Genomic DNA, 53718 nt, shown 5'->3' on the forward strand with positions numbered 1-53718 from the left:
CGGGAGATCCAGGTCAGATGCCGGTCCTCCAGGCGCTCCATATCCGACGGCTGGCCGCCGTCGAGCCGACCAGGGCGACGCCGGTGAGCCGCTGGTTGCTCGGATCAGCCCAGGTCGGCGTACTGGCTCCAGCCGGCGCCGCCGATCTGGACCCGCGCCTTGAAGGTGCCGGTTCCGGTGCCCGCGTAGAAGTACAGGCCCTTCGAGCTGCGGGCCAGCAGGTCCGCCACCCCGTCGCCGTTCATGTCGCCGGGCGCGATCAGCTTGTTGTACTGGCTCCAGCCGGTACCGCCGATCTTCTTCTTCGCCCCGAAGGGTGAGGACGCGTTGCCGGTGCCGGCGTACAGGAACAGCCCGGCCGACGAGCGAGCGACGATGTCCGCCTTGCCGTCACCGGTCAGGTCGCCGGTGCCGACGATCTGGTTGTACTGGTTCCAGCCGCTGCCGCCGATCTGCACGCGGCCCTTCATCGACAGGCCGTTGCCGTTGCCGCCGTAGTAGTACAGCGCCGACGAGTTGCGGGCGAGCAGGTCGCCCTTGCCGTCGCCGTTGAGGTCACCGGGGCCGACCACCAGGTTGTACGACGTCGAACCGGCGGCGAGCATGTCGTCGTCGATGGCGTAGTTCGCCAGGTTGTACAGGTGGCCGTCGTACAGGCCCTTGCCGATCAGGTCCGAGAACCCGGAGTCGGTCAGCGAGGAGACCTCGTAGAGCCGGATCGCGCTGCGGTCGAAGCCGGTGCCGGCCTCGTACTTCGCGTCGAGGTTCCCGGTGCCGGTGGCGTCGTAGTAGTACAGGGTGCCGTTGGAGGTGTTGGCGTAGATGCCGTCCTTGCCGAAGAACGGGTTGGCGCCCGCGCCCGCGAACTGCCGCTCCCAGCCCCAGCCCGTGCCGACCTTCATGCGCGTGGGGTCGAACGTGCCGTTGCCGTTGCCGTCGTACAGGTAGAGGGTGCCGTCGTAGCCGCGGGCCAGCAGGTCCTGGGTGCCGTTGCCGTCGTAGTCACCGCCACCGAGGATCTGGTTGTACTGGTTCCAGCCGGTGCCGCCGATCTGGGTCTTCGCCGCGAACGGGGTGGCCGCCTTGCCGCTGCCGGTGTACAGCCACAGCCCGCTGGAGTTGCGGACGACGATGTCGCCGATGCCGTCGCCGTTGAAGTCGCCCACGCCGACGAGCTGGTTGAACTGGTTCCAGCCCGCGCCGCCGACCTGGACCCGGGCGCCGAAGGGCGCCGAGCCCGAGCCGGTGCCCGGGTAGAAGAACAGTCCGGCCGAGCTGCGCGCGAGCAGGTCGGGCTTGCCGTCACCGTTGAGGTCGCCGGGCGCGAACAGCTTGTTGTACTGCTGCCAGCCGGTGCCGACGGTGGTGTACGACTGGAAGCCGTCGGTCTGCAGCCCGTTGGCGCCGCTGTGCAGGCGCAGCGAGCCGCTGGCGGTCAGCGTCAGCAGGTCGGGCTTGCCGTCGCCGTTCAGGTCGCCCGGCGTCAGCAGGTCCTTCACCTGCGAGGTGTCGCCCTCGATCACCGTGGTGAGGCGGTTGGAGGCGCCGTTGAGCAGGTCGATGACGATGTCGCCGTTGCTGTACCGGTAGACCAGGTCGTCCGCGCCGTCACCGTCGAAGTCGGACGGGTGCGTGGTCGCGGCGGAGGTGGCGATCTTCGCGGTCTTGCCGCGCAGCTTCTTCGACGAGCGGGCCGGCAGCGAGACCTGCGAGGTCTTGGCCGTGACGGCCGGCCGCTTGACCGGGCCGGGGGCGCCGGGCGCGTCAGCGGCCGCGGTGCCGCTCAGCGCGCCGGTGGCCAGCAGGCCCGCGCAGCCGAGCACCGCGCAGGCGACCGTACGGCGGCCCTTGCGGCGAATGGTGTTGGACACGTGTGTGTTCCTTCGTCGAGAAATGATGTGCGGGCACCACAGCGCCGGGCCACGTGTCGCAGGCATGACCGCGCAGAGCGCGCAGGTCGCCTCGACCGCCGATGTCCCCCCCGGGGTGCTCCGACTCTCTGTCCTATGCGGATATGTGCTCGAAGCGCAAGGCTTTTCTGTGAATTCGGTGAAGATCTCCGGTACCTCGGGTGACGGCCGGGCGGCCTCCGGAAGCGGTTATCGGGCCCCGCCGCCCCCGCTGTTAGGGTGGGACGATGTGGTTGATCACCGGCGGAGCCGGATACATCGGGTCCCACGTCGTCAGGGAGTTGACCGCCGCCGGCGAGAGCCTCGTGGTCCTGGACGACCTGAGCAGCGGCGACCCGGCCCGGCTGCCGGCCGGCATCGTGCTGGAGCGCGGCTCGGTGCTCGACGCGGAGGTGCTGGCGCGCGTGCTGCGCGAGTACGCCGTCGACGGGATCGTGCACATCGCCGGCCGGAAGCAGGTCGCCGAGTCCGTCGAACGCCCGCTGTACTACTACCGGGAGAACATCGAAGGACTGCGCACCGTCCTCGACGCGGCCGCGGCCGCCGGGGTGCGCCGCTTCGTCTTCTCCTCCTCCGCGGCCGTCTACGGCCCGACCGACGTCGATCTCGTCACCGAGCAGACCCCCTGCGCGCCGATGAGCCCGTACGGCCAGACCAAGCTCGCCGGCGAGTGGCTGGTCGCGGCGGCCGGCCGGGCGTACGGCATGGCCACCGTCTCGCTGCGCTACTTCAACGTCGCGGGCGCGGCCACCCCGGAACTCGCCGACACCGGCGTGTCCAACCTCGTCCCGATGGTCTTCCAGCGGCTCGCCGCGGGAGCGCCGCCGCTGATCTTCGGCGACGACTACCCGACGCCGGACGGCACCTGCGTGCGCGACTACATCCACGTCCAGGACATCGCCTCCGCGCACCTGGCCGCCGCCCGCCGGCTCACCGCCGACCCGGACACCGCCCTGGTGCTGAACATCGGCACCGGCCTCGGCGTCTCGGTGGCCGAGATGGTCACGGTGATCGGCGAGGTGACCGGTCACACTGATCTCGTGCCCGAAGTCGGCCCGCGCCGCCCGGGTGACCCGGCCCGTGTCATCGCCTCGGCCGAGGCGATCGCCAAGGAGCTGGACTGGCGCGCACAGTACGACGTCCGGGAGATGGTGGGTTCGGCATGGGCGGGCTGGCAGGCGCGCCACCCGGGGTGACGGCCCGTCACGGCCGGACGGATCGCGGAACAGCGGACAGAGGGACGGCGCAGGTGGCAGCGGCGGCACGGCAGGACGTGGTGGAGGCCCGCAGGGTCGTGGTGAAGGTCGGCTCCTCGTCGCTGACCACGGCCGCGGGCGGGCTGGACGCCGACCGGGTGGACGCCCTCGTCGACGTCCTGGCCAAGGCCCGCGCGGACCGCGAGGTGGTCCTCGTCTCCTCCGGCGCGATCGCCGCCGGGCTCGCGCCGCTCGGCCTGCCGCGCCGCCCCCGCGACCTGGCCCGGCAGCAGGCCGCCGCCAGCGTCGGCCAGGGCCTGCTGGTCGCCCGCTACACCGCCTCCTTCGCCCGGTACGGCATCCGCGTCGGCCAGGTGCTGCTCACCTCCGACGACGTCAGCCGCCGCACCCACTACCGCAACGCCTACCGCACGCTCGACCAGCTGCTGGCCATGGGCGCCCTGCCGATCGTCAACGAGAACGACACCGTCGCCACCGACGAGATCCGGTTCGGCGACAACGACCGGCTCGCCGCCCTCGTCGCCCACCTGGTCCACGCCGACCTGCTGGTGCTGCTCTCCGACGTCGACGGCCTCTACGACGGCGACCCGCGCACCCCCGGCACCAGCCTGGTCGGCGAGGTCACCGGCCCCGGCGACCTCGCCGGCATCTCCATCGGCAGCGCGGGCCGGGCCGGCGTCGGCACCGGCGGCATGGTCACCAAGGTCGAGGCCGCCGCCATCGCCACCGGCGCCGGGGTGCCGGTGGTGCTCACCTCCGCCGTGCACGCCGCCGACGCGCTGGCCGGCCGCGAGACCGGCACGTACTTCCACCGCACCGGCAAGCGCTCCGCCGACCGTCTGCTGTGGCTCGCGCACGCCTCCACCCCGCGCGGCTCGCTGCGGCTGGACGCGGGCGCGGTGCGCGCCGTCACCGAGCGGCACAGCTCCCTGCTGCCGGCCGGACTCACCGCGGTCGAGGGCGACTTCACCGCGGGCGACCCGGTCGACCTGCTGGACGAATCCGGCCACCCGGTCGCCCGCGGCCTGGTCAACTTCGACGCCCGCGAACTGCCCCGCCTGCTCGGCCGCTCCACCCGCGACCTCGCCAGGGAACTCGGCCCGGCGTACGAACGCGAAGTGGTCCACCGCGACGACCTCGTACTGCTGCGCCCCTGAGCAGAGGGCTGCCCGTTTCCCGCGTGCGAATGCCCGGTTCCGCCCGGTTCCCGGGACCCGTCCGGCCGGTCGCTCCTCGGCCAATCTCCGGGAAAACGCCACGCCCGGCCGCCGAGCCTGGTCAACTGTGAAGCGGAGGAGTCGTCCGCAGGGAGCGTGCGGGCGGGCTCGGTCACGTCACCCACAGGGAGGCCACCGGTGAAACGAGGGCGCCCAGGGCACTCGTCCAGGGGGACATCGGGGCGCGCGCTGGTCAGCGTGAGCAGCGGGCACGACGTCGGTAAGGCCGGCGCCGGCAGCAGCGCTGACGACGCGGAGACCGGGCACGACGAACACCCCTCCGCCCGGCTGTGGCACGTCACGCTCAGCGTCTCCGGCCCCCGCGCGCCCCTCGCCGAGGTCAGACGCGGACTGGAACAGCTCGCGCACGATCACCCGTTCCTGCTCACCAGCCGCTACGCGACCGACCACGCCGAGATCCGCTACTGGGAAGAGGCCCGCGACCTCCACGACGCCGCCGCGCTGGCCTTGCGGTTGTGGGGCGAACACCGCTCCACCGCCGGGCTGCCCCCCTGGGAAACCGTCGGCCTCGAAGTCATCGACCGCACCACCTACCACCAACGCCTCGCCGAAGGCTACGGCCCCCCACCCGCCGTCCCCGTAGGCGTCCACCCGTACTAGGCGGCGTGGGCGGTGCGCCTCTTCCGCGACGAGCAGCCCCACCAAGGGGCGCGGGGAACCGCGCGCTCAACAGGCCACCGGCAGGTGGTCCCCCAACCGACAGAACCAGCCACCCGGGCGGGTCAGGGTACCCTGCACCGCATGGAATTGCCCTCGCCGCTCCCCACGTCCCCCGTGCTGCTGGCCGCGTACCGTGCCCGCGCCGCCGCCGCGGAGCTGGCCCCGCAGGCCCGCGCGGCGAAGGACGACGCGCTGCTGGCCATCGCGGACGCGCTGATCGTCCGCACCCAGGAGATCGTCGCCGCCAACGCCGAGGACGTCGCCCGGGCGAAGGCCGCCGGCACCAGTGAGGCGATCATCGACCGGCTCACCCTCACCCGCGAGCGGGTCGCCGCGATCGCCGCCGACGTACGGCACGTCGCGTCGCTGCCCGACCCCGTCGGCGAGGTGCTGCGCGGCTCCACCCTCCCCAACGGCCTCGACCTGCGGCAGGTCCGGGTCCCGCTCGGCGTGGTCGGCATCATCTACGAGGCCCGCCCGAACGTCACCGTGGACGCCGCCGCGCTCTGCCTGAAGTCCGGCAACGCGGTGCTGCTGCGCGGCTCGTCCTCCGCGTACGCTTCGAACACCGCCCTGGTCACCGTGGTGCGCGACGCGATCGGCGGCGCCGGCCTGCCCGCGGACGCGGTACAGCTCGTGCCCGGCGAGAGCCGTGAGTCCGTCACCGAGCTGATGCGCGCCCGCGGCCAGGTCGACGTGCTGATCCCGCGCGGCGGCGCCGCCCTGATCCGTACCGTCGTCGAGGGCTCCACCGTGCCGGTGATCGAGACCGGCACCGGCAACTGCCACGTCTACGTGGACGCCGAGGCGGACCTGGACACCGCCGTGCAGATCCTGGTGAACTCCAAGGCGCAGCGGCCCAGCGTCTGCAACTCCGCCGAGACCCTGCTGGTGCACCGCGACATCGCCGACCGCTTCCTGCCGCTCGCGCTGGACGCGCTCGCCGAGGCGGGCGTCACCGTGCACGGCGACCCGGGGGTGGTGGCGGCCGCGCGGGCGCACGACGGCAAGGCCACCGTGGTGCCGGCCACCGCCGAGGACTGGGAGACGGAGTACCTGTCGTACGACATCGCGGCCGGCGTGGTGGACTCGCTGGACGCGGCCGTCGCGCACATCCGGCTGTGGTCCTCCGGCCACACCGAGGCGATCGTGACCACCTCGCAGGCCGCCGCCCGCCGCTTCACCCGGCTGGTCGACGCCGCCGCGGTGATGGTGAACGCCTCCACCCGGTTCACCGACGGCGGCCAGTTCGGCTTCGGCGCCGAGATCGGCATCTCCACCCAGAAGCTGCACGCGCGCGGCCCGATGGGCCTGCCCGAGCTGACCTCCACCAAGTACATCGTCACGGGCGACGGCCACATCCGCTGACCGGCGCCCCACACGTACTCACCGGTATCCGCCGTCCCGCCCGCCCCGGTGGTCGGGACGGCTGGCGTACCACGTCCCCGCCACTGGCGCACAGCCGCCGCACGGTGGGCCAGGAAAGCCCTGCCCAAAAGGGCCCCTTCCGGCTTACTCTGAACAGATGCCGGACGATGACGAGTTCGCCTCCGTAGTCCTCGACGAGGAATTCGTACGGTCCGCTCTGTTCCATGAGCCCACGGCCAGGGAACGGATGCTTGCCGTCGCCGAAGGTCCCGCGCTGCCACCCAGCCGTCCCGGACGGCACAGAAGCCGGGGCGCCACCGTACCCGAGCTGGAGGACGACTCCGTCCTGGAGTCGGACGAGCTCTACGCCGCCGGGCACCCCTACCGCGCCGGCAGCACCCGCTGGCACCGGCCGGTGGCCTGGGCGCTCGCGGTGGTGATGGGCATCGGCGTGGTCGCCCTGACCTTCGCCGCGGTCTACCGGGGCGCGGGCGGCGGGCGCACCACGACCCCGCCGCCGACGCACCCGCCGATCGGCACATCGGCGACCCCGACCATCCACTTCGTCCCGCAGCCCTGATCGCACGTCAACTTGACCGCCGCAAGGGCGCCTGTTCCCGTCCATACGGACTTAACCTTGTGATATGAGCGGGCATGAGGACCCTCCCGAGGGCTCGCCCGACGGCGTGCCGGCCGGGGGCGACGACGAGAGCGAATACCGATCCGTCGTGTTCGACGAGTCGTTCGTCAAGGCTGCCCGTATCCAGGAGTACTCCGCGCGCGAGCGGCTCGACGACGCCGCGCACGCGGTGCGCATCCGCCATGTGATGCCGCACGGCCTGGCCCGGCAGGCACTGGCGATGTTCGCGCTGATCATGGTGGCGTTCGGCTTCGCCGTCTACATGGGGGTCCGCCACCCGTACCGCGGCCACACCCCCGCGGTGAGCGAGCAGATCCGGGTGAACCTGATACCTCTGGTGCCGAAGGGCACGGTGCAGGCGGTCTCGCCGAGCGAGCCGTTCGCCGGCAGCCGCGCTGAGGGGTACGGACACGGCATCAGGGTGCCGACCGACGCGGCCCGGCGGATCGGCGGCTACGCGCAGAGCGAGGTCCAGGAGGCGCTGGACACCGCGAAGAAGTATCTGACCGTCACCTCGCTCGACCGCGAGACGGTGATCTCCGGCGACCTGGAGCCGGTGCGGGACCTGCTGAGCCCCGGCCAGCTCGACCAGTTCGACGCCACCCTCACCCAGCCCAGCGACGACGGCAGCCACGCGGCCACCGGCTGGCTGGTGCGCTTCGACCCGCAGATCTCCCTCGCGGGCAGCGCCGACAACGCCATCCGTGTGAACGACGGCAAGGTGCGGACCGCCGCGGCCGGCAGCGAACTGGAGATCGTCACCGACTACACATTCTTCTACGCCCTGCGCGGTGAGTCGGACACCACGGTGTCGCTGTTCTCGGTGCGGCGCGATCTGACCTTCCACGTCAACCACACGGATGTGCGGCAGCACCACATCGAGCTGGTCGACGCCGACGTCCAGGCCGGGCCGCTGGCCTGTACCGACACCGTCGGCAGCTATTTCCGGCCGATACTCGCCGGCGGCAGCGGCGGTCGGCTCGACGGCGTCGACCCGTACCGGCCCGACCGCCCGGCGGGCTCGGTCTGCAGCGCGATGGACGGCAGCGCGGCCGCCCCTACCGGCACGGCCACCGCCCGTACGCCCACTCCCACCGGGAGCGGGGACGGGGCTGGGTCAGGGCCCGGGTCCGGGTCCGCGACGGCTACCGAGACGGGGCTGGTGACCGCGACCGGCGGCACAACCGGCGGCGCGACCGGCGGCACGACCGGCAGTGCGGTCGTGCCGCCGGCGACGGTGACCACCGCGTCCGCGGTGCCCGTCGCGCGCTGCTACGCCCCTTCGGGCGCGGCGCCCGACGGGTCGGCGCCGGTGTCGCCCTTGCCGCCCGCCCCGGTGAACTTGTCGCGCAGCTTGCCGCCGATGTCACCGGCGCCGTTGCCCAGATCGCGGATCAGACCGACCAGCGGGTCCTTGCTCTGCTTCGCCCGCTCGGAGTAGTGACTGGCCGACTCCTTGAACGTGTCGTAGACCGAGGCGTCCTTGTCGTCGGTGCGCCGCGGGTAGTGGCCGTCCATCAGCCGCTGGTAGTCCCGGCTGGTCGCCCACTTGCGCAGCTCGCTGGCGCGCACGGTGGCGAAGGGGTGGCTGCGCGGCAGCACGTTGAGGATCTTCAGCACGGAGTCGCGCAGGTCGCCGGCGGCTTCGTACTCGTCGGCCTGCTTCAGGAACGCGTCCACGTTCATCTCGTGCAGGTGGTTGCCGCCGGCCAGCTTCATCAGGCCGCGCATCGACGCCTGGAGGTCCTGGCCGACCAGCAGCCCGGCCCGGTCCGCGGACAGTTCGGACTTGCGGAACCACTCGCGCAGCGCGGTGACGATCGCCAGCACCGCCAGGTTTCCCAGCGGTATCCACGCCACCCGCAGGGCGAGGTTGGTGAGGAAGAGCAGGATCGTCCGGTAGACGGAGTGGCCGGACAGCGCGTGGCCCACCTCGTGGCCGACGACCGCGCGCATCTCCTCCTCGTCCAGCAGCTCCACCAGGCCGGTGGTGACCACGATGATCGGCTCGTCCATGCCGATGCACATCGCGTTCGGCTGCGGGTCCTGCGTCACGTAGAAGGCCGGGACCTTCTCCAGGTCGAGGATGTAACAGGCGTCCCGGAGCATCGCGTTGAGGTGCGCGAACTGCTCGTCGCTGACCCGGACGGAGTCGGACAGGAACAGCAGCCGCAGGCTGCGCTCGGGCAGCAGCCCGCTCAACGCCTTGAAGACGGTGTCGAATCCGGTGAGCTTGCGCAGCGCCACCAGCGCCGACTTGTCGGCCGGGTGTTCGTAGGCCCGCGACGAGATGTCGGGGAACCGGCGCCGGGTGCGGCTGGGCAGCTTCTCACCGCCGGAACCCTTGCCGGCCGAGCCCTTTCCGCCGGGCCCGTCCTTCTTCGATTTCTTCGACTGGGACGATTCGGACACCTGGGCCAACCCCCTGCTCGCCAACCGTTACACAGTGCTGGACGCGCGGAGCCAGCGCGAAGTTCCCCGGGCACCGCCCGTACCATGTGCCGTGAGTCTTCCCGCCCGTCCCCGAGAAAGCAAAGGGTCAGCCGAATGTCGACCGCAGCAGCCACCACCCTGACCACACTCGCCGAGGGCGGCAACCACCCGAGCCTCAGCCCCTACCTGACCGGATTCGGCGCCCTGGGCGCCCTCCTGCTCCTCCTGTGGGTCGTCACCCGCTTCAACCGGGACTAGCCGTCCGCATGTCAGAGAAGAAGCGCATCGGCGTGATGGGCGGTACCTTCGACCCCATCCACCACGGGCACCTGGTGGCCGCGAGCGAGGTGGCGAGTCTCTTCCACCTCGACGAGGTCGTCTTCGTGCCCACCGGCCAGCCCTGGCAGAAGGAAGACCGCAAGGTCTCGGCCGCCGAGGACCGCTACCTGATGACGGTGATCGCCACCGCCTCCAATCCGCAGTTCTCGGTGAGCCGGAGCGACATCGACCGCGGCGGCCGGACCTACACCATCGACACCCTGCGGGATCTGCGGAACGACCACCCCGAGGCGGAGCTCTTCTTCATCACGGGGGCCGACGCGCTCTCGCAGATCCTGTCCTGGCGGCATGCCGAGGAGCTCTTCGCGTTGGCGCATTTCATCGGCGTCACACGTCCAGGGCATACGCTGTCGGACCCGGGCCTCCCCGAAGGCGGAGTGTCGCTGGTGGAGGTCCCGGCGCTGGCGATCTCGTCGACCGACTGCCGCCAGCGGGTGGCCAAGGGGGACCCGGTCTGGTACTTGGTTCCGGACGGTGTGGTGCGCTACATCGACAAGCGCGCGCTCTACCGGCACGAGACCGGGTAGCGGCGCACAGCAAACGTGAAGGGGTTCCTCGTGAACGACGCAAACCCCCGCAGGCACTATGCCGAGGGCGGTCCAGACAACGAGAGAGACCCTTACGCGCAGGACCCCTACTACCAGCAGCAGCCTTACGGCTACGACGAGTACGGCCGCCCGCTCACCCAGCCCCCGCCGCCGTACCAGGACCCGTCCTCGACGTACGGCGGCCAGCAGCAGGGCTACGGGGTCCCCCAGCAGGCCCCGCCGCCGTACCAGGAGCAGTACGACACCGGCGCGCACCCGGTCTACCCGCAGCAGGGCTACCAGCCCGGCTACGACCAGGGCTACGGCACCGGGCAGATGCCCGCCTACGGCACCGGCCAGCAGCCGGCGTACGACACGGGGCAGCAACCGGCGTACGACACGGGGCAGCAACCCGCTTACCAGACCGGGCAGATGCCCGTGTACGAGACGGGTCAGCAACCGGCTTATGACACCGGGCAGCAACCGGCCTACCAGGACGAGCAGGCTTCCGCGGCGGCGGAGCAGGCCGCGGAGCAGGCGGAGCGGCAGGCCGCGCAGGACTACCGCACCGAGCAGTTCGCCTTCGTCGACGAGGAGTCGGAGGAGTCCGAAGAGGTCATCGACTGGCTGAAGTTCTCCGAGTCGCGCACCGAGCGCCGCGAGGAGGCCAAACGGCGGGGCCGCAAACGGAAGTTCGGCCTGGTGGTCATACTTGTGCTCGCCCTGCTCGGCGGTGGCGGGTATCTGTGGCAGGCCGGGAAGCTCCCCGGATTCAAGAAGGGCTCCGCGGCGGCGGCCGCGAGCGGCGGCGCCGAGCGGCGCGACGTGATCGTGGTGCACATGCTGCCGGTCAACGGCGGCGCCAGCTCCACCGCGCTGCTGGTGGACAACACGACGAAGAAGCACGGCAACACCGTGCTGATCCCGGGCGACGTGCAACTCACCGATGACGACGGCTCGGTGACCACCCTCGACAAGTCCGTGGCGAACGGTGTCGGGCCCACCCGGGACTCGCTCAACACCCTGCTCGGCACCGACATCAAGGGCAGCTGGCGGCTCGACTCGCCGTATCTGGAGCTGCTGGTCGACTCCCTCGGCGACATCTACGTCAACACCGACACCGAGGTCAAGGGCACCGGCAAGGACAAGGACAAGGTGCTCGTGCCCAAGGGCGAGCAGCAGGAACTGAGCGGGGACGCCGCGGTCGCGTACGCCACGTACAAGGCCCCCGGCGAGCCGCAGACCGCCCAGCTCAACCGGTTCGGGCAGGTCATGCAGGCGGTGCTGATGAAGATGCCGAGCGACGCGCCCGACGCGACCAGGACGGTGCAGGCGCTCGCCCAGATCCTCGACCCGTCGCTCACCGACAAGCAGCTCGGTGCCTCGCTCGCCCAGCTCGCCGACCTCGCCAAGACCGGCCAGTACAGCACCTCGATGCTGCCGGTGCAGAAGGACGGCACGCTCAGCGAGGCAGCCACCGACAGCGTGGTGAAGGACGTGCTCGGCGGCAGCGTGAAGCAGGCCACCGGCAACTCCGGTCCGGCGAGGGTCGCGATCAAGGACGCCAGCGGCAACGCCAAGTCCGCGGCCATGGCGCAGGCCGCGATCGTCAACGGCGGCACCTACACCTACGTGTCGGGCGGCAAGTCCGCCACGGTGCAGGCGGTGTCCCAGGTGCTCTACACCGACCCGGCCCGGGAGGCCGCGGCCAAGGACGTGGCCGCCACGCTGGGCCTCCAGGCGAGCGCGGTGAAGAAGGGCACGGTTCCGTCGAACGCCGACATCTCGGTGGTCCTCGGCAAGGACTACAAGCCGGCCAACGACGACGGCTGACCGTCCAACCGGGTGGCGCCGCAGGTCAGCGGCGTCGCCCGGTAATGCGGTCGGGGTCTGTCGGAGGGTCGTGAGACCCTGGGGGCGACAGGTTCCCGACCGGAAAGCCGCATCCGTGACCGCCACTGACCGTTCCATCGAGCTGACCCGCGCCGCCGCCCAGGCGGCCGCCGACAAGCTCGCGCACGACATCATCGCCTACGACGTCAGCGATGTGCTCTCCATCACCGATGCCTTCCTGGTCGCCTCCGCGCCCAACGACCGGCAGGTCAAGGCGATCGTCGACGCGATCGAGGAACACCTGCTCAAGGAGCTCGACACCAAGCCGGTGCGGCGCGAGGGCGAGCGGGACGGCCGCTGGGTGCTGCTGGACTACGTCGACATCGTGGTGCATGTACAGCACTCCGAGGAGCGGGTCTTCTACGCCCTGGAGCGGCTGTGGAAGGACTGCCCCGAGATCGCGCTGCCCGAGGACGCGGTGGCCACCCGGGGCAAGGCGGCGGCCCACGCGGCGGCCGCGGAGGAGGCGGCCGACGCCGCCGAGCGCGAGGAGGCGTGAGGGCACGGTGACCGGCAACGAGCGTGCGAGGGGTGCCGAGCGTCCGGAGGGCGCCGAGGGTGCGGCCGGGTCCGATCACGCGGCCGTCCCCGAGGGTGCGGCCGGGTCCGATCACGCGGCCGTCCCCGACCGGCGTCGGCGGATCGTGCTGTGGCGTCACGGGCAGACCGCCTGGAACGTCGAGCAGCGCTTCCAGGGCAGCACCGACATCCCGCTGACCGAGACCGGCGTGGCCCAGGCCCGCCGGTCCGCCCGGCTGCTCGCCGCGCTCGCCCCCGACGCGATCATCTCCTCGGACCTGCGCCGTGCCGCCGACACCGCGGCCGAGCTGGCCGCCCTGACCGACCTGCCGGTGACCCCGTACGAGGGCCTGCGGGAGACCTACGCCGGCGCCTGGCAGGGGCTCACCCACGCGGAGATCCTGGCCCGCTACGGCGAGCAGTACACCGCGTGGAAGCGCGGTGAGCCGGTCCGGCGCGGCGGCGGCGAGCTGGAGACGGAGGTCGCCGACCGTGCCGCGCCGCTGGTGCTCGCCGCCGCCGACAAGCTCGCCGACGGGGGAGTGCTCGTCGTGGTGAGCCACGGCGGCGCCATCCGCACCACCATCGGCCGCCTGCTCGGCCTGGACCCGACGAGCTGGGAGTCGCTGGGCGGACTGTCGAACTGCTGCTGGTCGGTGCTCGGTGAGGGCGCGCGCGGCTGGCGGCTGACCGAGCACAATGCCGGCACCCTGCCGGAACCGGTGCTCGGTGACGACGCGTAGGTCCGGCGCGCAGCGCTCCTTCCCGCTGCTCGGGCGGGCCGTGCGGCCGATTTCGTTTCCGGCCCGTCCACCGGCTATGCTTCTTCACGTCGCCGGGACAACCGGGTCGACGCGGGGCTGTAGCTCAGTTGGTAGAGCGCTTGCATGGCATGCAAGAGGTCCGGGGTTCAATTCCCCGTAGCTCCACAGACGAGAGAGCGGGACCTGTTCGCGGAAGAGGCGGGCGGGTCCCGCTCTTTTCTGCCTGCTCGACTCCCCGCGCCCGGCTTCCCCTCGCGTGCGGGGCCGGTCGAACGGCGGGCCGGGGCAGACGGCGGGCTCCTGGACGGCGGGCTCCTGGACGGCGGGCTCCGGTCAGACGGCGGGACCGGTCTGCCGGGCGCGCCCGGTGCGTCCGACGCTGTCCGCCAGTGCCGCCGACAGGCGCCGCCCGTGCCGCTCGCAGCCGACGATCGGGTCCCCGATCGCCCGCAGCCGCTCGATCTGAAGCCGGTCCTCCTCCTCGACCGGGGTGTAGACCACGATCCGGTGCTCCGCCATGCCGTCGATGCTCAGCGACAGGGAGGTCAGGTTGATGATGCCGACCTCCGCGTGCCGGAAGACCTTCACCCGGCGGCCCGGCGCCGCCACGTTGCCGCTCGCCCACAGCTGCGCGAAGGTCGCGCTCTCCTTGATCAGCAGCGCGACGAAGTCCTCCCACGCGGACTCGCCGATGTGCCGGGCGTAGCTGCGGCGCAACTGCGCGACCATCCACGGCAGTTCCTCCGCGCTGTTCTTGAAGGTCGAGCAGCAGTCGGGGGTCGTGAAGAGCTTGTACAGGACGTTGCGCTCCCAGCGTTCGACGAGCGCGGTCATCGGCCACAGGACGCGGTAGGTGGCGTTGGTGGCCTGCACGTCGTAGCGGGCGTTGTAGACGGCGGCCGGCAGCGGGTTCAGGGAGCCGAGCACGCCGAGCAGTTCCTCGCCGACGATCTCCGCGTCGGAGACCGGTTCGCTGACGAACGGGATGCCGGCAAGACCGTAGAGGTGGTCGCGCTCGGTCACGTCGAGTTGGAGCACGCGGGCCACCGCGTCGAGCACCTGCACGCTGGCGTTGATCGGGCGGCCCTGCTCCAGCCACGTGTACCAGGTGACGCCGACCCCGGCGAGCTGCGCGACCTCCTCGCGGCGCAGGCCGGGGGTGCGGCGGCGCGAGCCCGGCGGCATGCCGACGTCCTCCGGGCTGATCCGGGCCCGGCGGCTGCGCAGGAAGGCGGCGAGCTCGCCGCGGCGCTGGGGTTTCACGCCGCCGACCCGCGCCGGGGGTGCTGCCGCCTGAGCGGGTGCCTGCGCGGGTGCCTGCGTCTGAGCGGGTGCCTGCGCTTGTGCCGGTGTTCGCGCCCGCGGCGGGGTGGCCGCCTGCGCCTGGTGGGCCTGTCGTCGGATGTCCGGCCGAGCTTGCGGCTGTGCCATGCCCCCATCCTGTACGGGCGGCGGTGCCGGTGCCAGGTGGTGCCAGTACCAGGATCGCTGGGCTCTCGTTACTGGTACCGGGCCGGCGCCAGGCTCGTGAACATGAGCAACGACACGCTGGCCGGAGCCACCTCCGCGTCCCCCGATCCCCTGTCCACTCCCGCCCCCGCCCCCTCTTCCGTGGCAGCCGCCGTCCCACCCGGTGCCGGAAGTACCGGCCGGGCCGGGCCCCGTCCGGGGCTGCTGCTCGGGACCATCCTCGCCGGGCTGTTCATGGCGCTGCTGGACGTCTTCATCGTCAACGTCGCGGCTCCCACCATCCGTACGGACCTGCACGCCTCGGGCGCGGCCCTGCAACTGGTGATCGCCGGCTACACCATCTCCTACGCGGTGCTGCTGATCACCGGCGCCCGGCTCGGCGACCTGTTCGGGCACCGGCGGCTGTTCATCATCGGGCTGTCGGTGTTCACGGCCGCCTCGCTGGCCTGCGGGCTCGCCCAGAACACCGGCGAGCTGATCGGTTTCCGCTTCGTGCAGGGCACCGGGTCCGCGCTGATGATCCCGCAGGTGCTGAGCCTGCTCCAGCTGAACTTCCGCGGTGAGGCGCGCACCCGCGCGATGAGCGTCTACTCGGCCGTGATCTCCTCCGGTGCCGCGCTCGGCCAGTCGCTGGGCGGGGTGCTGGTCAGCGCCGACCTGTTCGGCACCGGCTGGCGGCCGGTGTTCCTGGTGAACGTGCCGATCGGCGTGGTGCTGCTGGTGGTCGCCCCGCGGGTGCTGCCGAAGGACCGGCGGAGCGCGCCGGAGCGGCGGCGCTCCCTCGACATGCCGGGCCTGGTGGCGCTGGGCGCGGCGGTCACCCTCCTCACGGTTCCGCTGGTGCTCGGGCAGGAGGAGGGCTGGCCGGTGTGGGGCTGGATCTGCCTGGCGCTGAGCGTGCTGCTGTTCGCCGCGTTCACCGTGATCGAGTCGCGGCTGACCAGGCGCGGCGGCGCCCCGCTGGTCTCCGGCCGGGTGCTGCGGGCGCCGGGCATGCTGCGGTCGGTCGCGCTGCTGATGCTCTCCATGGCGGTGAACGCGGGCTTCCTGTTCGCGGTGGCGCTGCACCTGCAGACCGGTCTCGGCTACAGCGCGCTGCGCACCGGGCTGACCTTCGCGGTCACCGCCGTGGTCTTCGGCTGCACCAGCCTCTACTGGCGGCTGCTGCCGAGTGCCTGGTGGCACCGGCTGGCCGGCGCCGGCATGGCGCTGGCCGCGATCGCGCTGGCGGTCCTGGGACTCGCCCTGCGCGGTGGCGGCCACGGAGGCGCGGCCTTCTACGTCGGCATGGTGCTGCTGGGCGGCGGTCTCGGCCTGGCCTTCAGCCCGACGTTCGCCCTCGCGCTGTCCAAGGTCGCGCCCGAGGACGCCGCCGACGCCAGCGGGCTGCTCGCCACGGTGACCCAGCTCGGCCAGCTCATCGGCGTGGCCACCTTCGGCACGGTCTTCCTCAACCGGCTCGGTTCCGGCACCGGCGCGCACCACTCCGCCCACGCCTACGCGATTACCTCGGTCGCACTGGTCGCGGTCGCGGTGGTGGGCGCGGTGGTCGCGGTGGCGGCGACGCTCCGCCGCCGGGGCTGAGCGGGGCGGTCCGTACGGGCCCGTTCGGGAGGGCCCGTACCGGCGGCGGCCGACCGTACGCTCACGCCTCCCCGGCCGCGGGCAGCGCCGGGTAGTCGGTGTAGCCGCGGTCGTCGCCGCCGTAGTACGTGGCCCGCTCGGGGGAGTTGTACGGTCCGCCGCGGCGCAGCCGGTGCGGCAGGTCGGGGTTGGCGAGGAAGAGGGCGCCGAAGGCGAGCATGTCGGCCGTGCCGTCCTCGATCAGGGGCAACTGGTCGGGGCCCGAATACCCGTTCTCGGCGCGGGCGTTGAGGATGAACACCCCGGCGAACCGCTTGCGCAGCTCCAGCGTCAGCGCCCGGTCGGGGCTCTCGATCAGGTGCAGGTAGGCCAGGCCGACCGGCTCCACGGCGCGCAGCAGCGCGAGGTAGGTGGCGTCCGGTTCCGGCTCGTCGATGTCGCCGAACGGCTTGCCGGGGGAGATCCGCAGCCCGGTGCGCTCCGGGCCGATCGCGGCGGCCACCGCCCGTACCAACTCCACCGCGAACCGGGTCCGGCGCTGGTCGTCGCCGCCCCAGTGGTCGGTGCGGGTGTTGGAGTTCGGGGCGAGGAACTGGTGCACCAGGTAGCCGTTGGCGCCGTGCACCTCCACCCCGTCGAAGCCGGCGGCCATGGCGTTGCGGGCCGCGGTGGCGTGGTCCTCGACGGTCTGCCAGATGTCGTCCTCGCCCAGCTCGCGCGGCACGACGTACGCCTTCGGCCCGCTCGCGGTGTAGACCGAGCCCTTCGCGGCGACCGCGGACGGCCCCACCGGGTAGAGCCCGTCCGGCAGCAGCGAGGGGTGCCCGATCCGGCCGGTGTGCATGAGCTGGGCGAAGATCCTGCCGCCTGCCGCGTGCACCGCGCCGGTCACCCGGCGCCACGCCGCGATCTGCTCGGCGCTGTGCAGCCCGGGGGTGTCGGGGTAGCCCTGCCCGCCCGGCGACGGCTGGGTGCCCTCGGTCACGATCAGCCCGGCCGAGGCCCGCTGCGCGTAGTACGCGGCGGCCGACTCGGTGGGGCTGAGCCCGGGACCGTACGCCCGGCTGCGGGTCATCGGCGCCATGGCGATCCGGTTGCGCAGGCGTATGCCGCCCAGGTCGATCGGGTCGAACGCGGTGGTCACGGTGGTCTCCAGCCTCTCGTCCACACGGCCGAACCCACCGTAGCCCGCGAACCCTGCACCAATTATTGAGACTTCGTGAACACCGCGACGGGTCCCGTCACCGGGCCCCGCCACCGGCGCGCGGGGCCGCCGTCCGGGAGCCCGCCGCGCCGGCCGGCGCCCCCGTTTATCGATGTGCTTCCCGGCTCCGTCGCCGTGTAAAGTAACTCCAGGTCGCCGGGGTCTCCCGGGGTCCGCGCGGGGCTGTAGCTCAGTTGGTAGAGCGCTTGCATGGCATGCAAGAGGTCCGGGGTTCAATTCCCCGTAGCTCCACAGCGATCATCGACGCCGCACACCACCAGGTGTGCGGCGTTTTCGTTCGGCCACCGGCCACCGGCCACCGGGCGTCAGGCATCCGGCTTCGGCCGTCGGGCTCGCCCGTCGACTGCCGCTGCCGCCAACGCCGTTCCGGCCGTAGCATGCCAACTCGGCGCGTTCCGTGCACCGGGTCCGGTGTTTGGCCGGGTGCGCAGCGAGCAACATCAATTCGTCGGGGAGCGGATTCGCCGTGCCCGCAGGACAGTTGGGGCCTGGTGAGCGGCTGTCGCGGCGTCATGTCCGGCCGCCGGTGCGTACCATTCCTTGACCTTCTCTTGGTGAAACCATATCCCTGGCATGAACTGATCAGCGAAAGAGTGTCGCTCTGCGGTGAGCCGCGCACGCATAGCGGCGACGCCGTCTCGGATGCGACAACCATTCGCTGCGTATGGGGGTTTCATGAGATTTGAGCGCAAGAGAACGCGCGCGGCACTCGCGGTGGCGGCGGCGCTGCCGCTGGTCGCCGGTGCCCTCGCGCTGGGCGCCCAGAGCGCCACGGCCGCACAGCCCGCCGGACGCCAGCTCCTGAGCGGCACCAAGCCGCAGTGGGCCACCGCCCACGCGGACAAGGGCGCCACGTCGGACAGCGGCAAGGTGACCGTGCGGGTCTACCTCGCGGGCAAGGACGCAAGCGGCCTCGCCGCCTACGCCAAGGCCGTCTCGGACCCGAACTCCGCCGACTACGCGCACTACTTGACGGCGGCTCAGGCCAAGGCCCGGTTCGGCGCCACCAAGGCGCAGACCGACGCCATCACCGCCTGGCTGACCTCGGCCGGCCTGAAGGTGACCGGCACCAACGCCCACTACCTCACCGTCACCGGTGAAGTGAAGGCCGCCGAGAAGGCGTTCGGCACCCAGCTGCACAACTACACCAAGGCCGGCCACACCTACCGCGCCCCCACCAGCACGGCGTCCGCGCCCGCCGCCCTCAAGGGTGCCGTCCTCACCGTCACCGGCCTGGACAACGCCCCCAAGCGAGCCAGCCACGACGACACGCTGCCTCCCCCCGAGGCCGCCTTCTCCAACGCCGGCCCGTTCTCGACCTACTACGGGTCGAACACCGACAAGAAGCTTCCCTCCGCGTACGGCGGCAAGGCCCCGTACACGATCAAGGGCTACACCGGTGACCAGCTGCGCTCCGCGTACGGCGCCGGCAAGTACACCGGCAAGGGCGTCACCGTCGCGATCACCGACGCGTACGCCTCCCCGAACATCGTCGGCGACAGCGCCAAGCTGGCGAAGGACACCGGCGGCCAGAAGTACCGCAAGGGCCAGCTGACCCAGGTCACGCCCGGCCCCGACGGCTACAACAGCGTCGAGGACTGCGGCGGCTCCAGCTGGTACGGCGAGGAGTCCCTGGACGTCGAGTCCGTGCACGCGGTCGCCCCCGACGCGAACATCGTCTACGTCGCGGCCAAGTCCTGCTACGACGACGACCTGCTCGACGCCCTCAACACGGTCGTCGACGGCCGGCTCGCCACCATCGTGTCCAACTCGTGGGGCGACGTCGAGGCCAACGAGACCCCCGACGTGCAGGCCGCCTACGACCAGACCTTCGAGCAGGGCGTGGTCGAGGGCATCGGCTTCTACTTCTCCTCCGGCGACGACGGTGACAACGCCATCGACGGTGCCAAGGACGTCAGCACCCCCTCGGACTCCGTCTGGGCCACCTCGGTCGGCGGCACCTCGCTGGCGGTCGGCAAGAACGACAAGTACCTGTGGGAGACCGGCTGGGGCACCGAGCGCGCCCCGCTGTCGGCCGACGGCAAGAGCTGGGACGGCTTCCCCGGCCCGTTCACCTCGGGTGCCGGCGGCGGTGCCAGCAAGCTCGTCGAGCAGCCCTTCTACCAGCGCGGCGTCGTCCCCGACTCGCTCGCGCTGGCGAACGGCGGCACCACCAAGATGCGGGTCCAGCCCGACATCGCGGCCGTCGCCGACCCGACCACCGGCTTCCTGGTCGGTGAGACCGAGACCTTCCCGGACGGCACCGCGAAGTACAACGAGTACCGCCTCGGCGGCACCTCGCTGGCCTCCCCGGTCATCGCCGGTGTCCAGGCGCTCGCCGAGCAGGCCCGCGGCGGCGTCCCGATCGGCTTCGCCAACCCGCTGATCTACGACCGGTACGGCACCCCCGCCTACCACGACGTGACCGACCACCCGCTCGGTCAGGGTCAGGGCATAGCCAACGTCCGCGTCGACTACGTGAACAGCGTGGACGCCTCGGACGGCCTGATCACCAGCCTGCGCTCCTTCGGCGTGGACAGCTCGCTGCACGCCACGGTCGGCTACGACGACGTCACCGGCGTCGGCTCCCCGGCCAAGGGCTACGTCCAGTCGTACAAGCCGGCCAAGAAGTCCGGCAAGCACTGATCGCACGTACGCACGACAGGTTCCAGGCCGCCCCGGCACGGCGGCGGGAGCGCACCGGCAACCCCGGTGCGCTCTCCCGCCCGGCCGGGGCGGTCCCCGTGCGGGCCCGTCTCCCGCTGCGGTATCCTGACCGCATGCGAGCCGTGAGCCTCCTGCTTAGCCCGCCGCGCTGACCACGAAAGACGTCAGTGCGGCACCCCTCCTGCGCGAGGGGTTTTTTTGTTTCCGCCTCCGGGTCCGCCCGTGGGCTCTCCGGACCGGCTCACCGGCGGCCGCAGCCGTCACGACATCGATGGAGTACCGAGGACGATGAGCGACACCACCCCGGCCGCCGAGACGGCTGCGCCACACCGCTACACGGCCGAGCTGGCCGCGCGGATCGAGAGCCGCTGGCAGGACCACTGGGACGAGCACGGCACCTTCGCCGCCCCCAACCCCAGCGGTGAACTGGACGGGCAGCCCGAGCTGGCCGCCCGGCCGAAGAAGTTCGTCATGGACATGTTCCCGTACCCGTCCGGAGTCGGCCTGCACGTCGGCCACCCGCTGGGCTACATCGCCACCGACGTCTTCGCCCGGCACCAGCGGATGACCGGTCACAACGTCCTGCACACCCTGGGCTTCGACGCGTTCGGCCTGCCCGCGGAGCAGTACGCCGTGCAGACCGGCACCCACCCGCGGGTCAGCACCGAGGCCAACATGGCCAACATGAAGGCGCAGTTGCGCCGGCTGGGCCTGGGCCACGACCGCCGCCGCTCCTTCGCCACCATCGACCCGGAGTACTACCGCTGGACCCAGTGGATCTTCCTGCAGATCTACAACTCCTGGTACGACCCCGACGCCGACCGGGCTCGCCCGATCGACACGCTGATCGCCCAGTTCGAGGACGGCAGCCGCCAGGTGCCCGGCCGCGCCCCCTGGTCCGAACTGACCGGCCCCGAGCGCGCCGACGTGCTGAGCGGCTACCGGCTGGCCTACGTCGCCCAGTCGCCGGTCAACTGGTGCCCCGGCCTGGGCACGGTGCTGTCCAACGAGGAGGTCACCGCCGACGGCCGCTCCGAGCGCGGCAACTTCCCCGTCTTCAAGGCGAACCTGCGCCAGTGGATGATGCGGATCACCGCGTACGCGGACCGGCTGGCCGCCGACCTGGACGCGGTGGACTGGCCCGAGGCGATCAAGTTGCAGCAGCGCAACTGGATCGGCCGCAGCGAGGGCGCCCGGGTGGACTTCGCGGTGCCCGGCGCGGACCGCCCGATCACCGTCTTCACCACCCGCCCGGACACCCTGTTCGGCGCCACCTACATGGTGCTGGCCCCCGAGCACGAACTGGTCGACCCGATCGTGCCCGCCGCCTGGCCGGCCGGCACCCACGCCGTGTGGACCGGCGGCCACGCCACCCCCGCCGACGCCGTCGCCGCCTACCGCAAGCAGGCCGCCTCGAAGTCCGACGTCGAGCGGCAGGCCGAGGCCAAGGAGAAGACCGGTGTCTTCACCGGCGCGTTCGCGGTCAACCCGGTCAGCGGCGAGCAGGTCCCCGTCTTCATCGCCGACTACGTCCTGATGGGCTACGGCACCGGCGCGATCATGGCCGTGCCCGCCCACGACAGCCGCGACTTCGCGTTCGCCCGGGCCTTCGAGCTGCCGATGCGCTGCGTCGTCGCGCCCAGCGACGGCCGCGGCACCGACCCGGCCACGTGGGACGACGCGTTCGCCTCCTACGACGCGAAGCTGGTCAACTCCACGAGTGAGTCCCTGAGCCTGGACGGGCTGGGCGTGGTCGACGCCAAGGCCGCGATCACCGCCTGGCTGACCGAGCGCGGCGTCGGCGAGGGCACCGTCAACTACCGCCTGCGCGACTGGCTGTTCAGCCGCCAGCGGTACTGGGGCGAGCCGTTCCCGATCGTCTACGACGAGGAGGGCACCGCACACGCCGTACCCGACTCGATGCTGCCCGTCGAACTGCCCGAGGTCGACGACTACAGCCCGCGCACCTTCGACCCCGACGACGCCGACACCTCCCCGGAGCCCCCGCTGGCCCGCAACGAGGAGTGGGTCACCGTCGAGTTGGACCTGGGCGACGGCAACGGCACGCGCACCTACCGCCGCGAGACCAACACCATGCCCAACTGGGCCGGCTCCTGCTGGTACGAACTGCGCTACCTGGACCCGCACAACAGCGACAAGCTGGTCTCCGCCGAGGCCGAGTCGTACTGGATGGGCCCGCGCGAGGGCCAGCCGGCCGGCGGCGTCGACCTGTACGTCGGCGGCGCCGAACACGCCGTACTGCACCTGCTGTACGCCCGTTTCTGGCACAAGGTGCTGTACGACCTGGGGCACATCTCGTCCTTCGAGCCGTTCCACAAGCTGTACAACCAGGGCATGATCCAGGCGTTCGTCTACCGCGACGCGCGCGGCATCGCGGTGCCCGCGGCCGAGGTGGAGGAACGAGACGGCGTCTACTTCCACGACGGCGAGCCGGTCTCCCGGCTGCTGGGCAAGATGGGCAAGTCGCTGAAGAACGCGGTCACGCCCGACGAGATCTGCGCGGAGTACGGCGCCGACACCCTGCGGCTGTACGAGATGGCGATGGGCCCGCTGGACGTCTCCCGGCCCTGGGACACCCGGGCCGTCGTCGGGCAGTACCGCCTGCTGCAGCGCATGTGGCGCAACGTCGTGGACGAGGCCACCGGCGAGGTCACCGTCGTGGACGCCGAAGCCGACGAGGCGACGCTGCGCGCCCTGCACAAGGCGATCGACGGCGTCTCCACCGACATGGCCAACCTGCGCTTCAACACGGCCATCGCCAAGATCACCGAGCTGAACAACACGCTGACCCGCACGTCGGGCGCGTCCGGCGGGGTGCCGCGCTCCGTGGCCGAGTCGCTGGTGCTGCTGATCGCGCCGCTGGCGCCGCACTTCGCCGAGGAACTGTGGGCCAAGCTGGGGCACACGCACTCGCTGGCCCACGAGCCGTTCCCGGTCGCCGACCCCGCGCTGGTCCAGGACGAGGCCGTGACCTGCGTCGTCCAGGTCAAGGGCAAGGTCAAGGCCCGCCTGGAGGTGCCGCCGGCCATCACCGACGCGGACCTGGAGGCCCTGGCGCTGGCCGCTCCCGCGGTCGTCGAGGCCGTCGGCGGGGCGACGGTGCGGAAGGTGATCGTCCGCGCGCCGAAGCTGGTCAACATCGTGGTGTGAGGGTGTGAGGGTGTGAGGGTGCTGGGGCGCGAGGGCGTGCGGGTCCTCGGGGACCCTCGGGACCCTTAGGGGAGGGGCCGGAGCAGGTTGGGGGATCGCTCCGGCCCCTCCGCCCCTCCCCAGGCATTACCGTGGAAGCAGGCCCGAACGGGCCGGTGGCCCGCGATCGGAGGCGCTGTCCGTGGAGACCGTCGGCATCATCCTGCTGCTGTTCTTCCTGATCTTCGCGACGCTTGCCACCGTGGCGATCGTGCGGACGACCCGCGCCGTGAAGCGGGGAGTCGAGCGGCGTACGGCCAAGGCGCGGCGGATCGTCGAGGACCAGCGGCTGCGGGCCCGCCGCTTCGCCCAGCCCGGCGACATCGGCGCGCTCACCCAGCTCCGGCTGGACCTGCGCTCCTCCATCGACAGCACCTTCGAGGCCATGGCGCACGCGTCGCTGCCCGAGGCGGCCGCCCTCCTCGACCGTCTCAACGACCACGCCCGCACCCTCGACGCCGAGCTGAAGCTGCTCGAACGCGAACCCGACAAGTCCAGGGTCTCCGCGCAGCTCCCCGCGCTCACCGAACGTGCCCACCGCATCACCCACTCCGCCGACGCGCTGCGCTGGGCGGCCCAGGACCGCGTCCACCACTCCACCGGCGACGACCTCGCGTCCCTCACCCGCGAGATCGACATCGAAGCGACGGCGCTCCGCCACTGGGAGCCGCTCCAGAGCGGTGACGACCGCGACCGCGAGCGCGCCCGGGAACTTCGCAACAACCCTCCGAGCGTCGGCTGAGCCGGTCCGCGCAGCGGCGCACCCGGGCGCGTACCGGAACCCTCGCGGCGGGTGGCCGGGTCCGGGGCCGTGGGGATCGGGCGGGCAACGCATGTCGGCGGCGCACCCGGGCGCGTACCGGCACCGTCGCGGCGGGAAGCCGTACCGCTGACCGTCGCGCTGGGAAGCCCTACCCGCGCCCTGAACCCCCAGGTCCCGACGTGCCACCCCGCACCCCACCCCGGTAACCTCCGGACATGCCCCCGCACGTCTCCATCGTCACGGACTCGACGGCCTACCTGAGCCCGCAAGCCCTCACCCGGCACGCCATAAGCCTGGTCCCCCTCACCGTGGTGATCGACGACGAAGCCTTCGTGGAGGGCGCGGAAATCTCCGCACCGGCCGTGGCCCGCGCACTCCAGCGCCGCCGCCCGGTCACGACCTCCCGCCCGAGCCCCGCCGAGTTCACCGCGGCCTACGAGGCCGCCGCCGCGTCGGGCGCGAAGGCGATCGTCTCGCTCCACCTGTCCGCCGACTTTTCGGGGACGTACGACGCCGCCACGGTCGCCGCGAAGGAGGCACCCGTCCCGGTGCGCGTCGTGGACACCGGCATGGTCGCGATGGCGCTGGGCTTCACTGTGCTCGCCGCGGCGGAGGCCGCGGAGGCGGGCGGCACCGCTGACGACGTGGTGGCGGCCGCGGAACGCCGGGCCGCCGCCACCTCCGCCTTCTTCTACGTCGACACGCTCGACTACCTGCGCCGGGGCGGCCGGATCGGCGCGGCGCAGGCCCTCTTCGGTTCCGCGCTCGCGGTGAAGCCGCTGCTGCGGCTCGCGGACGGGCGGATCGAACTGCTGGAGAAGGTGCGCACCGCGTCCAAGGCGGTCACCCGGCTCGAGGAGATCGTGGTGGAGTGCGCGGGGGCCGCCGTCGACGGCGGGGCGGGTTCCGGACGGGTGGACCTCGCGGTGCACCACCTCGCGGCGGCCGACCGCGCCGCGGCCCTCGCGGAGCGGCTGCGGCCGCGGGTGCCGGGGCTGGGGGAGTTGGTGGTGAGCGAGGTCGGCGCGGTGATCGGGGCGCATGCGGGGCCGGGGCTGCTCGGGGTCGTGGTGTCGCCGCGCTGACGGTGGCGGGTGGGGCGGGGGCGATGAGGCCGGGGGCCCGGTGGGGCCGAGGCCGGTGGGGCCTGGGCCGGGGCGCGGTGGGGCCGGGGGCGTCCTCGGGCGCGGTCGGGTCACCCACACGAGTGGCGAAGTTATCCACATCCGGCGGGTTGTCCACAGATCCTGAGCAAGATCGTTCCGGGGGTCGGTGCCGGGCCAGCATCGAGTCATGGACCTTTTGGACTCGTTGGACGCGCTGAAATCGCTGGACCGGCCCGAACCGCCGCTGAGTTCGGGCGGCCGTGACCGTGCGGGCGGGCAGGCACGTGCGGGCGGCCGTGACCGAGGCAGCGGCCGCGACCGTGCGGGAAGCGCCGCGGCGGCCCGCGACCGCACCGCGGCGATCTTCGGCACGGCGCGCGAGGGGCCGCCGGGCGCGGAGCCTCCGGCCGAGCCGTCGCTCGGCCCGCCGGTCGCGGGCGCGCCCGTCTTCGGCACGGGACCGCTCGGGCGGATGCGGACATGGCTGTTCGTGCGGTGCGGGCTCGAACTGAAAACGGTGCTGGCGCTCGCCGTCGTCCTCACCGTCGCCGCCGGGCTCGCCCTCCAGCACTACTGGGCGGGCCGCCCTCGCACCGTCCACGTTCCGCCCCCGCCGACTCCGCTCGCGGTGGCCCCGCCGTCCTCCTCGCCCGCGCCTCCGCCCCAGCTCACCGTCGACATCGCGGGCAAGGTCGCCAAGCCCGGCGTGCGCCGGCTCCCCAAGGGCGCCCGCGTCACCGACGCCCTCACCGCGGCGGGCGGCCCCCTGCCCGGCACCGACACCACCGCCCTGAACCTCGCCCGGCCGGTCACCGACGGCGAGCAGATCCTCGTGGGCATCACCCCACCACCGTCCGCCGCGGGCGCCGCAGCCGATGCTTCCACTGGCGGCGGCTCCACCTCCGGCGGTCCACCTGCCTCCCCGCTCCACCTCAACACCGCCACCGAGCCCCAACTCGACGCGCTGCCCGGCGTCGGCCCGGTCACCGCCCAGCGCATCCTCGCCTACCGCACCCAGCACGGTTCCTTCACCTCGGCCCAGCAGCTCCGGCAGATCCCCGGCATCGGTCCGCGCAAGCTCGCCACGCTCCAACCCCTGGTCGCGCCGTGACCCGCGTCCGCCCGCCGGGCCGGGCGAGCCTGGCGGGGTGGCCCGACACCCGGACGACGTCCGCCGGTCCGGCAGTTCCGCGGCGATCGCCCGGCTTCCGGTGCCCGCGCGGCGCGGTGCGGCCTCGTACGGGGGCGGTGCGCGGCGGCGCCGGTCCGGTTCAGGCCGGCGGGGGTGGCCGATGACCGGGGCGACGTGGTGGCCGAGCGGTGGTCCGACCGAAGGGACAGCCGAAGGTCCGGCCGGGCGGCCGACGGGTGCGCAGCGGGCGGCGGTTCACGCGGGCGCGGCCTCACGGCTCGGTGCGGCCAACCCGCGGCAGGAGGGTCCCCCGGACCTGCGCCTGGTCGGGCCCGCGCTGGCCGCGTGGGCAGCCGCGGCGGCGGCGCCGGCGGTGGGCGCGGGCACCGCGATCGCGGGGCTGGCGGCGCTGATCGCCTTGTCCGCGGCGGTCGTTGCCGCACCGTCCTTGGCGTCCGCACCGCCCGTCGCGGCCGTGGCGGTGGCCCTCCGCGGCGGCCCAGGGCGTCGCGGTCGCGGGCCCGCGCGACGTCGGACGGGTCCGACGGGTCTGCTGCCGGCGGCGATCGCGATGGTGCTGTGCGGCGCGGTCGCGGCGATGGCCGCCGCCCTGGAGGACGCCGACCTGACCCGGGGGCCGGTGCCGTCGCTCGCGCGTCACCGTGCCGGGGCGGAGGTGGCGGTGCGGGTGACGGGCGACCCGTTCGCCGCGGAGGCGGGGGCGCCGCATCCTGTGGTGGTCGTACCGGCCACCGTCGAGCGCGTCGGCCCGACCCGGCTGCGTACCCCGGTGGTCGTGATGGCCACGGGCGCGGCGGACGACTGGCTGCGGCTGGTCCCCTCCACCCGGCTGACCGCCACCGCGCGGTTCGCGCCGGACGAGCGGGGGCAGACCGCCGCCGTGCTCCGGGTCCGGGGCGTGCCGCGGATCACCGGCCCGCCGACGCGTGTGCAGCGCCTGGCCGCGCGGCTGCGCGGGGGGCTGCGGACGGCCGCCGCGCCGCTGCCGGTGGACGTCCGCGGACTGCTACCCGGCCTGGTGGTGGGGGACACGGCGGGGTTGCCGGAGGATCTGAAGGAGGCGTTCAAGGCCACGGACCTCGCGCACCTGACCGCGGTGTCCGGCGCGAACCTGACGATCGTGCTGATCCTCCTGATCGGCCCGCCCGGCCTGGCCACGCGGTCGGAGCGGCGCGGCCTGGCGGCCCGGCTCGGGTTGCCGCTGCGCTGGACCGCGGTGCTCGGTGCCGCGCTCACCGCCGCCTTCGTGCTGGTCTGCCGGCCGAGCCCGAGCGTGCTGCGGGCGGCGGTGTGCGGCCTGATCACGCTGCTCGCGATCGGTACCGGCCGGCGCCGTTCGCTGCTCCCGGCACTGGCCGGGGCGGTGCTGCTCCTGGTGTTGTACGAACCGGAGTTGGCCCGCTCGTTCGGGTTCGCGCTGTCCGTGCTGGCCACGGGTTCGCTGCTGACGCTGGCATCGCGCTGGGGCGCGGCACTGCACCGGCACGGGCTGCGGCCGCGACTGGCGGAGGCCCTGGCCGCGGCGGCGGCCGCGCAGGCGGCGTGCGGTCCGGTGATCGTGCTGCTGTCGGCCCGGCTGAGCCTGGTCGCGGTGCCGTGCAACCTGCTGGCCGAGCCGGCCGTCGGCCCCGCCACGGTGCTGGGGTTCGGCGCGCTGGCCGTGGCCCCGTTCGCGCCGTCGGGGGCCCGGGTGCTGGCGTGGCTGGCCGGCTGGCCCACGCGGTGGATCGTGTCCGTGGCCCGGCACGGCGCCGCGCTGCCGGGCGCGGAGCTCGCCTGGCCCGGCGGCTGGCCGGGAGCGGCCCTGCTCGCGGTGGTCACGGCCGCGGCGGTGGTCTGCGGACGGAGCCTGCTCCGCCGCCCGTGGCTGTGCGCGGCCGCCGCGATCGCCCTGCTGCTCGCGCTGGTGCGGCCGGTGCCGTTGCCCCGGGTGATGGCCGCGTGGCCGCCGGGGGACTGGCGGTTCGCGATGTGCGACGTCGGCCAGGGCGACGCGCTGGCGCTCTCCACCGGCCCGGGTGCCGCGGTCGTGGTGGACACCGGCCCGGACCCGGCCTCGGTCGACCGCTGCCTGCGCGACCTGCGGGTGACGTCGATCCCGCTGCTGATCCTGACCCACTTCCACGCCGACCACGTCGACGGGCTGCCCGGAGCGCTGCGCGGGCGCCGGGTGGGCGCGATCGAGACGACCCTGCTGGACGATCCGCCCGGCCAGGCCGCGCGGGTGCGGCGGCAGGCCGCGGCGGCCGGGGTGCCGTTGCTGCGGGTGGTTCCGGGGGAGGAGCGCGCGGTCGGCCCGCTGTCCTGGCGCACGCTGTGGCCCGCGCCGGGTCCGGCCGGGCTGCCCGCCGCCGAACTGCCGGCCGGCGAGCCCAACGACACGAGCATCGCGCTGCTGGTCCACGACGCGGGCCTGACACTGCTGCTGATGGGCGATCTGGAGCCCGATGTGCAGGCCCAGGTGCTGGCGGAGCGGCCTGGGTTGCCGCGCGTGGACGTGTTGAAGGTCGCGCACCACGGCTCGGCCTACCAGGACCCGGCGCTGCTCGCCCGCGCACGTCCCCGCCTCGCCCTGATCAGCGTGGGCGCGGGCAACTCCTACGGCCATCCCGCACCCCGTACGGTCACGGCGCTGCGCGCGCTCGGCGCCGTCGTCCTGCGCACCGACCTGGACGGGCCGATCGCGGTGAGCGGGGCCACCCCGGCCGAACTGCGCACGTCCTTCGTCCCGCACCACGCCGCCCCGCTGAGGGGGTGAGTCGCGGGTGGCAGCGCGTCAGGAACGAAGGGTGCGCAGGCCGGTGCGGATTTCGCCGACCAGGATCTCGGGCTGTTCCAGGGCCGCGAAGTGCCCGCCCTTGTCGGCCTCGCCGTAGTGGATCAGATTGCTGTAGGTGTCCTCGATCCAGCTTCGTGGCAGGCGCGGGATGTCCTTCGGGAAGACGGTCACCGCGACCGGAAGTGCCAGCTTCGGACCGGCGAGGGTGGCCGATCTGTTCTCCCAGTAGATGCGGCCGGAGGACGCCGCGCTGTTGGTGAACCAGTAGAGGGATATCGCGTCGAGCATGTCGTCCATGCTGAGGGTGTCCTCGGCGAGCCCGTGGTTGTCGGTCTTGGACTGGAACTTCTCGTAGATCCAGGCCGCCTGACCGGCGGGAGAGTCCGCCAGGGCGAATCCGACGGTCTCCGGCTTCGTGCCCTGGAGGTGGTTCGACCCGCCGAGTTCGCCGGTGTAGCGGGCGAGGGTCTCCACGGCGTAGCGCTCTTCGGGCGACAGGGTGTCGGGTATCTGCGCGGGAAAGGCGTACTGGGTGTTCAGATGGATTCCGAGCAGCCCCTCAGGTTGCATGGCCCCGAGGGCGGTGGTGACGACGGCGCCCCAATCGCCGCCCTGTGCGGCCCATCGTGTGTAGCCGAGCCGCTTCATCAGCTCCACCCACGCGCTCGCGACGCGCGAAACCGTCCACCCGGTCTCCGTGGGCTTCTGGGAGAACCCGAACCCGGGGAGCGACGGGATGACGACGTCGAACGAGTCGGCGGCGTCTCCTCCGAACGAAACCGGATCGGTCAGCGGGCCGATCAGCTTCAGGAACTCGACGATCGAGCCCGGCCATCCGTGCGTGAGGATCAGCGGCATCGCGTGGGGGTTCTTGGACCTGACGTGGATGAAGTGGATGTCCAGCCCATCGATCTCCGTCAGGTACTGGGGGAAGCGATTGAGCTCGGACTCGAAGCGCCGCCAGTCGTAGCCGCGCTCCCAGTATTCGACCAGGGATCTGGCGTTCTCCACGCGGACCCCTTGTGACCAGTCGCCCACCGTTTCCGGGTCCGGCCATCGAGTTCTGGCCAGTCGCTGCTTCACGTCGTCGATCTCCGCATCCGGGATCGAGACGGTGAACGGGCGGACGAGGGTCGAGGTCGGCGGCGTCGGTGCGGTCATTGCTCTCTTCTCCTGAGCTTCGAAGCACAGCGCAACTCTTCATTGCACACTGGTGTGCAGCCTACGTCGTTGCACACTGGTGTGCAACAATGGTGCCGTGCCCACCGAGTCCTCCCGTGCGCGCTCGATGAACGAGACGCGCGATCGCATCCTCGACGTCGCCCTCGATGTGCTGGGAGAGGACCCGGACGCCGGAATGGGCGACATCGCCGCCGCCGCCGGCGTCGTCCGTCGCACGGTCTACGGCCATTTCCCCTCGCGCCTCGACCTGGTGCGGACGCTCACGGAGCGGGCCGTCGCCGAGATGACGGCCGTGCTCGCCGACGTCAACGCCTCCGACGCGGAAGCGGACGCGATGTGGGTCGAGTTCATCGCCCGCGTCTGGCCGGTGGCGCACCGGTACCGAGTGCTGCTGGCGCTGCGCCGTGGCGAGTACGGCGAGGCGATCCACGGCCTGCTCGGGCCGGTCGACGCGCTCCTCGCCGACCTCGTGAAACGGGGCCAGGACGGCGACGTGTTCGCAGAGCACCTGCCGGCGGGCATTCTGAGCCAGGTCGCCTACGGCGTCGTGTTCGCCATCGCGGACAGCGACGTGTCGAACGGGACCGCCGGCGCCCGGGCGGCGACGATCACGAGCCTGCTGATGCTGGGAGTTCCCGAGGCGCGCGCGATCGCTCTCGTGGGTGACCGTCTCTGACCGTCCCTGACCTGCTCTTGGACCTGGACGCTGTAGGGCCAAGCCGGTGCCGGACCTCGCCGCATGCCGCGCCCCGCCCGGGCTTCCTGCGCCGACCCTGAAGAACCCTTGAGCAAGGAACCCTTGTAAGCACTTCTTTCTAAAGATATCTTTATATGCATGACGGAGAAGCCGGCACAGTCCTCGGTCCAGCTCACCGACCCCCGAGCGCTGCGGGCGTACGCGCATCCGACCCGGATGTCGCTGTCCGGGCTGCTCAGGCGGGAAGGGCCGCTCACGGCGACCCGGGCGGCGCAACTGACCGGGGAGTCCGTCGCGAGCTGCTCGTACCACCTGCGGGTCCTGGCCAAGTACGGACTCGTCGAGGAGGCCGACCCGGAGGGGCCGGGGCGGGAGAAGCCGTGGCGGGCCACGGCGCAGTTCACGGACTGGCCCGGGTACTCGGAGGACCCCGCGGTCGCGGCGGCGGCCGAGGCACTGACCGCGGCCGTCGCGGAGAACTACTTCCACCGCATGGCGCGGGCGCAGGACGCGCGCCGGGAGCTGCCGCGCGCGTGGCAGGAGGCGGAGGTGTTCACGGACACCACGCTCTACCTGACCGCGGAGGAGCTGAGCGCGCTGGGGAAGCGGATGGCCGGGCTGCTCGCCGAGTTCGCCGACCGCGGCGCCGACCCGGCGCTCCGCCCGGAGGGCGCCCGCCGGGTGCCCTGGCTCCAGATCGCCTTCGTGGAGCCCGAACCCGCCGACCCCGCCAACCCCGCCGACCCCGCCGACCCCGCCGGCCCCACCGACGGTGCCGGCGCCGGGACGGAGAGCGGGGAGCCGTCGTGAAGGGCGGCGGCGCGCTGCGGCGCGGGGTGTCGGCCCGGGTACCGGAGCTGCTGGGGGAGCGGGCCTTCCGGCGGTACTGGACCGGGCAGACGGTCTCGCTCTTCGGGGACCAGGTGACCTTCCTCGCGGTGCCGCTCGCCGCCGTGCTGGTGCTGCACGTGGACGCCGCCGAGATGGGCTGGCTGTCGATGGCCGGGCTGCTGCCGGCGCTGCTGTTCTCGCTGGCCGCGGGCGCCTGGGTCGACCGCAGGGGGCGCCGCCGTCAGGTGATGATCGCCGCCGACCTCGGCCGGGCCGCGCTGATGGCCTCGCTCCCGCTCGCCTACGCCCTCGGCCACCTCTCCCTGCCGCAGATGTACGCGGTGGTCTTCCTGGTCGGCACGCTGTCGGTGGTCTTCGACGTCTGCAACGCCGCGCTGTTCGTCTCGCTGGTCGAACCGGAGGAGTACGTCCAGGGCAGCACGCTGGTCAACGGCAGCAGGGCGTTCTCGTTCGTCGCCGGGCCGAGCGTCGGCGGGCTGCTGGTGCAGGTGCTCGCGGCGCCGCTGGCGCTGTTCGTGGACGCGCTGTCGTACGTGTGCTCGGCCGGCCTGCTGGCCCGTATCGCCCCTGTCGAGCCGCCGCCCGCCGCACCGCGCAAGGGCCACTTCTCGGCCGGGCTGCGGTTCATCGCCCGCTCCCGGGCCATGCGCGCGCTGGTGGCGGCCGCAGCCACGGTGAACTTCTTCAACTTCGTCTTCCACGCGCTGATGGTGCTCTACGCGGTCGACCAACTCGGCTTGAGCGCGGGCACGTTGGGCGTGGTGCTCGGTGCGGGGGCGGTCGGCGGGCTGCTGGGGGCGTTCGTGACCGGGCGGGTGGTGCGGCGGATCGGCATCGGCCCGACGGTGCTGCTCGGTTTCGTCGGGTTCCCCGCGCCGCTGGTGCTGGTGCCGCTGGCGGGCGGGCCGCGGTTGCTGGTCCTGGCCGCGCTGTTCGGCGCCGAGTTCCTGTCCGGCGTCGGGCTGATGCTGCTGGACATCGGCAGCGGGTCGTTCCAGGCCGCGCTCGTACCCGACGCGCTGAGGTCGCGGGTCAGCGGCGCGTTCCGGATGGTCAACTACGGGGTGCGGCCGCTGGGCGCGCTGGCCGGCGGCCTGCTCGGCGGCACCCTGGGACTGCGGCCGACCCTGTGGGTGGCGACCGTCGGGGGTGTCCTGGGCGCCCTGTGGCTGCTGCCGTCGCCGATACCGCGGATGCGCGCACTGCCGGAAAAGGCCGAGGACCCGGAGGCCGACGCCGGCGTGCCGACCGCCGCCGCGGCGTGAGCCGGTCGGCCGCCCGACCCGGTGCGATGCCCCCCTCCGCCGCCCGCCCTCCCCGCTGCGCCCGGCCGCCCACTGGCCGCCCGCTCTCCCCGCCTACAGCTCCTCGCGGTCCTCTTCCAGCCAGCCGCCCAGCCGCCCGGCCATCTCGTCGAGTGCCGCCGGGTCGAGGAGGTCGTCGTCGTCCTCGACGACCACCAGCCACTGGGCGTCCTCGGCGTCGTCCTCGCCGGCGAGGGCGTCGCGCAGGACGCGTGGCTCGCCGGGCAGGTCGAAGCGGTCGGAGAGGAGTTCGGCGACCTCCTCGGCCGCGTCGCGTTCGGGCAGCACCAGGACATGTCGTACGTCGCTCACCCCGGCATTGTGCCCGAGCGTCCGCCGACGGTTGAACCCGGGCGGGGGGACGGCGGAAGCGTGAGCGGAGGACGGGGTTGTCGGTGCCGCGTGGGATGCTGGTCGCGATGGCCAGGAAGACCGCTTCAGACGACGTACTCGCCCCGCTGACGCTTGCCGTCGGCCAGGAGGACCTGCTGCTGGACCGCGCGGTGCGCGAGGTGGTGACCGCCGCCAAGGCCGCCGACCCGGACACCGATGTGCGGGACCTGCCGCCGGAGGCGGTGCAGCCGGGCACGCTCGCGGAGCTGACCAGCCCGTCGCTGTTCGCCGAGCGCAAGGTGATCGTGGTGCGCAACGCGCAGGACGTCTCCGCGGACTCCGTGAAGGACATCAAGGCGTATCTGGCCGCGCCCGCCGAGGAGATCATCCTGGTGCTGCTGCACGCCGGCGGCGCCAAGGGCAAGGCGCTGCTGGACGCGGCCCGCAAGGCGGGCGCGCGCGAGGTGGCCTGCCCGAAGATGACCAAGCCCGCCGACCGGCTCGGGTTCGTCCGGCAGGAGTTCCGGACCCTCGGCCGGTCCGCGACCCCGGAGGCGGCCCAGGCGCTGGTCGACTCCATCGGCAGCGACCTGCGCGAACTCGCCAGCGCCTGCGCTCAGTTGACCGCCGATGTGGACGGCACCATCGATGTCGACGTGGTGGCCCGCTACTACACCGGGCGGGCCGAGGCCACCGGCTTCGAGGTCGCCGACCTCGCGGTGACCGGGCGCACCGCCGAGGCGCTGGAGCGGCTGCGCTGGTCTCGCGCAGTGCGGCGAGCGCCTCGTCGGAGGCGAGGGCGCCGCTGCTGTCGTCGGACTCCGAGGAGTACGAGCCGCCACCGGTGCCCGCGGCCGCCGCCGGGGAAGCGGAGCCGGCCTCGGCCGCCGCCTGCTCGTCGGCCTCGCGGGACTTGATGACCTGCGCCTGGTGCTGCTCGAAGCGGGCCTGGGCCGTGGCGTACTGGCCCTCCCACTCCTCGCGCTGCTTGTCGTACCCCTCGAGCCAGTCGTTGGTCTCGGGGTCGAAGCCCTCGGGGTAGATGTAGTTGCCCTGGTCGTCGTAGGACGCGGCCATGCCGTACAGGGTCGGGTCGAACTCGACCGAGGCCGGGTCGGCGCCGAAGGACTCGTTGGCCTGCTTGAGGCTCAGCGAGATCCGGCGACGCTCCAGGTCGATGTCGATGACCTTGACGAAGATCTCGTCGTTGACCTGGACGACCTGCTCGGGGATCTCCACGTGGCGCTCGGCCAGCTCGGAGATGTGCACCAGGCCCTCGATGCCCTCGTCCACGCGGACGAACGCACCGAACGGAACGAGCTTGGTGACCTTCCCGGGCACGACCTGCCCGATCTGGTGGGTCCGGGCGAACTGCTGCCACGGGTCTTCCTGGGTCGCCTTCAGCGACAGGGAGACGCGCTCGCGGTCCATGTCGACGTCCAGGACCTCGACCGTGACCTCCTGGCCGACCTCGACGACCTCGGAGGGGTGGTCGATGTGTTTCCAGGACAGCTCGGAGACGTGCACCAGGCCGTCGACCCCGCCGAGGTCCACGAACGCACCGAAGTTGACGATCGAGGAGACGACGCCGGAGCGCACCTGACCCTTCTGCAGGGTGGTGAGGAAGGTCTGGCGGACCTCGCTCTGGGTCTGCTCCAGCCAGGCACGGCGGGACAGGACCACGTTGTTGCGGTTCTTGTCCAGCTCGATGATCTTCGCCTCGAGCTCCTTGCCGACATACGGCTGGAGGTCGCGGACCCGGCGCATCTCGACGAGCGACGCGGGCAGGAAGCCGCGCAGGCCGATGTCGAGGATGAGGCCGCCCTTGACGACCTCGATGACGGTACCGGTGACGATGCCGTCCTCTTCCTTGATCTTCTCGATGGTGCCCCACGCGCGTTCGTACTGCGCGCGCTTCTTCGAGAGGATCAGGCGGCCTTCCTTGTCCTCCTTCTGGAGGACCAGGGCCTCGATCTCGTCGCCGACGGCAACGACCTCGTTGGGGTCGACGTCGTGCTTGATCGACAGCTCGCGGGAGGGGATGACGCCTTCGGTCTTGTAACCGATGTCGAGCAGGACCTCGTCCCGGTCGACCTTCACGATGACGCCGTCGACGATGTCGCCGTCGTTGAAGTACTTGATCGTCTCGTCGATCGCGGCGAGGAAGGCTTCCTCGTTGCCAATGTCGTTGACCGCCACCTGCGGGGTGGTACGAGGGGCCTCGGTGCTGCTCGTCATTAGGGAAAGGACTCCGGTACGGACAGTAAGTCGTAGGTACTGCTACGCCGGGAGCCTTTTTCTACCTGCCGCCCCCACCTACTCACGGGGGCCCGAAGCCGCTAGGCCGAGGGTTTGCAACAGTTCGAGCGTGGCCTGCTCCGTCTGAGGCGCGCAGGCTCGCAGCGCAACTTGTAGCATACGGGGGCAGCCGGGCACGGTCAATGCGCGAAGAGGCACAGCAGGCGCATAACGGACCGAACCGGCCCAACTCCACCACCCGCTGGTCTTCTCAGAGAGTACGACGACTGCCGCGATGATCCAAGGACCCGAACCCGAAGCGACCCGGCGCACCGCGGGGACCACGGAGAGCAGCCGGGCGAACCGCCGGTGGTGGGACCGCAACGCCGACGAGTACCAGCGCGAGCACGGCGACTTCCTCGGCGACGACCGCTTCGTGTGGGGCCCGGAGGGGCTCGACGAGGCGGAGGCCGGGCTGCTCGGCCCGGTCGGCGGGCTCAAGGACCTGGACGTCCTGGAGATCGGCGCCGGCGCCGCCCAGTGCTCCCGCTGGCTCGCCGCGCGCGGCGCCCGCCCGGTCGCCCTCGACCTGTCCCACCGCCAGCTCCAGCACGCCCGGCGGATCGACCTGGACGACGACTCCGGCCCGGGCAAGGGGAACGCGCCCGCCCTGGTGCAGGCCGACGCCGGCACCCTGCCCTTCGCCGACGCCTCCTTCGACCTGGCCTGCTCCGCCTACGGCGCGCTGCCCTTCATCGCGGACACCGCACGCGTGCACCGCGAGGTGGCGCGGGTGCTGCGACCCGGCGGCCGGTGGGTGTTCTCCGTGACGCACCCGGTGCGCTGGGCCTTCCCCGACGAGCCCGGCCCCGAGGGCCTGACCGCCGTCTCCTCCTACTTCGACCGGACCCCCTACGTCGAGCAGGACGACCGCGGACTGGCCGTCTACGTCGAGCACCACCGCACCCTGGGCGACCGGGTGCGGGAGATCGCCGCGGCCGGGCTGCGGCTGGTCGACGTGGTCGAGCCGGAGTGGCCGGCGTGGAACGACCAGGAGTGGGGCGGCTGGTCCCCGCTGCGCGGACGGCTGCTGCCGGGCACCGCGATCTTCGTCTGCCTCGCCCCGTGATCCGGCCGCGGCCCGAGGGCCTGGCCCTGCCGGTCGCCCCGGTGGTGCCCGCGCTGCTGGCCGCGCTGCGGGAACGCGGCCGCGCGGTGCTGGCCGCACCGCCCGGGACCGGCAAGACCACGCTGGTACCGCTGCTGCTGGCCGCCGAGTTCGGCGGGCGGGTGCTGGTCGCCGAGCCCCGGCGGATGGCCGCGCGGGCCGCCGCCCGGCGGATGGCCTGGCTGCTCGGCGAGGAGGTCGGCGGCACCGTCGGCTTCACGGTGCGCGGCGAGCGGCGGGTGTCGGCGGCCACCGCCGTGGAGGTGGTCACCACCGGGGTGCTGCTCCAGCGGCTCCAGCGCGACCCCGAACTGGGCGGCGTGGGCACGGTGATGCTCGACGAGTGCCACGAACGGCACCTCGACGCCGACACCGCGACGGCCTTCCTGCTGGACGTACGGTCCGTGCTGCGGCCGGAGCTGCGGCTGCTGGCGGCCTCCGCGACGACCGACACCGCGGCGTGGGCGGCGCTGCTGGACGGCCCGGTCGTCGAGGCCGAGGGAGTGCTGCACCCGGTGACGGTGCGGTGGGCGCCGCCGCCCCGCCCGGTACGCCCACCGCACGGCATGCGGGTGGACCCGGCGCTGCTGGACCACGTGGCGGCCACCGTGCGCCGCGCCCTGGGCGAGCGGGACGGCGACGTGCTGTGCTTCCTGCCCGGCGCCGGCGAGATCGCCCGGGTGGCCGGGATGCTCGGCGGACTCGGCGTCGACATCCTGCAAGTGCACGGGCGGGCGCCCGCCGCCGTCCAGGACGCCGCGCTCGCCGCCGGGCAGCGCCGCCGGGTGCTGCTGGCGACGTCCGTGGCCGAGTCGAGCCTGACCGTGCCCGGAGTGCGGGTCGTGGTGGACTGCGGGCTGGCCCGCGAACCGCGGATGGACCACGCACGCGGCCTCGGCGCGCTGACCACGGTGCGGGTCTCCCGGGCCGCCGCCGACCAGCGGGCCGGCCGCGCGGGCCGGGAGGCGCCCGGCACCGTCTACCGCTGCTGGGCCGAGGCCGAGCACGCCCGGCTGGCCAGGCTGCCCGCGCCCGAGATCGCCCTCGCCGACCTCACCGCGTTCGCGCTCCAGGCCGCATGCTGGGGCGAGCCGGACACCACCGGGCTCGCGCTGCTCGACGCTCCCCCGCCCGGTGCCCTGGCCGCCGCCCAGGCCACGCTGCGCGGGCTCGGCGCCACCGACACCGCCGGTCGCGCCACCGACCGCGGCAAGCGGCTCGCGCTGCTCGGCCTGCACCCCCGGCTCGCCCGCGCCCTGCTGGACGCCGCCCCCGAGGCGGGCGCCGCCCGCGCCGCGGAAGTGACCGCCCTGCTGTCGGAGGAGCTTCCCGGCTCCTACGGCTCCGACCTGACCGGCGCCTGGCACCGGGCCCGGCGCGGCGGGGACCCGTACGGCGCCCGCTGGCGTTCCGAGGCCCGCCGCTTGGAGGGCGCCCTGCGCGCCTCGTCCCCGGCAGGCACCGGCAGGGGTACGGGCCGCCGCACCGGCAAGGGTGCCGGCGCGGGTACGGGCAGGGACGGCGGCGCGGCTGCCAGTACGGGCAGAGGCGGCGGCGATACGGCTGCCGGCGCGGGCGGGCTCACGGACGACGCGGTGGCCGGGCTGGTCGCCGCGCTGGCCTTCCCGGAGCGGGTGGCGCGGCGGCGCGGGCCGGGCGCGTACCTCATGGTCGGCGGCACCGCGGCGGAGGTCGCCGGCGGCATCGGCGAGGCGGAGTGGATCGCGGTCGCGGTCGCCGACCGGAGCGCGGGCCGGGCCGGCGCCCGGGTGCGGGTGGCGGCCGTCGTCGACGAGGGCATCGCCCGGCAGGCGGCCGGCGACGCCCTGGAGTCGTACGAAGAGGTGCGCTGGCGGGACGGCGACGTGGTCGCGCGCCGCGTGGAGCGGCTGGGCGCGGTCGAGTTGGGCACCGCGCCGCTGCGCCGCCCCGACCCGTCCGCGCTGCGCGCCGCGCTCCTGGAGGGACTGCGGGCCGAGGGCACCGGGCTGCTGCGCTGGTCGCGCGAGGCGGGCGAGCTACGGCAGCGGATGGCGTTCGCGCACCGGGTGCTGGGCGGGGCGTGGCCGGACGTCGCCGAGGAGGCGCTGCTGGCGCGGGCCCCCGAGTGGCTGGGGCCCGAGCTGGCCGCCGCCCGACGCCGCGCCGACCTCGAACGCGCCGACGCCGGCGCCGCGTTGAACCGCCTGCTGCCCTGGTCGACCGGCGAGGCGGCCCGCTTCGCCGAGCTGGTACCCGAACGGATCAAGGTCCCGACCGGGTCCCGGGTCCGGGTGGACTACAGCGGCGAGCAGCCCGTACTCGCCGTCAAACTCCAGGAGTTGTTCGGGCTGCGGGACACCCCGACCGTGGCCGGGGTGCCGGTCCTCATCCACCTGCTCTCGCCCGCCGGGCGCCCGGCCGCCGTCACGGCCGACCTCGCGTCCTTCTGGCGCGAGGGGTACCGGGCGGTCCGAGCCGAGCTGCGCGGGCGCTACCCGCGCCACCCATGGCCCGAGGACCCCTCGACCGCCCAACCCACCCGCGCGGTACGCCCCCGGAAGTAGGGAGCCGGGACCCTCCGGGGTGCCCCGTTCTGCCGGTTAGGGGACCACCTGCCGGTGGTGGGCTGGTCGCGCGGTTCCCCGCGCCCCTGACGGGTGACCGTCTTCTCGCGGAAGCAGCCGCGCTTACCCAGGGCAACCATCCACCGGTGGGTGATCCCTGAACGGACAGAACCACCCACCCCGGAGGGTCATGCCACCCGGCCCCGGTTACGGCTTGAGCGCTGCCCCGGTAGCCGCGCCGGCGGTGTTGGTGGGGTCGGGGGTCCCCGTGCCGTCGCTGCCGTCACCGCTGCCCGCGCCGTCGCTCCCGCAGGGGTCCGGCGTCGGCGTGGCCGTGCCGGAGTCCGTCGGCGTCGGCGTGGCCGTCGGCGTGGCGGTGCCCGAGTCCGTGGGAGTGGGCGTCGTGGAGTCCGTGGGGCAGCCCGGGCCGGTCGGGTCACCGGTGGGCGGCGTGGTGGGCGAGCCCGTCGGGTCCCCGGTGGGCGACGTGCTGGGCTGGCCGCCGGTCGGACTGCCCGTCGGGCTGGACGAACCCGGCGAGGTCGGCGCCACGGTGCCGCCCACACTCTTCGTCGGCGACGGAGACGGCGACGCGGTGCCCGAGGGCGACGGCTTCGGGGAGGACGTCACCGGAGCCGGCGTCTTGATCGCGGGGCCGGACGAGCCCGGACGGTCCGGCACGGAGACCGTGCCGCCCTGCCGGAAGTGCTCGTACCAGGCCATCACCAGGTTCAGGTAGTCCTGCGAGTGGTTGTAGCCGAGGATCGCCCGGTCCATGTCGCCGGGCACCGCCAGGTTCCGGCCGTCGGCGCACAGGTAGTGCGCGGCCGCGAGAGCGGCGTCGAAGATGTTGTTCGGGTCGCTCACCCCGTCGCCGTTGCCGTCCGCGCCCCACGTGCGCCACGTGGACGGGATGAACTGCATCGGCCCGACCGCCCGGTCGTGCACCGGGTCGCCGTCGTACCGGCCGTTGTCGGTGTCGGTGATGTCCGCGAAGCCCTTGCCGTTCAGCACCGGGCCGAGGATCGGCTTGTACGTGGTGCCGTTCGCGTCGACGGCGCCACCGCGGGCCTGCCCGGACTCGACCTGCCCGATCGCGGCCAGCAACTGCCACGGCAGGTGGCAGCCCGGGTCGGACTGCGCGACCGACTCCTGTGCGTGCTCGTACGCCGCGAGCACCGTCGTCGGCAGGCTCGCGCCGCCGCCGGGCACCGTCACGGTCGTCCCGCTGCCGCTGCCGGGGGTCGAGGCGACCGGGCCCTGCGGCGTGTTGAGCGGGGGAAGTTGGGTGACGTACGGGGAGTCGCCGTCGATGGAGCCGTCGGGCGTCGCGCCCGCCTGGGCCTGCGACTGCTGCTCCTGCGTGGCGGCATGAGCGACCGGGAGAAGGCCGGGGGCCTGTGAGGCTCCCAACGCGGCCATCGCCGCGGCGGCCACCGCGGTGCCCGCCGCTGTCCTGCGCACCCTCTTGCTCTTACCGAAGCGCCGCGCTGCCATATCGGCGTCCCTCCCCAAAGCGAGATACGGGCCCGTCCCGGCTCCGCAACTCGGATGACCCTACGGCAACTTCAGCCCCCCGACTACAGGGTCCCGATGAATCCACAGGGTACGGATGTGGTCCGCCCGGTGCCGGACCCGCCGGGCTGCCCCCTTCCGCCGGTTCGGGGACCACCCGCCGGTGAACGGTTGCGCACGCAGGGCCCCGCGCCCCTTGGCCGGTGCGGCTCCTGCGCGAACAGAGCGTCACCTACCCACCGGCAGGTGGTCCCTGAACCGACGGAACCACCCGCCCCGGAGGGTCCCGTTGACTAGTGGGCCGCGGACTCCCAGTCGGGACCCGCACCCACGGACACGTCGAGCGGAGCACGCAGCGGGTACGCCGTGGACATCTCGTGGCGGACCAGCGCCTCCACCTGCTCGCGCTCGCCCGGGGCGACCTCCAGGACGATTTCGTCGTGCACCTGGAGCAGCATCCGCGAGTCGAGCTGCCGCTCGGTCAGCGCCTCGTCGACCCGGAGCATCGCGATCTTCACGATGTCCGCGGCCGATCCCTGGATCGGCGCGTTGAGCGCCATCCGCTCGGCCATCTCCCGGCGCTGCCGGTTGTCGCTGTTGAGGTCGGGGAGATAGCGGCGGCGGCCGAGCAGCGTCTCGGTGTACCCGGTGCCGCGGGCCTCCTCGACGGCGCGGTGCAGATAGTCCCGCACCCCGCCGAACCGCTCGAAGTACGTCTCCATCAAGGCACGCGCCTCGGCCGCCTCGATCCCCAACTGCTGCGACAGCCCGAACGCCGACAGGCCGTACGCCAGGCCGTACGACATCGCCTTGATCTTGCGGCGCATCTCCGCGTCGACCTTGTCCCGCTCGACCGAGAACACCTGGGAGCCGACCGTGGTGTGCAGGTCCTCACCGGAGGTGAACGCGGCGATCAGGCCGTCGTCCTCCGACAGGTGCGCCATCACCCGCAGTTCGATCTGGCTGTAGTCCGCGGTGAGCAGCGACTCGTACCCCTCGCCGACGACGAAACCGCGGCGGATCGCCCGGCCCTCGTCGGTGCGCACCGGGACGTTCTGCAGGTTGGGATCGGTGGAGGACAGCCGCCCGGTGGCCGCGACGGTCTGGCTGAACGTGGTGTGGATACGGCCCTCGGGCGCGATCGTCTTGACCAGGCCCTCCACGGTGACCCGCAGCTTCGCCTGCTCACGGTGGCGCAGCATGATCACCGGCAGCTCGTGGTCGGTCTGCCCGGCCAGCCAGGCCAACGCGTCGGCGTCCGTGGTGTAACCGGTCTTCGTCTTCTTCGTCTTGGGCAGGCCCAGCTCGCCGAAGAGCACCTCCTGGAGCTGCTTGGGCGAGCCGAGGTTGAACTCGTGGCCCACCGAGGCATGCGCCTCCTCCACCGCGTGCCGCACCGCGCCCGCGAACTGCTCCTCCAGCCCCTCCAGATGCGCCCGGTCCGCCGCGATCCCGGCCCGCTCCATCTTCGCCAGCAGCGCCGACGTCGGCAGCTCCACGTCATGCAGCAGCTCGGCCGCGCCCACCTCCGGCAACCGCTGCCCGAACACCTCGCCCAGGTCCAGCACGGTCCGCGCCTGCACCATCAGCGCCTCGGCGGCAGCCGCCTCCCCGTCGTCCTCCTCGCCGAACGCCAACTGGCCGCTGTCCGAAGCCGCCGGCGCCAGCTCACGCCCCAGGTACTCCACCGACAACACGTCCAGCGCGAACGACCGGCGGCCCGGCTTGATCAGGTACGCCGCCAGCGCGGTGTCCATCCCGACGCCCTCCACCCGCCAGCCGTGCTCGGCGAAGACCCGCATCACGTTCTTCGCGTTGTGCACCACCTTGGGCCGCTCGGCGTCGGCCAGCCACGCCGCGAACGCCTTCTCGTCCGCCCCATCCAGCTGCGCCGGGTCGAACCACGCCGCGTCCTCGCCCGCGGCCAGCGCGACCTGCGTGACACCGCCCGAACCCAGCGCCCAGGTGTCCACGCTCGCCAGCCCCACCGGGCCCCCGGCATGCGACTCCAGCCAGCCCGGCAGCTCGCCGGCCGACAGCACCTCGCCCTCGACCGCCACCCCCTCGGCGATCTCCGCCTCCTCCGCGGCCGCACCCGGATCGGCGGCGAACAGCCGCTCCCGGAAGTTCGGATTGCGGAACTCCAGCGCGTCCAGCACCTGGCCCAGCGCCTCGCGGTCGTACGGCTCCCGGCCCAACTGCTCGGCGCCCGCGGGCAACGCCACGTCCCGCACCATCTCGGTCAGCCGCCGGTTCAGCTTCACCGCGTCCAGATGGGCCCGCAGGTTCTCGCCCGCCTTGCCCTTCACCTCGTCGACCCGCTCGCACAGCTCCGCGAACGAACCGAACTGGGTGATCCACTTCGCCGCGGTCTTCTCCCCCACCCCCGGGATACCCGGCAGGTTGTCCGACGGATCACCGCGCAGCGCCGCGAAGTCCGGATACTGGCTCGGCGTCAGGCCGTACCGCTCCTCGACCTTCGCCGGGGTGTACCGCGTCAGCTCCGACACGCCCTTCGTCGGGTACAGCACCGTGACATGGTCCGACACCAGCTGGAACGAGTCCCGGTCGCCGGTGACGATCAGCACCTCGTAACCCAGCGCCTCCGCCTGCGTGGCCAAGGTGGCGATGATGTCGTCGGCCTCGAAGCCCTCCACCGCGAACCGCGGCACCAGCATCGCGTCCAGCAACTCCCCGATCAGCCCGACCTGCGAGCTGAACTCGTCGGGCGTCTTCGACCGCGTCGCCTTGTACTCCGGGAACTCGTCGAACCGCCACGTCTTGCGCGACACGTCGAACGCCACCGCCAGGTGCGTCGGCTGCTCGTCACGCAACGTGTTCGCCAGCATCGACGCGAACCCGTACACCGCGTTCGTCGGCTGGCCCGTGACCGTGTTGAAGTTCTCCACGGGCAGCGCGTAGAACGCCCGGTACGCCAGCGAATGCCCGTCGAGCAGCATCAGCCGCGGTCGGTCGGTCGTCTTCTTCGATCCGGATACTTTCTCAGCCACGATCCGATCCTCCCACGCCCCACCGACACTCCCTTCTTTCGCCGCCGGCTCGACGGCTGCCACAGGTGGCCCGGGAAGGCGTTCGCGCCCACTCGGGGACCGCAGGGCCCGGAGGCGAGCCGGCGGCAATACAGTAGCCGTATGGCGAAGAAGCCCCCCACCGGTGACCCTGTCCAGGACGCGCCGCACGTCGGCCCGCCGAAGCACGCCGCCGCGGGGCTGCCCGCGGTCGCGCAGAGCATGAAGATCGCCGAAGCCCAGATGGGCGCCCGAAGGACCGCGCTGACCCTGCTGAAGGTCAACCAGAAGAGCGGCTTCGACTGCCCCGGATGCGCCTGGCCCGAAGGCGACCACCGCCACACGTTCGAGTTCTGCGAGAACGGCGCGAAAGCCGTCGCGGAGGAAGCGACACTACGCCGGGTCACCCCCGACTTCTTCGCCGCGCACCCCGTCTCCGACCTGGCCCGCCGCAGCGGATACTGGCTCGGCCAGCAAGGCCGCATCACCCAGCCGATGTACCTGCCCGAAGGCGCCGACCACTACGAAGCCGTGCCCTGGGAGCGGGCGTTCGAGATCATCGCCGGCGAACTGGGCGCCCTGGACAGCCCCGACGAAGCCGTCTTCTACACCTCCGGCCGCACCAGCAACGAAGCCGCCTTCCTCCTCCAGCTCTTCGCCCGCGCCTTCGGCACCAACAACCTCCCCGACTGCTCCAACATGTGCCACGAGTCCTCCGGCTCCGCCCTCACCGAGACCCTCGGCGTCGGCAAGGGCAGCGTCCTGCTGGAAGACCTCCACCGCGCCGAACTGATCATCATCGCGGGCCAGAACCCCGGCACCAACCACCCGCGGATGCTCTCCGCCCTGGAGAAGGCGAAACGCGGCGGCGCCCGCATCGTCACCGTCAACCCGCTCGCCGAAGCCGGCACCGAACGGTTCAAGAACCCGCAGACCGCCACCGGCCTGGCCGGCCGCGGCACCGCGCTGTCCGACCTGCACCTGCCCATCCGGCTCGGCGGCGACCAGGCCCTCTTCCGCGCCCTGGGCCGCCTCCTCATCGAAGCCGACGCCCTCGACCACGACTTCCTCACCACCCACACCCACGGCTACCAGCAGTACGAAGCCGCCGCCCGCGCCACCGACTGGACCGAGGTCGAACGCGCCACCGGCCTCACCCGCGCCGAGATCCACGAGCTGCACGCCCTCGTCCTCGACGCCAAGAGCGTCGTCGTCTGCTGGGCCATGGGCCTCACCCAGCACAAGCACGCCGTCCCCACCATCCGCGAAGTCGTCAACTTCCTGCTGCTCGGCGGGAACGTCGGCCGCCCCGGCGCCGGCGTCTGCCCCGTCCGCGGCCACTCCAACGTCCAAGGCGACCGCACCATGGGCATCTTCGAACGCCCCGCCCCCGCCTTCCTCGACGCCCTGGAGAAGGAGTTCGGCTTCGCACCGCCCCGCCACCACGGCTACGACGTCGTACGCGCCATCCGCGCCCTGCGCGACGGCACCGCCAAGGTCTTCCTCGCCATGGGCGGCAACTTCGTCTCCGCCTCCCCCGACACCGACGTCACCGAAGCCGCCGTCCGCAAGGCACGGTTGACCGTCCACGTCTCCACCAAGCTCAACCGCTCCCACGCCGTCACCGGCGCCCGCGCCCTGATCCTGCCCACCCTCGGCCGCACCGAGAAGGACCGGCAGGCCGGCGGCGACCAGTTCGTCACCGTCGAGGACTCCATGGGCATGGTGCACGCCTCCCACGGCAACCTCGCCCCCGCCTCACCCCACCTGCTCTCCGAACCCGCCATCGTCAGCCGCCTCGCCCGCGCCGTGCTCGGCCCCCGCCACGCCATCCCCTGGGCCGACTTCGAAGCCGACTACGACCGGGTCCGCGACCGCATCGCCCGCGTCGTCCCCGGCTTCGACGACTTCAACACCCGCGTCCGCCACCCCGGCGGCTTCACCCTCCCGCACGCCCCCCGCGACAGCCGCACCTTCCCCACCGCCACCGGCAAGGCCAACTTCACCGCCGCGCCCCTGGAATACCCCGAAGTCCCGGCCGGACGGCTGCTGCTCCAGACCCTCCGCTCGCACGACCAGTACAACACCACCATCTACGGCCTCGACGACCGCTACCGCGGCATCAAGGGCGGCCGCCGCGTCGTCCTCGTCCACCCCGACGACGCCACCGCGGCCGGCCTCGCCGACGGCGACTACGCCGACCTCGTCAGCGAATGGACCGACGGCACCGAACGCCGCGCCGACGGCTTCCGCGTCGTGCACTACCCCACCCCCCGCGGCTGCGCCGCCGCGTACTTCCCCGAGACCAACGTGCTGGTGCCGCTCGACCACACCGCCGACACCAGCAACACCCCCGCGTCGAAGTCCGTGGTGATCCGGCTCGAACCCCACGAACCCGGCCGGCCCTGACTCCGGGCGGCCCTGACCCGGCCGGCCCGACCGGACCCCGAGCGGCCCGCACTCCCGCCCGGCCCTTACCCTCGACCTGCACGAACCGGTCGCACAACCGCAGAACGGAGCCGACCCGCATGGGCGAGCAGACCCCCACCCAGTTCTCCCCGGAGACGCTGGCGCAGTACGCCGGACTCGGCATCGACCTGCCCGCGCTGTTCTCGGCCGGCCCGCTCGGCAGCCGGATGGGCATCCGGATCACCGAGGCCGCGGCCGACAAGGTGGTGGGCACCATGCCCGTCGAGGGCAACACCCAGCCGTACGGGCTGCTGCACGGCGGCGCCTCCGCGGTCCTGGCGGAGACCCTCGGGTCGGTCGGGGCGATGCTGCACGGCGGGCCCAACAAGATCGCGGTCGGCGTCGACCTCAACGCGACGCACCACCGCAGCGTGCGCACCGGCACGGTGACCGGGACCGCCACTCCGGTCCACCGCGGGCGCTCCTCGGCCAGCTACGAGATCGTCATCACCGACGACGCCACCGGCAAGCGCGTCTGCACCGCCCGCCTCACCTGCATGCTCCGCCCCGCCTCCCCGCCGGCCCCCACGACCGCCTGACCCCGCCCGCGGGCCTCAGTACTTGGGGCCCACGTGCAGGTCCATCACCGCGACACAGGCCCGCCGGGCGACGGAGATGTTCCGCGCCTCACCGCGTCTACGGGTCTCGGTCCACGCCACGCCGACGCGGTCGAGCGCGGCCGTGAACAGTCCCCGGATGTCGGCCGAGGTGTTGGTGAAGAAGTACCGCGGGTACGCGTAGCGCTTCGGCAGCCCTCCGACCGTCCGCACGGTCCAGTTGGTGACCCGGCAGCCGTCGGAGTGGATCAGCCCGCGGATGAACTCCCACGGGTACGCGGCCACGATCGTCTGCTGCCAGGGCTCCAGTGTGATCTTCCGCTCGTGTTTCCGCCCGGGACCGTGCTGGGGGAAGACCGCGGGCCACTGCTTGCTCATCGACGTGACCTGCACACAGCCTTGTTGGGCCACTCGGAAGACGGCACCGCCAGGACGGACCGCGCGGATCGCCTCCTCGCAGGCGTCGATGAGTCCGGGCCAGGCATTGCCGCAGGCGATCCGCAGCGCGTGCACCCCGCGCCGGTGGGCGCTGATGCAGCCGTCACCGAGGTAGAGGCCGAGCAGGTACGGATACGCGGGACCGTCCGTCCGCAGCGGCGTCGCTCCCCGGCTGACCGGCTTGATGCCGTGGTCACGCCAACTCCTGAGCGCGGCGCGCGATATGCCGGTGGACCGGCTCACCGAGTTCAGGCTGCGGCCGGTGGCCACCTGCGCCAGCGCATGGCGTCGAGTCGCGGAATCGTACATGTGAGCCATGATCGACGCGTGGTTGGATCATGGAAGGGGGCGCCGGAGAGATTCACCCGATCGGCCTACGCCGAAAAGGCGCTGGCCTTCGAATCGAAGGTAAAGTGCCCCGAGTCGGACTCGAACCGACACTGTATGGGTTTTGAATCCATTGCCTGCTGCCAATTGGGCTACCGGGGCCTTCAAAACAGAGGTCAGCTTACCACCTCCGTATTCAAACTCTACCCGAGCTGGGTAGGCTCAGGTAGCAGGATTCGACGCCATGACCCGAGGAGCACCGCACCGTGAGCGCCCCCGACGAGCCCACCCCCGCGCAGGACGACGCTTCCGCGCATGTGCCGCCCGTGACCACGCGTGTCGTCATCGCCGAGGACGAGGCGCTGATCCGGCTGGACCTGAAGGAGATGCTGGAGGAGGAGGGGTACTCCGTCGTCGGGGAGGCCGGCGACGGCGAGGTGGCGGTGAAGCTCGCGCAGGAACTCCGCCCCGACCTGGTGATCCTGGACGTGAAGATGCCCGTGCTGGACGGCATCAGCGCGGCGGAGCAGATCGCCGGGGAGAAGCTGGCACCGGTGCTGATGCTGACCGCCTTCTCGCAGCGGGAGTTGGTGGAGCGGGCCAGGGACGCGGGCGCGATGGCGTACCTGGTGAAGCCGTTCACCAAGAGCGATCTGGTGCCGGCGATCGAGATGGCGGTGAGCCGGTTCCAGGAGCTGCGCGCCCTGGAGCTGGAGATCGCCGATCTGTCGCTGCGGCTGGAGACGCGCAAGCTGGTGGACCGGGCGAAGAGCGTGTTGCAGACGAAGTACGGGCTGAGCGAACCGGCGGCGTTCCGGTGGATTCAGAAGACGTCGATGGACCGCCGGATGTCGATGCAGGCGGTGGCGCAGGCGGTCATCGACGAGGTGACGGAGAAGGACTGACCGGACGCCGCCCAAGGCACCGGCCAGGCACCAGCCATGCACCGGTAAGGCCCGCACTCCTGGAGTGCGGGCCTTACTCGTGGGGTGCTGCCGGTGTTGCCTGGTGCTCAGTCCTCGCCGAGGTAGGTCTTGCGGACGCCCTCGTCGTGGAGCAGGTCCTGGCCGGTGCCGGAGATCTTGATGCTGCCGATCTCCATGACGTGGGCCTGGTCGGCGAGGGAGAGGGCCGCCTGGGCGTTCTGCTCGACGAGCAGGATGGTGGTGCCCTGGGACTTCAGCTCGACGATGGTGGACATGATCTTCTGCATCATGATCGGCGAGAGGCCCATGGAGGGTTCGTCGAGCATGAGCAGTTTGGGCTGCGACATCAGGGCGCGGCCCATGGCGAGCATCTGCTGCTCGCCGCCGGAGAGGGTGCCCGCGGCCTGTTTGCGGCGTTCGCCGAGGATCGGGAAGAGCTCGTAGGCGCGCTCGACGTCCTTGGTGATGCCGGCGGTGTCCCTGCGCAGGAAGGCGCCGAGCAGCAGGTTCTGCTCGATGCTGAGCCGGGGGAAGATGTGCCGGCCTTCCGGGGAGTGGGCCAGGCCGAGGGCGACGATCTTGTGCGGGGGTACCCGGCTGAGCACCTTGCCGTCGAAGGTCACCCGTCCGCCGATGGGCTTGAGCAGGCCGCTGAGGGTGCGCAGGGTGGTGGTCTTGCCGGCGCCGTTGGTGCCGATGAGGGTGACGACCTGGCCGGCTTCGACCGAGAAGGAGATGCCCTTGACGGCCTCGATCTTGCCGTAGGCGACCCGGAGGTCCTCTACTTCGAGCAGTGCGGTCATCGGTCGTTCTCCTGCTCGTGCGCGCCGGTGCCGGGCTCGGGGTCCGGCTCGGTCGGGGGCTCCGGCTGCGGCTCCTGCTCCTGCTCAGCCGGGGGTTCCGGCTCGACCGGGGGTTCGACCGGCGGTTCCGGCTCGACCGGCGGCTCCGCCTCGGCCTTGGGCGCCGCCGGCTGCGGTGCCCCCTCCGCCTCGAACGGCTCGCCCAGATATGCCGCGATGACGCGTTCGTCGCTCTGGACGACCTCGGAGCTGCCCTCCACCAGCTTCTGGCCCTGGACCAGGACGGCGACGCGGTCGCAGAGGTTGAAGATGAACCGCATGTCGTGCTCGATGACCAGCACGGCGATGCCCTGGTCGCGGATGGCGAAGACCAGTTCCTCGGTGGCGCGGGTCTCCTGCGGGTTCATGCCGGCGGTGGGCTCGTCGAGCAGCAGCAGCCCGGGTTCGCTGGCGAGTGCGCGGGCGATCTCCAGCTTGCGCTGCTCGCCGTAGGGCAGGTTGCGGGCGAGGTGGTCGGCCTTCTCCGCGAGGCCGGTGAACTGGAGCAGTTCCATGGCGCGTTCGCGGGAGCGGGCTTCGGCCTTGTGGTAGCCGGGGCCGCGGATGAGGGCGGAGAGCAGGCCCTCGCGGGTGCGGGTGTGCCGGCCGACCAGGACGTTCTCCAGCACGGTCATGTTGGCGAACAGCCGGATGTTCTGGAAGGTGCGGGCGACGCCTGCCTTGGTGACGAGGTGGGGCTTGGGCGGCAGGACGGTGCCCTTGTAGCTGACGGAGCCCTCGGTGGGGACGTACAGCCCGGTGAGGCAGTTGAAGAAGGTGGTCTTGCCGGCGCCGTTGGGGCCGATCAGGCCGACGATCTCGCCGCTGTTGACGGTGAGGCTGACGTCGCGGACGGCGGTGAGGCCGCCGAACCGCATGATGACGCCGCTGGCCTGGAGCAGCGGGGTGCTGCCGGGGGTGGCCGCCGGGGCGGCGGAGGTGCTGGTCGTGGTGGTCATGGTGTCCTTCACGCCCCTGCCTCGCCGACGGCGATGGTGTCGTCGCCGAGCGGTCGTTGCGTGGGTAGCAGGGCTTCTTCCTCGTGGAACTCGAGCTTGCGGCGCCGGTTGGGGATGATGCCCTCGGGCCTGAGGCGCATGATCAGGATGAGCGTGACGCCGAAGGCGAAGAGTTCGTAGCGCTGCAGGAAGCCCAGCTTCTCGGGGACGATGTAGAGGAGCGCGGCGCCGAGGATGGGTCCGCTGACGGTGCCCATGCCGCCGAGGACGACGGCGGCGAGCAGGAACGCGGAGTTGGGCGGTGCGGCGCCGGAGAACTGGTAGGGGTTGGGCACGACGCTGTAGGTGACGTGGGCGCTGACGGTGCCGGCCAGGCCGGCCAGGGAGGCGCCGAGCGCGAACGCGATGAGCTTGACCCGGAAGCCGTTGATGCCCATGGCGGTGGCGGCGGTCTCGTCCTCGCGGATGGCGATCCAGGACCGGCCGATGCGGGAGTCGGAGGCGCGGGTGAAGACGAGCACCACGATCACCGTGATGACGAGCATCAGCAGGTAGTAGTTGGCGAACCGGCCGAGGGTGATGGAGCCGATCTGGTGCGGGTTGCCGAGGTTGTAGCCGAAGACCGACAGGTCGGGGATGTTCGGGATGCCGTTCGGCCCGTTGGTGACCTTGGGTCCTGAGACGCCGTCGAGGTTGTTGACGGCGATGCGGAAGATCTCTCCGAAGCCGAGGGTGACGATGGCCAGGTAGTCGCCGCGCAGCCGCAGGGTGGGGGCGCCGATGAGGACGCCGAAGACCAGGGAGGCGGCCATGCCGGTGAGGGCGGCGGCCCAGAAGGGGAACTGGACGCCGGACCAGATGGAGTACTGGGAGCCGGAGACGAGGGCCGCGGCGTAGGCGCCGACGCCGAGGAAGGCGACGTAGCCGAGGTCGAGCAGGCCGGTGAGGCCGACGACGATGTTCAGGCCCAGGGCGACGGTGCCGAAGATGAGGATGTTGACGCCGAGGTTCGCCCAGTGCTCGTTGTTCTGGACGAACGGGTAGGCGATGGCGGCGAGGATGCCGACCGACATCGAGAACGGCCGGTGATCGCCGGTGATCTTGGAGAACTGCCGGGTGAGTCCGGCGGCGCTGAACGCCAGGAGGGCGAAGACGAGCAGGATCAGGTAGCCGACGAAGAGTTCGGTGTAGCCGGTGGCCAGCCCGTAGGTGAGGACTTTCACGCCGACGGCGGCGACCACGACGACGATGAGGTACTGCACCCACAGGGGCGCCTTGGCGGGGTCGGAGACCGGCAGCTCGCGGTGGTTGAGCCGGGACGAGCGCAGCCAGCGGTAGGCGCCGCGGGTCGCGCCGTTCTCGCTGAGGCGGCCGAGTTCGTAGTACTCGGCGTCGGAGTCGTCCAGGGGCCGGCGGTCGATGGGCAGGCCCAGGGCGCCGACGAGCAGGACCAGCGAGGCGACGGCGGCGACGAAGCCGCCGGGGTTGAGGTTGGCCAGGCCGCCGAGTTCCTGCGCGATGGCGATGACGGCGTACCAGGTGGTGGCGAAGGTGCCGGCGGCGAGCAGCAGGACGGCGTTGGGCGACCGGTTGGGCACCAGCCAGGTCAGGCCCTTGACCCCGAAGGCCCCGAGGGCCACCAGGCCGGTGAGGATGGCGCCGATGAGGGTGAGGACCTGCAGGCCGCCGGGGTAGCCGTTGACGGTGAGGTCGCCGGGGAAGTCGGAGGTGTAGGTCCAGGACATGAAGGTGGACACCACGGTGCCCACGACGCCGACGAGGGTCGCGATGCGGGCGACGCCGGGCGGCAGGGTGACGAAGGAGTCGGCGCGCGGTGCGTCGGGGTTGGTGGTGCCGAGCGGGACGGGCTGGAGGGCCGCGGTGGTGGGGATGTCTGTCATCGGGATCACGCCCTGTCCGCTACGCGTTCACCCAGCAGGCCCTGTGGTCTGACCAGCAGGACCACGATGAGCAGGACGAATGCCCATACGTTGGCCCAGCCTTGGCCGCCGAGTTGGTGCATGCCGGGGATGTTGGCGATGTAGGCGGTGGCGCAGGCTTCGGCGATGCCGAGGACGAGTCCGCCGAGCATGGCGCCGTAGATGTTGCCGATGCCGCCGAGGACCGCCGCGGTGAAGGCTTTCAGGCCGGCCTGGAAGCCCATGTTGTAGGTGACCTGGCCGTACTTCAGGCCGTAGGCGACGCCGGCGACGGCGGCGAACAGGCCGCCGATGGCGAAGGCGATCACGATGATGCGGTTGGTGTCGATGCCCATGAGCTGGGCGGTGTCCGGGTCCTGTGCGGTGGCCTGCATGGCGCGGCCGGTGCGGCTGCTGCGGACGAAGGCGGCCAGGCCGATCATGCAGATCGCGGCGGCGACGACGAGGAAGATGTCGTTGCGCTGGATGCTGATGGAGCCCAGGTGGTAGGGGTGCGTGCCGAGTTGGGGGAAGTCCTTGGCGTTGTCGGCGCCGGGGTACCACACGAAGATCGCCTGCTGGAGGGCGAGGGAGAGGCCGATGGCGGTGATGAGGGGCGCGAGTCTGGGTGCGCCGCGCAGCGGCCGGTAGGCGAACCGTTCGGCGCCTACCGCGATCAGCATGGAGACGATGGCGCCACCGACGAGCATCAGGGGCAGCGCGGCCCAGATGTTCATGCCGCTGGGCAGGATGTTCCATACGGTGAGCGCGCCGAAGGCGCCGGTCATGAAGATCTCGCCGTGGGCGAAGTTGATGAGCTGGACGATGCCGTACACCATCGTGTAGCCGATGGCGATGAGCCCGTACATCGAGCCGAGGAACAGCCCGTTGGCCAGCTTAGAAGAGGAAGACGTCGGTGGTCTCGAAGGAGAGCACCACCATCGCCTCGACC

At 72.3% G+C, this 53718-nt stretch carries 38 protein-coding genes, 3 tRNA genes and 2 pseudogenes; 28 read left to right on the forward strand and 15 right to left on the reverse strand.

Going from position 1 to position 53718, the window contains the following annotated elements:
• Positions 1–104: 104 nt before the first annotated feature.
• Positions 105–1871 carry a VCBS repeat-containing protein gene (locus AB0399_RS27415; RefSeq protein ID WP_366413172.1) on the reverse strand — a complete coding sequence of 589 codons (1767 nt, stop codon included), beginning with the start codon at positions 1869–1871 and terminating at the stop codon, positions 105–107.
• 266 nt (positions 1872–2137) lie between these two features.
• Here AB0399_RS27415 and galE point away from each other — a divergent pair, with 266 nt between their 5' ends.
• The 5 genes from galE to AB0399_RS27440 all read left to right on the forward strand — a co-directional run bounded on the left by galE (position 2138) and on the right by AB0399_RS27440 (position 6973).
• Positions 2138–3106, forward strand: coding sequence for a UDP-glucose 4-epimerase GalE (gene galE, locus AB0399_RS27420; protein ID WP_329369459.1), 969 nt, complete (start codon positions 2138–2140; stop codon positions 3104–3106).
• 77 nt (positions 3107–3183) lie between these two features.
• Complete coding sequence (gene proB, locus AB0399_RS27425) at positions 3184–4284, forward strand: glutamate 5-kinase (RefSeq protein ID WP_329374306.1); 1101 nt, start codon at positions 3184–3186, stop codon at positions 4282–4284.
• A gap of 198 nt (positions 4285–4482) precedes the next feature.
• On the forward strand, positions 4483–4965 hold the full coding sequence (locus tag AB0399_RS27430; protein ID WP_329369460.1) for a hypothetical protein: 483 nt from the start codon (positions 4483–4485) through the stop codon (positions 4963–4965).
• Between the two features lie 141 nt (positions 4966–5106).
• Positions 5107–6393: a glutamate-5-semialdehyde dehydrogenase gene (locus AB0399_RS27435; protein ID WP_328464088.1), complete on the forward strand. Its 1287-nt coding sequence runs from the start codon at positions 5107–5109 to the stop codon at positions 6391–6393.
• A gap of 157 nt (positions 6394–6550) precedes the next feature.
• Positions 6551–6973, forward strand: a complete 423-nt coding sequence (locus AB0399_RS27440) for a hypothetical protein (protein WP_328464086.1) — start codon at positions 6551–6553, stop codon at positions 6971–6973.
• A 1332-nt stretch (positions 6974–8305) separates the two neighbouring features.
• On the opposite strand, the gene AB0399_RS27445 is transcribed toward AB0399_RS27440, so the two are convergent.
• Entirely contained in the window at positions 8306–9358 is a 1053-nt protein-coding gene (locus AB0399_RS27445) for a M48 family metallopeptidase (RefSeq protein ID WP_329374308.1), read from the reverse strand.
• 222 nt (positions 9359–9580) lie between these two features.
• Between AB0399_RS27445 and AB0399_RS27450 the strand changes: the two genes are divergently transcribed.
• The 6 genes from AB0399_RS27450 (at position 9581) to AB0399_RS27475 (ending at position 13673) form a co-directional block, all read left to right on the forward strand.
• Positions 9581–9724, forward strand: a complete 144-nt coding sequence (locus AB0399_RS27450) for a hypothetical protein (protein ID WP_328464084.1) — start codon at positions 9581–9583, stop codon at positions 9722–9724.
• 8 nt (positions 9725–9732) lie between these two features.
• Positions 9733–10332 (forward strand): nicotinate-nucleotide adenylyltransferase, encoded by a 600-nt coding sequence (nadD, locus tag AB0399_RS27455; protein ID WP_328464082.1) that lies wholly within the window; start codon positions 9733–9735, stop codon positions 10330–10332.
• A 30-nt stretch (positions 10333–10362) separates the two neighbouring features.
• Positions 10363–12165, forward strand: a complete 1803-nt coding sequence (locus tag AB0399_RS27460; protein WP_366413173.1) for a LytR C-terminal domain-containing protein — start codon at positions 10363–10365, stop codon at positions 12163–12165.
• A 115-nt stretch (positions 12166–12280) separates the two neighbouring features.
• Positions 12281–12724, forward strand: a complete 444-nt coding sequence (gene rsfS, locus AB0399_RS27465) for a ribosome silencing factor (RefSeq protein WP_329369466.1) — start codon at positions 12281–12283, stop codon at positions 12722–12724.
• A 142-nt stretch (positions 12725–12866) separates the two neighbouring features.
• The gene (locus AB0399_RS27470; protein ID WP_328474068.1) at positions 12867–13487 is read left to right on the forward strand and encodes a histidine phosphatase family protein; all 621 of its coding nucleotides are present in this window, start codon (positions 12867–12869) and stop codon (positions 13485–13487) included.
• A gap of 113 nt (positions 13488–13600) precedes the next feature.
• Positions 13601–13673: transfer RNA gene (locus AB0399_RS27475), tRNA-Ala, on the forward strand.
• 168 nt (positions 13674–13841) lie between these two features.
• Here the strand turns inward: AB0399_RS27475 and AB0399_RS27480 are convergent.
• Positions 13842–14939, reverse strand: a complete 1098-nt coding sequence (locus AB0399_RS27480) for a helix-turn-helix transcriptional regulator (RefSeq protein WP_366413174.1) — start codon at positions 14937–14939, stop codon at positions 13842–13844.
• Between the two features lie 102 nt (positions 14940–15041).
• Here AB0399_RS27480 and AB0399_RS27485 point away from each other — a divergent pair, with 102 nt between their 5' ends.
• Complete coding sequence (locus tag AB0399_RS27485) at positions 15042–16562, forward strand: MFS transporter (protein ID WP_366413175.1); 1521 nt, start codon at positions 15042–15044, stop codon at positions 16560–16562.
• A gap of 61 nt (positions 16563–16623) precedes the next feature.
• On the opposite strand, the gene AB0399_RS27490 is transcribed toward AB0399_RS27485, so the two are convergent.
• Complete coding sequence (locus AB0399_RS27490) at positions 16624–17730, reverse strand: alkene reductase (RefSeq protein ID WP_366413176.1); 1107 nt, start codon at positions 17728–17730, stop codon at positions 16624–16626.
• Between the two features lie 215 nt (positions 17731–17945).
• Between AB0399_RS27490 and AB0399_RS27495 the strand changes: the two genes are divergently transcribed.
• The 7 genes from AB0399_RS27495 to AB0399_RS27525 all read left to right on the forward strand — a co-directional run bounded on the left by AB0399_RS27495 (position 17946) and on the right by AB0399_RS27525 (position 29444).
• A tRNA-Ala gene (locus AB0399_RS27495) sits at positions 17946–18018 on the forward strand.
• Positions 18019–18462: 444 nt separating this feature from the next.
• Entirely contained in the window at positions 18463–20433 is a 1971-nt protein-coding gene (locus AB0399_RS27500) for a S53 family peptidase (protein WP_366413177.1), read from the forward strand.
• A 309-nt stretch (positions 20434–20742) separates the two neighbouring features.
• Complete coding sequence (gene leuS / locus AB0399_RS27505) at positions 20743–23625, forward strand: leucine--tRNA ligase (protein WP_366413178.1); 2883 nt, start codon at positions 20743–20745, stop codon at positions 23623–23625.
• 181 nt (positions 23626–23806) lie between these two features.
• Positions 23807–24406 (forward strand): hypothetical protein, encoded by a 600-nt coding sequence (locus AB0399_RS27510; protein ID WP_366413179.1) that lies wholly within the window; start codon positions 23807–23809, stop codon positions 24404–24406.
• A 236-nt stretch (positions 24407–24642) separates the two neighbouring features.
• Positions 24643–25512, forward strand: coding sequence for a DegV family protein (locus tag AB0399_RS27515; protein WP_329369480.1), 870 nt, complete (start codon positions 24643–24645; stop codon positions 25510–25512).
• Between the two features lie 208 nt (positions 25513–25720).
• Positions 25721–26644, forward strand: coding sequence for a ComEA family DNA-binding protein (locus AB0399_RS27520; RefSeq protein WP_366413180.1), 924 nt, complete (start codon positions 25721–25723; stop codon positions 26642–26644).
• 181 nt (positions 26645–26825) lie between these two features.
• The gene (locus AB0399_RS27525) at positions 26826–29444 is read left to right on the forward strand and encodes a ComEC/Rec2 family competence protein (RefSeq protein ID WP_366413181.1); all 2619 of its coding nucleotides are present in this window, start codon (positions 26826–26828) and stop codon (positions 29442–29444) included.
• 18 nt (positions 29445–29462) lie between these two features.
• Here AB0399_RS27525 and AB0399_RS27530 read toward each other — a convergent pair whose 3' ends face one another.
• On the reverse strand, positions 29463–30626 hold the full coding sequence (locus AB0399_RS27530) for an epoxide hydrolase family protein (protein ID WP_329369486.1): 1164 nt from the start codon (positions 30624–30626) through the stop codon (positions 29463–29465).
• 97 nt (positions 30627–30723) lie between these two features.
• Here AB0399_RS27530 and AB0399_RS27535 point away from each other — a divergent pair, with 97 nt between their 5' ends.
• From AB0399_RS27535 to AB0399_RS27545, 3 genes are all read left to right on the forward strand, one after another.
• Entirely contained in the window at positions 30724–31323 is a 600-nt protein-coding gene (locus tag AB0399_RS27535) for a TetR/AcrR family transcriptional regulator (protein WP_329369488.1), read from the forward strand.
• Positions 31324–31482: 159 nt separating this feature from the next.
• Positions 31483–32154: a helix-turn-helix domain-containing protein gene (locus tag AB0399_RS27540; RefSeq protein ID WP_366413182.1), complete on the forward strand. Its 672-nt coding sequence runs from the start codon at positions 31483–31485 to the stop codon at positions 32152–32154.
• Positions 32151–33461 (forward strand): MFS transporter, encoded by a 1311-nt coding sequence (locus AB0399_RS27545; RefSeq protein ID WP_366413183.1) that lies wholly within the window; start codon positions 32151–32153, stop codon positions 33459–33461. The genes AB0399_RS27540 and AB0399_RS27545 overlap by 4 nt, the downstream gene beginning before the upstream one ends.
• A 93-nt stretch (positions 33462–33554) precedes the next feature.
• Here the strand turns inward: AB0399_RS27545 and AB0399_RS27550 are convergent, their stop codons facing one another.
• Positions 33555–33812 carry a hypothetical protein gene (locus AB0399_RS27550; protein WP_329369491.1) on the reverse strand — a complete coding sequence of 86 codons (258 nt, stop codon included), beginning with the start codon at positions 33810–33812 and terminating at the stop codon, positions 33555–33557.
• A gap of 107 nt (positions 33813–33919) precedes the next feature.
• Between AB0399_RS27550 and holA the strand changes: the two are divergent.
• Positions 33920–34603, forward strand: a pseudogene (gene holA, locus AB0399_RS27555) (DNA polymerase III subunit delta); the annotation flags it as partial.
• Here the strand turns inward: holA and rpsA are convergent.
• A pseudogene (gene rpsA / locus AB0399_RS27560) lies at positions 34596–36071 on the reverse strand (30S ribosomal protein S1); the annotation flags it as partial. The pseudogenes holA and rpsA sit on opposite strands and share 8 nt — an antisense overlap.
• A 295-nt stretch (positions 36072–36366) precedes the next feature.
• Here rpsA and AB0399_RS27565 point away from each other — a divergent pair.
• Both AB0399_RS27565 and AB0399_RS27570 read left to right on the forward strand, forming a co-directional pair.
• Entirely contained in the window at positions 36367–37200 is an 834-nt protein-coding gene (locus AB0399_RS27565; RefSeq protein ID WP_366413184.1) for a class I SAM-dependent methyltransferase, read from the forward strand.
• Complete coding sequence (locus tag AB0399_RS27570) at positions 37197–39785, forward strand: ATP-dependent helicase C-terminal domain-containing protein (protein WP_366413185.1); 2589 nt, start codon at positions 37197–37199, stop codon at positions 39783–39785. Before AB0399_RS27565 ends, AB0399_RS27570 begins: the two co-directional genes overlap by 4 nt.
• A 207-nt stretch (positions 39786–39992) precedes the next feature.
• Here AB0399_RS27570 and AB0399_RS27575 read toward each other — a convergent pair whose 3' ends face one another.
• Both AB0399_RS27575 and polA read right to left on the reverse strand, forming a co-directional pair.
• A complete protein-coding gene (locus AB0399_RS27575) occupies positions 39993–41282 on the reverse strand; it encodes a lytic transglycosylase domain-containing protein (RefSeq protein ID WP_366413186.1) in 1290 nt (429 codons plus the stop codon).
• Positions 41283–41593: 311 nt separating this feature from the next.
• Positions 41594–44260, reverse strand: a complete 2667-nt coding sequence (polA, locus tag AB0399_RS27580; RefSeq protein WP_329374383.1) for a DNA polymerase I — start codon at positions 44258–44260, stop codon at positions 41594–41596.
• Positions 44261–44452: 192 nt separating this feature from the next.
• Between polA and AB0399_RS27585 the strand changes: the two genes are divergently transcribed.
• Both AB0399_RS27585 and AB0399_RS27590 read left to right on the forward strand, forming a co-directional pair.
• Positions 44453–46738, forward strand: a complete 2286-nt coding sequence (locus AB0399_RS27585; RefSeq protein ID WP_366413187.1) for an FdhF/YdeP family oxidoreductase — start codon at positions 44453–44455, stop codon at positions 46736–46738.
• Positions 46739–46857: 119 nt separating this feature from the next.
• Positions 46858–47337, forward strand: coding sequence for a hotdog fold thioesterase (locus AB0399_RS27590; protein ID WP_329370539.1), 480 nt, complete (start codon positions 46858–46860; stop codon positions 47335–47337).
• Between the two features lie 15 nt (positions 47338–47352).
• Here AB0399_RS27590 and AB0399_RS27595 read toward each other — a convergent pair whose 3' ends face one another.
• Together AB0399_RS27595 and AB0399_RS27600 are read right to left on the reverse strand one after the other, a co-directional pair.
• Entirely contained in the window at positions 47353–48102 is a 750-nt protein-coding gene (locus AB0399_RS27595) for a transcriptional regulator (protein ID WP_366413188.1), read from the reverse strand.
• Between the two features lie 105 nt (positions 48103–48207).
• Positions 48208–48282: transfer RNA gene (locus AB0399_RS27600), tRNA-Leu, on the reverse strand.
• Positions 48283–48386: 104 nt separating this feature from the next.
• Between AB0399_RS27600 and AB0399_RS27605 the strand changes: the two genes are divergently transcribed.
• Positions 48387–49025 carry a response regulator gene (locus tag AB0399_RS27605; protein WP_329370536.1) on the forward strand — a complete coding sequence of 213 codons (639 nt, stop codon included), beginning with the start codon at positions 48387–48389 and terminating at the stop codon, positions 49023–49025.
• 107 nt (positions 49026–49132) lie between these two features.
• Here AB0399_RS27605 and AB0399_RS27610 read toward each other — a convergent pair whose 3' ends face one another.
• Genes AB0399_RS27610 through AB0399_RS27625 form a run of 4 tightly spaced genes read right to left on the reverse strand, consistent with a single transcriptional unit; the run spans position 49133 to position 53662 of the window.
• Positions 49133–49849, reverse strand: coding sequence for an ABC transporter ATP-binding protein (locus AB0399_RS27610; RefSeq protein WP_328462845.1), 717 nt, complete (start codon positions 49847–49849; stop codon positions 49133–49135).
• A complete protein-coding gene (locus AB0399_RS27615; RefSeq protein ID WP_366413189.1) occupies positions 49846–50847 on the reverse strand; it encodes an ABC transporter ATP-binding protein in 1002 nt (333 codons plus the stop codon). Before AB0399_RS27615 ends, AB0399_RS27610 begins: the two co-directional genes overlap by 4 nt.
• A gap of 8 nt (positions 50848–50855) precedes the next feature.
• Positions 50856–52748 carry a branched-chain amino acid ABC transporter permease gene (locus AB0399_RS27620; RefSeq protein ID WP_366413190.1) on the reverse strand — a complete coding sequence of 631 codons (1893 nt, stop codon included), beginning with the start codon at positions 52746–52748 and terminating at the stop codon, positions 50856–50858.
• Between the two features lie 5 nt (positions 52749–52753).
• Positions 52754–53662 (reverse strand): branched-chain amino acid ABC transporter permease, encoded by a 909-nt coding sequence (locus AB0399_RS27625; protein ID WP_366413191.1) that lies wholly within the window; start codon positions 53660–53662, stop codon positions 52754–52756.
• Positions 53663–53718 lie beyond the last annotated feature (56 nt).

It is taken from the genome of Streptomyces sp. NPDC088194 (assembly GCF_040702025.1).
Lineage (GTDB): Bacteria > Actinomycetota > Actinomycetes > Streptomycetales > Streptomycetaceae > Actinacidiphila.

Excerpts from the sequence above, each read along its gene's own strand:
- AB0399_RS27440 (WP_328464086.1), top strand. The coding sequence starts at position 6,551 with ATGCCGGACGATGACGAGTTCGCCTCCGTAGTCCTCGACGAGGAATTC.
- AB0399_RS27515 (WP_329369480.1), top strand. The coding sequence starts at position 24,643 with ATGCCCCCGCACGTCTCCATCGTCACGGACTCGACGGCCTACCTGAGC.
- AB0399_RS27525 (WP_366413181.1), top strand. The coding sequence starts at position 26,826 with ATGACCGGGGCGACGTGGTGGCCGAGCGGTGGTCCGACCGAAGGGACA.
- AB0399_RS27450 (WP_328464084.1), top strand. The coding sequence starts at position 9,581 with ATGTCGACCGCAGCAGCCACCACCCTGACCACACTCGCCGAGGGCGGC.
- leuS (WP_366413178.1), top strand. The coding sequence starts at position 20,743 with ATGAGCGACACCACCCCGGCCGCCGAGACGGCTGCGCCACACCGCTAC.
- AB0399_RS27530 (WP_329369486.1), bottom strand. The coding sequence starts at position 30,626 with ATGACCGCACCGACGCCGCCGACCTCGACCCTCGTCCGCCCGTTCACC.
- polA (WP_329374383.1), bottom strand. The coding sequence starts at position 44,260 with ATGCTGCTCGACGGGCATTCGCTGGCGTACCGGGCGTTCTACGCGCTG.
- AB0399_RS27590 (WP_329370539.1), top strand. The coding sequence starts at position 46,858 with ATGGGCGAGCAGACCCCCACCCAGTTCTCCCCGGAGACGCTGGCGCAG.
- AB0399_RS27575 (WP_366413186.1), bottom strand. The coding sequence starts at position 41,282 with ATGGCAGCGCGGCGCTTCGGTAAGAGCAAGAGGGTGCGCAGGACAGCG.
- AB0399_RS27615 (WP_366413189.1), bottom strand. The coding sequence starts at position 50,847 with ATGACCACCACGACCAGCACCTCCGCCGCCCCGGCGGCCACCCCCGGC.
- AB0399_RS27520 (WP_366413180.1), top strand. The coding sequence starts at position 25,721 with ATGGACCTTTTGGACTCGTTGGACGCGCTGAAATCGCTGGACCGGCCC.
- AB0399_RS27480 (WP_366413174.1), bottom strand. The coding sequence starts at position 14,939 with ATGGCACAGCCGCAAGCTCGGCCGGACATCCGACGACAGGCCCACCAG.
- AB0399_RS27585 (WP_366413187.1), top strand. The coding sequence starts at position 44,453 with ATGGCGAAGAAGCCCCCCACCGGTGACCCTGTCCAGGACGCGCCGCAC.
- AB0399_RS27540 (WP_366413182.1), top strand. The coding sequence starts at position 31,483 with ATGACGGAGAAGCCGGCACAGTCCTCGGTCCAGCTCACCGACCCCCGA.
- galE (WP_329369459.1), top strand. The coding sequence starts at position 2,138 with ATGTGGTTGATCACCGGCGGAGCCGGATACATCGGGTCCCACGTCGTC.
- AB0399_RS27435 (WP_328464088.1), top strand. The coding sequence starts at position 5,107 with ATGGAATTGCCCTCGCCGCTCCCCACGTCCCCCGTGCTGCTGGCCGCG.
- nadD (WP_328464082.1), top strand. The coding sequence starts at position 9,733 with ATGTCAGAGAAGAAGCGCATCGGCGTGATGGGCGGTACCTTCGACCCC.
- AB0399_RS27620 (WP_366413190.1), bottom strand. The coding sequence starts at position 52,748 with ATGACAGACATCCCCACCACCGCGGCCCTCCAGCCCGTCCCGCTCGGC.
- AB0399_RS27610 (WP_328462845.1), bottom strand. The coding sequence starts at position 49,849 with ATGACCGCACTGCTCGAAGTAGAGGACCTCCGGGTCGCCTACGGCAAG.
- AB0399_RS27485 (WP_366413175.1), top strand. The coding sequence starts at position 15,042 with ATGAGCAACGACACGCTGGCCGGAGCCACCTCCGCGTCCCCCGATCCC.
- AB0399_RS27565 (WP_366413184.1), top strand. The coding sequence starts at position 36,367 with ATGATCCAAGGACCCGAACCCGAAGCGACCCGGCGCACCGCGGGGACC.
- AB0399_RS27595 (WP_366413188.1), bottom strand. The coding sequence starts at position 48,102 with ATGTACGATTCCGCGACTCGACGCCATGCGCTGGCGCAGGTGGCCACC.
- AB0399_RS27500 (WP_366413177.1), top strand. The coding sequence starts at position 18,463 with ATGAGATTTGAGCGCAAGAGAACGCGCGCGGCACTCGCGGTGGCGGCG.